Origin of the sequence: Actinoplanes italicus, assembly GCF_003001815.1 — a bacterium.
Taxonomy (GTDB): Bacteria; Actinomycetota; Actinomycetes; order Mycobacteriales; family Micromonosporaceae; genus Actinoplanes; species Actinoplanes italicus.
In genome coordinates this window covers 1-57671 of sequence record NZ_PVMZ01000038.1, presented here as the reverse complement: position 1 = coordinate 57671, position 57671 = coordinate 1, and the positions used below count along the sequence as shown (strand labels likewise).

Annotated in this window: 47 protein-coding genes (1 of these 47 running past the window's edge); 22 read left to right on the top strand and 25 right to left on the bottom strand. The window is 70.7% G+C overall.

Features of this window, described 5'->3' with window-relative positions; genetic code table 11:
- The 4 genes in view from CLV67_RS48240 to CLV67_RS48225 are tightly spaced (at most 20 nt apart) and all read left to right on the top strand, a layout consistent with a single transcriptional unit that may run on beyond the window.
- Nucleotides 1–882, top strand: partial view of an EAL domain-containing protein gene (locus CLV67_RS48240; protein ID WP_106330723.1) — the end only. 1401 nt of this gene lie to the left of the window's left edge; 882 of the gene's 2283 nt are visible here — the last part of the coding sequence; its start codon lies beyond the left edge, outside the window; the stop codon is at nucleotides 880–882.
- A gap of 20 nt (nucleotides 883–902) precedes the next feature.
- Nucleotides 903–1415 carry a hypothetical protein gene (locus tag CLV67_RS48235; RefSeq protein ID WP_106330722.1) on the top strand — a complete coding sequence of 171 codons (513 nt, stop codon included), beginning with the start codon at nucleotides 903–905 and terminating at the stop codon, nucleotides 1413–1415.
- Nucleotides 1403–2302 carry an SCO6745 family protein gene (locus CLV67_RS48230; protein ID WP_239166946.1) on the top strand — a complete coding sequence of 300 codons (900 nt, stop codon included), beginning with the start codon at nucleotides 1403–1405 and terminating at the stop codon, nucleotides 2300–2302. Before CLV67_RS48235 ends, CLV67_RS48230 begins: the two co-directional genes overlap by 13 nt.
- A gap of 15 nt (nucleotides 2303–2317) precedes the next feature.
- Entirely contained in the window at nucleotides 2318–3094 is a 777-nt protein-coding gene (locus CLV67_RS48225) for a hypothetical protein (RefSeq protein ID WP_106330720.1), read from the top strand.
- Between the two features lie 12 nt (nucleotides 3095–3106).
- Here the strand turns inward: CLV67_RS48225 and CLV67_RS48220 are convergent, their stop codons facing one another.
- The 7 genes from CLV67_RS48220 to CLV67_RS48190 form a co-directional block, all read right to left on the bottom strand.
- Nucleotides 3107–4237: an ABC transporter substrate-binding protein gene (locus tag CLV67_RS48220; protein WP_106330719.1), complete on the bottom strand. Its 1131-nt coding sequence runs from the start codon at nucleotides 4235–4237 to the stop codon at nucleotides 3107–3109.
- A gap of 13 nt (nucleotides 4238–4250) precedes the next feature.
- A complete protein-coding gene (locus CLV67_RS48215; protein WP_106330718.1) occupies nucleotides 4251–5006 on the bottom strand; it encodes an ABC transporter permease in 756 nt (251 codons plus the stop codon).
- A 73-nt stretch (nucleotides 5007–5079) separates the two neighbouring features.
- Nucleotides 5080–5895 carry an ABC transporter ATP-binding protein gene (locus CLV67_RS48210; protein WP_106330717.1) on the bottom strand — a complete coding sequence of 272 codons (816 nt, stop codon included), beginning with the start codon at nucleotides 5893–5895 and terminating at the stop codon, nucleotides 5080–5082.
- Nucleotides 5892–6734: an ABC transporter permease gene (locus CLV67_RS48205; protein WP_106330716.1), complete on the bottom strand. Its 843-nt coding sequence runs from the start codon at nucleotides 6732–6734 to the stop codon at nucleotides 5892–5894. Before CLV67_RS48205 ends, CLV67_RS48210 begins: the two co-directional genes overlap by 4 nt.
- Nucleotides 6731–7738, bottom strand: coding sequence for a TIGR03842 family LLM class F420-dependent oxidoreductase (locus CLV67_RS48200; RefSeq protein ID WP_239166945.1), 1008 nt, complete (start codon nucleotides 7736–7738; stop codon nucleotides 6731–6733). The genes CLV67_RS48205 and CLV67_RS48200 overlap by 4 nt, the downstream gene beginning before the upstream one ends.
- 6 nt (nucleotides 7739–7744) lie before the next feature.
- Complete coding sequence (hydA, locus tag CLV67_RS48195; protein ID WP_106330714.1) at nucleotides 7745–9145, bottom strand: dihydropyrimidinase; 1401 nt, start codon at nucleotides 9143–9145, stop codon at nucleotides 7745–7747.
- On the bottom strand, nucleotides 9142–9984 hold the full coding sequence (locus CLV67_RS48190) for a nitrilase-related carbon-nitrogen hydrolase (RefSeq protein ID WP_106330713.1): 843 nt from the start codon (nucleotides 9982–9984) through the stop codon (nucleotides 9142–9144). The genes hydA and CLV67_RS48190 overlap by 4 nt, the downstream gene beginning before the upstream one ends.
- A gap of 192 nt (nucleotides 9985–10176) precedes the next feature.
- On the opposite strand from CLV67_RS48190, the gene CLV67_RS48185 reads away from it, so the two are divergent.
- The 4 genes from CLV67_RS48185 (at nucleotide 10177) to CLV67_RS48170 (ending at nucleotide 14525) form a co-directional block, all read left to right on the top strand.
- Nucleotides 10177–11529: an aminotransferase class I/II-fold pyridoxal phosphate-dependent enzyme gene (locus tag CLV67_RS48185; RefSeq protein ID WP_106330712.1), complete on the top strand. Its 1353-nt coding sequence runs from the start codon at nucleotides 10177–10179 to the stop codon at nucleotides 11527–11529.
- Nucleotides 11529–12824: an aspartate aminotransferase family protein gene (locus CLV67_RS48180; protein WP_106330711.1), complete on the top strand. Its 1296-nt coding sequence runs from the start codon at nucleotides 11529–11531 to the stop codon at nucleotides 12822–12824. The genes CLV67_RS48185 and CLV67_RS48180 overlap by 1 nt, the downstream gene beginning before the upstream one ends.
- A 160-nt stretch (nucleotides 12825–12984) precedes the next feature.
- Complete coding sequence (locus CLV67_RS48175) at nucleotides 12985–14214, top strand: inorganic phosphate transporter (RefSeq protein ID WP_239166943.1); 1230 nt, start codon at nucleotides 12985–12987, stop codon at nucleotides 14212–14214.
- A gap of 11 nt (nucleotides 14215–14225) precedes the next feature.
- On the top strand, nucleotides 14226–14525 hold the full coding sequence (locus CLV67_RS48170; protein WP_106330709.1) for a hypothetical protein: 300 nt from the start codon (nucleotides 14226–14228) through the stop codon (nucleotides 14523–14525).
- A 550-nt stretch (nucleotides 14526–15075) separates the two neighbouring features.
- On the opposite strand, the gene CLV67_RS48165 is transcribed toward CLV67_RS48170, so the two are convergent.
- From CLV67_RS48165 to CLV67_RS48135, 7 genes are all read right to left on the bottom strand, one after another.
- Nucleotides 15076–16173, bottom strand: a complete 1098-nt coding sequence (locus CLV67_RS48165; RefSeq protein ID WP_106330708.1) for a glycerophosphodiester phosphodiesterase — start codon at nucleotides 16171–16173, stop codon at nucleotides 15076–15078.
- Between the two features lie 485 nt (nucleotides 16174–16658).
- Complete coding sequence (locus tag CLV67_RS48160) at nucleotides 16659–19388, bottom strand: DUF7824 domain-containing protein (protein WP_106330707.1); 2730 nt, start codon at nucleotides 19386–19388, stop codon at nucleotides 16659–16661.
- Between the two features lie 9 nt (nucleotides 19389–19397).
- Nucleotides 19398–22241, bottom strand: coding sequence for a DUF6493 family protein (locus tag CLV67_RS48155; RefSeq protein WP_106330706.1), 2844 nt, complete (start codon nucleotides 22239–22241; stop codon nucleotides 19398–19400).
- A gap of 492 nt (nucleotides 22242–22733) precedes the next feature.
- Entirely contained in the window at nucleotides 22734–24071 is a 1338-nt protein-coding gene (locus tag CLV67_RS48150) for an SWIM zinc finger family protein (protein ID WP_106330705.1), read from the bottom strand.
- Between the two features lie 48 nt (nucleotides 24072–24119).
- Nucleotides 24120–27080: a glycine--tRNA ligase gene (locus CLV67_RS48145; RefSeq protein ID WP_106330704.1), complete on the bottom strand. Its 2961-nt coding sequence runs from the start codon at nucleotides 27078–27080 to the stop codon at nucleotides 24120–24122.
- A 68-nt stretch (nucleotides 27081–27148) separates the two neighbouring features.
- Nucleotides 27149–27919 carry a hypothetical protein gene (locus tag CLV67_RS48140; protein WP_146169617.1) on the bottom strand — a complete coding sequence of 257 codons (771 nt, stop codon included), beginning with the start codon at nucleotides 27917–27919 and terminating at the stop codon, nucleotides 27149–27151.
- A gap of 107 nt (nucleotides 27920–28026) precedes the next feature.
- Nucleotides 28027–29553 carry a sensor domain-containing diguanylate cyclase gene (locus CLV67_RS48135; RefSeq protein WP_106330702.1) on the bottom strand — a complete coding sequence of 509 codons (1527 nt, stop codon included), beginning with the start codon at nucleotides 29551–29553 and terminating at the stop codon, nucleotides 28027–28029.
- 97 nt (nucleotides 29554–29650) lie between these two features.
- On the opposite strand from CLV67_RS48135, the gene CLV67_RS48130 reads away from it, so the two are divergent.
- The 3 genes from CLV67_RS48130 (at nucleotide 29651) to CLV67_RS48120 (ending at nucleotide 33040) form a co-directional block, all read left to right on the top strand.
- Complete coding sequence (locus tag CLV67_RS48130) at nucleotides 29651–30328, top strand: HAD family hydrolase (protein ID WP_106330701.1); 678 nt, start codon at nucleotides 29651–29653, stop codon at nucleotides 30326–30328.
- A 207-nt stretch (nucleotides 30329–30535) separates the two neighbouring features.
- The gene (locus tag CLV67_RS48125; protein ID WP_106330700.1) at nucleotides 30536–32296 is read left to right on the top strand and encodes a glycoside hydrolase family 6 protein; all 1761 of its coding nucleotides are present in this window, start codon (nucleotides 30536–30538) and stop codon (nucleotides 32294–32296) included.
- Between the two features lie 108 nt (nucleotides 32297–32404).
- Entirely contained in the window at nucleotides 32405–33040 is a 636-nt protein-coding gene (locus tag CLV67_RS48120; RefSeq protein WP_146169616.1) for a hypothetical protein, read from the top strand.
- Here CLV67_RS48120 and CLV67_RS48115 read toward each other — a convergent pair.
- Nucleotides 33013–33627 (bottom strand): DUF3455 domain-containing protein, encoded by a 615-nt coding sequence (locus CLV67_RS48115; RefSeq protein ID WP_106330698.1) that lies wholly within the window; start codon nucleotides 33625–33627, stop codon nucleotides 33013–33015. The two genes, CLV67_RS48120 and CLV67_RS48115, sit on opposite strands and share 28 nt — an antisense overlap.
- Nucleotides 33628–33727: 100 nt before the next feature.
- Nucleotides 33728–34513 (bottom strand): hypothetical protein, encoded by a 786-nt coding sequence (locus CLV67_RS48110; RefSeq protein ID WP_106330697.1) that lies wholly within the window; start codon nucleotides 34511–34513, stop codon nucleotides 33728–33730.
- A 382-nt stretch (nucleotides 34514–34895) separates the two neighbouring features.
- Between CLV67_RS48110 and CLV67_RS48105 the strand changes: the two genes are divergently transcribed.
- From CLV67_RS48105 to CLV67_RS48095, 3 genes are read left to right on the top strand one after another with little or no spacing between them, the layout of a single operon-like run.
- Entirely contained in the window at nucleotides 34896–36695 is a 1800-nt protein-coding gene (locus CLV67_RS48105) for a translation initiation factor III (protein ID WP_106330696.1), read from the top strand.
- The gene (locus CLV67_RS48100) at nucleotides 36692–38167 is read left to right on the top strand and encodes an NADH-quinone oxidoreductase subunit NuoF family protein (RefSeq protein WP_106330695.1); all 1476 of its coding nucleotides are present in this window, start codon (nucleotides 36692–36694) and stop codon (nucleotides 38165–38167) included. The genes CLV67_RS48105 and CLV67_RS48100 overlap by 4 nt, the downstream gene beginning before the upstream one ends.
- Before the next feature lie 29 nt (nucleotides 38168–38196).
- Nucleotides 38197–38742, top strand: a complete 546-nt coding sequence (locus CLV67_RS48095) for a TlpA family protein disulfide reductase (protein ID WP_239166942.1) — start codon at nucleotides 38197–38199, stop codon at nucleotides 38740–38742.
- A gap of 3 nt (nucleotides 38743–38745) precedes the next feature.
- Here the strand turns inward: CLV67_RS48095 and CLV67_RS48090 are convergent, their stop codons facing one another.
- Entirely contained in the window at nucleotides 38746–39000 is a 255-nt protein-coding gene (locus tag CLV67_RS48090) for a PspC domain-containing protein (RefSeq protein ID WP_307833908.1), read from the bottom strand.
- Between the two features lie 186 nt (nucleotides 39001–39186).
- Here CLV67_RS48090 and CLV67_RS48085 point away from each other — a divergent pair, with 186 nt between their 5' ends.
- On the top strand, nucleotides 39187–40995 hold the full coding sequence (locus CLV67_RS48085; RefSeq protein WP_106330693.1) for a serine/threonine protein kinase: 1809 nt from the start codon (nucleotides 39187–39189) through the stop codon (nucleotides 40993–40995).
- A gap of 34 nt (nucleotides 40996–41029) precedes the next feature.
- On the opposite strand, the gene CLV67_RS48080 is transcribed toward CLV67_RS48085, so the two are convergent.
- The gene (locus CLV67_RS48080) at nucleotides 41030–43399 is read right to left on the bottom strand and encodes a Tex family protein (protein WP_106330692.1); all 2370 of its coding nucleotides are present in this window, start codon (nucleotides 43397–43399) and stop codon (nucleotides 41030–41032) included.
- 385 nt (nucleotides 43400–43784) lie between these two features.
- Here CLV67_RS48080 and CLV67_RS48075 point away from each other — a divergent pair, with 385 nt between their 5' ends.
- Nucleotides 43785–44504: a PP2C family protein-serine/threonine phosphatase gene (locus tag CLV67_RS48075; protein WP_106330691.1), complete on the top strand. Its 720-nt coding sequence runs from the start codon at nucleotides 43785–43787 to the stop codon at nucleotides 44502–44504.
- Nucleotides 44505–44510: 6 nt separating this feature from the next.
- Nucleotides 44511–45377, top strand: coding sequence for a hypothetical protein (locus CLV67_RS48070; protein ID WP_106330690.1), 867 nt, complete (start codon nucleotides 44511–44513; stop codon nucleotides 45375–45377).
- Nucleotides 45378–45380: 3 nt separating this feature from the next.
- Here CLV67_RS48070 and CLV67_RS48065 read toward each other — a convergent pair whose 3' ends face one another.
- Nucleotides 45381–45743 carry an MmcQ/YjbR family DNA-binding protein gene (locus CLV67_RS48065; protein WP_106330689.1) on the bottom strand — a complete coding sequence of 121 codons (363 nt, stop codon included), beginning with the start codon at nucleotides 45741–45743 and terminating at the stop codon, nucleotides 45381–45383.
- Between the two features lie 29 nt (nucleotides 45744–45772).
- On the opposite strand from CLV67_RS48065, the gene CLV67_RS48060 reads away from it, so the two are divergent.
- Nucleotides 45773–46303, top strand: a complete 531-nt coding sequence (locus tag CLV67_RS48060; protein WP_106330734.1) for a GNAT family N-acetyltransferase — start codon at nucleotides 45773–45775, stop codon at nucleotides 46301–46303.
- Nucleotides 46304–46337: 34 nt separating this feature from the next.
- On the top strand, nucleotides 46338–46880 hold the full coding sequence (locus CLV67_RS48055; protein WP_106330688.1) for a DUF4240 domain-containing protein: 543 nt from the start codon (nucleotides 46338–46340) through the stop codon (nucleotides 46878–46880).
- Here CLV67_RS48055 and glgB read toward each other — a convergent pair.
- The 4 genes from glgB to CLV67_RS48035 are packed head-to-tail and all read right to left on the bottom strand — an operon-like array spanning nucleotide 46877 to nucleotide 54107.
- Nucleotides 46877–49039 carry a 1,4-alpha-glucan branching protein GlgB gene (gene glgB / locus CLV67_RS48050; RefSeq protein WP_239166941.1) on the bottom strand — a complete coding sequence of 721 codons (2163 nt, stop codon included), beginning with the start codon at nucleotides 49037–49039 and terminating at the stop codon, nucleotides 46877–46879. The genes CLV67_RS48055 and glgB overlap by 4 nt on opposite strands.
- Before the next feature lie 23 nt (nucleotides 49040–49062).
- A complete protein-coding gene (locus tag CLV67_RS48045) occupies nucleotides 49063–50367 on the bottom strand; it encodes a maltokinase N-terminal cap-like domain-containing protein (protein ID WP_106330687.1) in 1305 nt (434 codons plus the stop codon).
- Nucleotides 50364–52121, bottom strand: a complete 1758-nt coding sequence (gene treS / locus CLV67_RS48040) for a maltose alpha-D-glucosyltransferase (RefSeq protein WP_106330686.1) — start codon at nucleotides 52119–52121, stop codon at nucleotides 50364–50366. Before treS ends, CLV67_RS48045 begins: the two co-directional genes overlap by 4 nt.
- Nucleotides 52122–52142: 21 nt before the next feature.
- Nucleotides 52143–54107: an alpha-1,4-glucan--maltose-1-phosphate maltosyltransferase gene (locus tag CLV67_RS48035; RefSeq protein ID WP_106330685.1), complete on the bottom strand. Its 1965-nt coding sequence runs from the start codon at nucleotides 54105–54107 to the stop codon at nucleotides 52143–52145.
- Nucleotides 54108–54511: 404 nt separating this feature from the next.
- Here CLV67_RS48035 and CLV67_RS48030 point away from each other — a divergent pair, with 404 nt between their 5' ends.
- Entirely contained in the window at nucleotides 54512–55135 is a 624-nt protein-coding gene (locus CLV67_RS48030; protein ID WP_106330684.1) for a hypothetical protein, read from the top strand.
- 313 nt (nucleotides 55136–55448) lie between these two features.
- The gene (locus CLV67_RS48025; protein ID WP_106330683.1) at nucleotides 55449–55757 is read left to right on the top strand and encodes a hypothetical protein; all 309 of its coding nucleotides are present in this window, start codon (nucleotides 55449–55451) and stop codon (nucleotides 55755–55757) included.
- A 57-nt stretch (nucleotides 55758–55814) separates the two neighbouring features.
- On the opposite strand, the gene CLV67_RS48020 is transcribed toward CLV67_RS48025, so the two are convergent.
- Both CLV67_RS48020 and ppgK read right to left on the bottom strand, forming a co-directional pair.
- The gene (locus CLV67_RS48020; RefSeq protein ID WP_106330682.1) at nucleotides 55815–56279 is read right to left on the bottom strand and encodes a PPOX class F420-dependent oxidoreductase; all 465 of its coding nucleotides are present in this window, start codon (nucleotides 56277–56279) and stop codon (nucleotides 55815–55817) included.
- A gap of 21 nt (nucleotides 56280–56300) precedes the next feature.
- A complete protein-coding gene (gene ppgK / locus CLV67_RS48015) occupies nucleotides 56301–57128 on the bottom strand; it encodes a polyphosphate--glucose phosphotransferase (protein WP_106330681.1) in 828 nt (275 codons plus the stop codon).
- A gap of 247 nt (nucleotides 57129–57375) precedes the next feature.
- Between ppgK and CLV67_RS48010 the strand changes: the two genes are divergently transcribed.
- Nucleotides 57376–57671 (top strand): sigma factor (locus CLV67_RS48010; RefSeq protein WP_282958723.1); only part of this gene is annotated, 296 nt, incomplete at its 3' end.

The following is a 57671-nucleotide window of genomic DNA, read 5'->3' as shown; positions in this document are numbered from 1 at the left end:
CTGTACGCGGCGAAGCAGCGCGGCCGCGGCAACTGGGTCCGTTACGCCGGCGGGATGGAGCGCCCCGCCTCGGCGCACGCCCGGCTCGGCGGTGACCTGCGCCGGGCCCTGGACGCCGCTGAGTTCCGGATCGTCTACCAGCCGATCGTGGCGCTCGCCGACGGCCGGATCACGGGCGTGGAGGCGCTGGTCCGCTGGGAGCATCCGGAGAAGGGTCTGGTGTCCCCGGCCGACTTCATCCCGGCTGCCGAGCGGACCGGGCTCATCGTGCCGCTGGGCCGGTTCGTGCTGCGCGAGACGTGTCGTCAGGCGGCCGCCTGGCTGGCCGAGTTCGGTCCGGACCTGCTGGACAAGGCGGCGCCGAACGTCTCGGTGCGGCAACTGCACGACCCGGACTTCGTGGCCGACGTGGATGCCGCGCTCGCTGACTCCGGCCTGCCGGCGAACCGCCTGGTCCTGGAGCTGACCGAGTCGGCCGTGCTGCGCGGCCAGCACGTCTCCAGGGTGCTGCACGAGCTGCACGACATGGGGGTGCGGCTGGCGCTGGACGACTTCGGCACCGGCGAGTCGTCGCTGAGCCTGCTGCGGGCGTTCCCGGCCGCGATCGTCAAGCTCGACAAGTCGTTCGTCGACGGCATCGAACTCGACGAGCCGGACACCCCGGCGGCACACGCGCGGCAGGCGGTCGCGCGCGCCGTCGTACAGCTGGCCGATGCCCTCGGTCTCGAAACCGTGGCCGAGGGTATCGAGAACCAGGAGCAGGCCGACCGCCTGCTCCGCCTCGGCTATGCCGTCGGCCAGGGCTACCACCTGGGGCGGCCGATGCCGCCCGAGAAGCTCACCGAGATCTTCGCGGCAAGGCGGGTGCGGGCAGCCGCTTGAGACCCCGATATCGTACGGCGATGAGCGTGGCCGACGACGGGACGACGACCGCCCGGTCGCTCACCGAGTGGCTGGATCAGCTCACCTTCACCGACCTGGCGGAGGCCGACGCCGCCGCGCGGATCGCGGACTCGGTGCAGCGGTGGGCGCAGTGGCAGGGTTGGCGTGTCTATCGGCGTGCGCCGAGCGTCTTCCCGCTGCCACCGCCGTTGCGCGGCAACTCGGTCATCGACGTGGCCTGTGCCCGGCCGGGTGCGCCGCCGCTGGCCGTCGAGATCGACCGGACCGACCGGCAGCGTACCGTCGACAAGCTACTCGCCGAGGCCGCCGCCGGCCGGGTCGCCCTGTGGGTGCGCTGGGGCGCCGGCCCCTTCCCGCCGCCACCGCTGCCGGTGCATCTCGTCGTCCGTGAGGCTGCCCGCCGGGCCGGTCGCTGGCATACGGTGTCGGCGGCGCCACCCGCGCCGCGCCACTCCGGAGCCGCCGGTTCCGGAGACGCCGTCCACGCCGAGGAGCTGCCGTGGGAGCTGTGACCGAGACCCCGTACCGACTCGCCTGGCGGGTCACCGAGCCGCTGCACGCGATGGTCTACTTCGTGCCGGAGGCGCCGGAGCGCTACGCGGAGTTCGGTCTGGACCCGATGGACGGCTACTTCGCGTCGCGTGCCGCCGCACTCGGCCCGGTGGGGCCGGGGATCGTGACGGCGACCTTCTACAACTTCAACCCGGCCCGGGTCGCCAGGGCGATCCCGTCGGCCTGGGCCAGGGCGACGCCGGAGCAGCTCGTGCAGGCCCGTCTGGAGGCCGCTGACGCCGCCCTCACTCGTGGCCTGGGCGAGGAGGTGGTGACCGGCCCGGAGGTCGCCGAGGCGGCTGAGCTGGCCCGCCGGGCGGCCGAGAAGGCGGTCACCCTGCCGCACGGCCGCCCGCTGTTCGCCGCGCACGCCTCGCTGCCCTGGCCGGAGCGTCCGCACCTGGTGCTCTTCCACGCCCAGATGCTGTTGCGCGAGTTCCGCGGGGACGGGCACATCGCGGCCCTGCTGGCGAACGGGATCAGCGGCCTGGACGCGATCGTCATGCACGCGGCCAGCGGCGAGATCGATCCGCGGTTCCTGCGCGGCACCCGCGGCTGGAGCCGCGAGCAGTGGGCCGAGGCCGAGGACGACCTGCGCCGCAGCGGCCTGATGGACGCCGGGGGGAAGCTGACCGAGGCCGGGGTGGCGCTGCGGGCGCACGTCGAGGACCGGACCGATCAGGTGAGCGAGGTGGCCTACCGGGCGATCGGCGAGCAGGGGGCCCTGCGCCTGGCCGAGCTGACCCGGCCGCTGAGCCGGACCATTGTCAAGGGTGGCCTGCTCAACCCGATGAACCTTGTCACGCATTCCTCTCGGCCGAATCATTTGCCGGAGAGTAGTCAGTAGGTCACGCTAGGTTGTGTGACCCAACATCTGCGGAGACACCCGGCGTCCTGGTGGGCGCAGTTCCAGGAGGCCTCCGAGCGGTTTGACACCGCCTACCTGACCGAGGGCCTGGGGGACCTGCTCACCGCGAAGATAGCCTCGCCACTGCTGCGGCGGGAGGCCGAGATCGCCACCGACATCCAGGTGCGGCATCTCAACAAGCCGCAGGCCGACGAGCTGGCCGTCCGCGCCCGGCAGAGCGTGGAGCGGCTGGCGGCCACGGTGACCCGGCTCGACGAACGCTCGGGCGAGGGCTTCTCCCTGACCGAGGCGTATGCGCTGTGCCACCTGCTGGAGGGCCGCTACGGCGAGGCCGCCAACGCGTCCGAGGAGTTCCTGAAAACACAGCAGATCCTGCGGATCTTCGTCGGCGCCATGCGGATGGAGCGGTTCGACGCCGACCTCGCGGTCAAGATGCTGGCGGCCGGCCACGAGCCGGGTGCGGCCATGCACTCCGGGCTGGTGGTGGGCAAGTACAGCTGGTGGCCGGCCTGGCTCATCAAGATCGTCACGGAGCGGGCGATGGACGGCCGGCTCGACGACGAGGCGATCACCGCGCTGGATAAATGCGCGTACGCCGAGCTGAGCCCCGCCCAGTCGCGCATCGCGCGTCGTCTCCTCAGCGGCGAGCAGGCGCTCATCGACGCCTCGGCGGGCCGGCTCGAGGCCCTCGGCGAGGCGGAGGCGGCCGAGAAACTCCGCAAGGGCGACCTGACAGCGGTCGCCCTCGCGGCTCGTCTCATCCCCGTCTAGCGGGGTCCGAGATCAGGCGCCGCCCTCGGTGAGTGTCACCGTGGCCGCCTGGAACGATGCCCCCGTCACGTCGACCCCCGCGGCCTTGGCCTGCTCGATCGCCTGATTGATGTAGTCGTTCGTGTAGGCCGGGCCCTCCGGGGCCTTCTTCAGTACCGTGTCGCCGGTCTGGTTCTTCGTGGTCAGCGAGATGTCCACGGTCTGCTTCCAGGCCGCCTCGTCGATCACGCCGACCCCGGCGCCGGCCGCCGGCCAGATCAGCTTGTTCACCTCGTTCATCTGCCACAGCTGATGGCTCTTGCCGAGCTTCGACCCCTTGGCGACGACCAGGTCACGGCACTTCTCCGCGTTGTCCCGGCAGTACGCCCAGCCCTTGATCGTGGCGGTCAGGAACTTCACGGTCTGCGCCTGGTAGTTCGGGTCGCTCAGCTTCTCGGTGTTCGCCCACACCGCGTCCTGCAGCATCGACGAGCCCTCGGCCTTCCAGTCGATGATCGCGAAGTCGTCGGCGGTGTAGAGCTGCCCGGTGGCCGGGTTCTTGGCCTCCAGCAGCTGGGCGTACTCGTTGTAGCTCATCGCCTGGGCGGCGTCGATCTCCTTCTTGAGCAGCGCCTGCATGTCGAACTGCTGCTGCACCAGGGTGACGTCCTTGCTCGGGTCGAGCCCGGCCTTGGTCATGCCGGCGAACAGCTCGAACTCGTTGCCGAAGCCCCAGTTGCCGACCTTCTTGCCCGCCAGATCGGCGGCCTTGGTGATGCCGCTGTCCTTCCAGGCGACCTGGTAGGTGCCGGAGCGGGCGAAGATCTGCCCGACGTCGGTGATGCCGGCGCCCTGCTCGCGCGAGGCCAGCGCCTTCGGCACCCAGGCGACCGCGTAGTCGGCCTTGCCGGTGGCGAGGACGGTCTGCGGGACGATGTCGACGCCGCCCTCGAGCAGCTCGACGTCGAGACCCTGCTCCTTGTAGAACCCCTGGTCGACGGCGGCGATGTAGCCGGCGAACTGGGCCTGGTAGAACCACTGCAGCTGCAGCTTGATCGGGGTGAGGGCGCCGCTCGCGCCGGGAGCCGGGGTCGAGGGCGTGTCGGCGGTGCCGCAGGCGGTGAGTGCGAGGACGGACGCGAGGAATATCCGGGAGAGCTTCAAGGCGTGCTCCTGACTAGCTGATCAAACTTCGTTTCCAGGGCATGGCCACGCGCTCCAGCAGGAGCGTGACCAGGTAGAAGGTGAGTCCGAGGAGGCAGGCGCCGGCCACGAAGGCCCAGGCACGTGGGTAGGCCGTGAACGCCGCGGCGGAGGTGATCCGCGCGCCGAGCCCGTCCTGCAGCCCGCCGAAGTACTCGGCGACGACCGCGGCGATCACGGCCAGCGACGACGCCTGCCGCAGGCCGGTGAAGAGATGGGGGAGGGCACCCGGCAGACGCACCTTGACCGCGAAGGTCCAGACCGAGGCGGCGTACGTCCGCATCAGCTCCTGATGGACAGGGTCCACTTCGCGCAACCCTCGCAGCAGGTTGAGGAAGACCGGGAAGAACACCACGATGCCGGTCACCAGGCGGCGCGGCACGCTGCTGGTCGACTCGAACATGTTGTTGAGGATCGGGGCCAGCGCGATGATCGGCAGCGCGTTGACCACGGCGGCGAACGGGACCGACACCTCACCGAGGAACCGCGACCGGCTCGCGGCCAGCGCGGCCAGCACCGCCAGGATCGTGCCGCCGATCAGGCCGGCGAGGGCGTTCGCTCCGCTGGCCAGGGCCGCGTCCCAGATGTTCTGCCTCTGCTCGGCGATCTGCGCCCCGATGGCGGTCGGCGCCGGGAGGATGAACGGCGCCACCCGCCCGGCAGCCACGAAGACCTCCCACAGAACCAGGGCCAGAACACCGAAGACCAGAGGCGGGAGTACGCGTCTCATGCCGCCACCTCCGCTTCGCTCCGGCGTCGGCATGAGTTCAGAACGGAGCCCGATGATTCGCTCGCAGGCTGGCTCATGAGCGCAGCGCCTGACGTACCTCGGTGATCTTCTCGAAGTAGACCGGGGCCTGCCGCCCTGCCTCGTCCCGGGAGGGGAGGTCGACCTCGATCGACGCGGTGATCCGGCCCGGCCGGGCCGACATGACGACCACCCGGTCGGAGAGGAACACCGCCTCGGAGATCGAGTGGGTGACGAAGACCGTGCCGGCCCCGGTGGCGGCGCAGATGCCGAGCAGCTCCGACTGCAGGCGCTCGCGGGTCATCTCGTCGAGGGCCCCGAACGGCTCGTCCATCAGCAGCAGCGGCGGCTGGACCGCGAGGGCCCGCGCGATCGCCACCCGCTGCTGCATGCCGCCGGACAGCTGACCCGGGTAGTGGCCCGCGAAGTCGGCCAGCCCGACCAGCTCCAGCATCTGTTCGGCTCGCGCCCGGCGTTCGGCCTTGGCCAGGCCGCGCAGTTCCAGGGGAAGTTCGACATTGCGGCGCACGGTCCGCCACTCGAAGAGGCCGGCCTGCTGGAAGGCGATGCCGTACTCCTGGTCGCGGCGGGACTGCGCGGCCGGTTTCCCGGCGACCGTGACCGTGCCGGTGGTCGGCTCGATCAGGTCGGCGATCAGGCGCAGCAGGGTGCTCTTGCCGCAGCCGGACGGCCCGATCAGCGACACGAACTCGCCGGCGCCCACGGTGAGATCGACGTCCGACAGCGCCACCACCTCGTCGGAGCGGCCCTGGTTGAAGACCTTGGTGACCCGGTCGACGACCACCGAGGCCGCACCGCCGTGCTTCCGCTCCGGCACGACGTCCGGGGCCGAGCTCGCGAGGTCGCTCACAGGGTCACCACCTCCACATGGCGCCGGTGCCGCATCAGCGGCAGTTCCAGAAGACTGACGAGACCGGCGATCAGCAGGCCCAGCAGGGCCGCACCGAGCATCGCCGTGTAGACCTTGGCGGGATCACTGGTGGCCTCCCGCGAGTACTCGATGATCAGGCGCCCGATGCCGCCGCGCGTGCCGGTGGAGATCTCGCCGACCACCGCGCCGACCACGGCCGCCGCCCCGGCCAGCCGCAGCGCGGGGAAGAGGTAGGGCAGCGCCGACGGGAAGCGGAGCTTCACCAGGGTGCGCCACCAGCCGGCCGCGTAGCTGCGCATCAGCTCGGCGCCGGCCGCCGACGGCGACTGGAGCCCGCGCAACATGCCCACGGCGACCGGGAAGAAGGCCAGGTAGGCGGCGATCACCGCGACGGTCGCCCACGGCGGCATCAGGGTGCCGCCCCAGCCGGCGATCAGCGGTGCGAGCGCCACCAGGGGCACGGTCTGGGAGAGGATGACGTACGGGAGAAGCCCGCGCTCGACAATCCGGAACCTCTGCATGGCCGCCGCGAGGACGAGCCCGATCACGGTTCCGGCCAGGAACCCGGCAGCGGTGATGCCGAGCGTGAACAGGCACGCGTCGAGCACCACGATCCACACCGGCCGGCCGCCGGTCATCTCCGGGTCGGCCAGCCGGGTCAGGATCGTCCACAGGTGCGGCATGGAGAGGTCGTCGGCGCGCGGGAGCACCCGCACGCCGAACAGCACCGTCCCCTCGGGATCACCGGCCGCCTTGTAGCCCTCCCAGAGGAGCGCGGCCGCGATCAGTCCGGCGATCACCGAGAGGGCGCGCCTCACGAGAACGCCGGGATGATGTGCTCGCCGTACGCCGCGAGCGTCGGTTCCTTGCCGTCGTGCTGCAGGTACACCGAGAACTGGTCGACGCCGAGTTCCCGCAGCTCCTTCAGCTTCTTGACGTGGCTCTCCACGGGGCCGAGGACACAGAACCGGTCCACGATCTCGTCCGGGACGAAGGTCGTGTGACTGTTGCCGGCTCGGCCGTGCTCGCTGTAGTCGTACCCCTGCCGTGCCTTGATGTAGTCGGTGAGGGCCTGCGGCACCGCCTTGCCGTCGCCGCCGTAACGGCCCACGATGTCGGCGATGTGGTTGCCGACCATCCCGCCGAACCACCGGGTCTGCTCGCGCTGGTGTGCCAGGTCGTCGCCGACGTAGGCCGGGGCCGCGACGCAGAACTTGATGGCGTCCGGATCCCGTTTTGCCTTCACCGCCGCGGCGCGGACCGCGGTGATCATCCACTCGGCGATGTCCGGGTCGGCGAGCTGCAGGATGTAGCCGTCGCCAACCTCCCCGGTGATGGCGAGCGCCTTCGGGCCGTACGCCGCCACCCAGACGTCCAGGCGGCTGTCCGCGGCCCAGGTGAGCTGCAGTTCCTGCCCGCGGACCGTGACCTTCCGCCCGTTGGCCAGGCCCTTGATCGCCAGGACGCTCTCACGGAGCTGGCCGAGGGTCTGCGGGGTGAGACCGAGCACCCGCAGGGCCGAGTCGCCCCGTCCGATGCCGCAGATCGTGCGATTGCCGTACATCTCGTTGAGGGTTGCGAAGGTCGAGGCGGTGACCGTCCAGTCCCGGGTGCCCGGATTGGTGACCATCGGGCCCACGACGATCCGCTCGGTGGCGCCGAGGATGGCCGAGTAGACCACGTTCGGCTCCTGCCAGAGCACGTGCGAGTCGAACGTCCAGAAGTGACTGAAGCCGGCGGCCTCGGCCTTCTTCGCCCACTCGACGACCTCGAGCGCGGGTGGGTCGTTCTGCAGTACAACGCCGATGTCCAAGTGGCCCACCCCTTTCTAGATCAGGTAGTCGCTGAGTCCGCGCTTGAGATAACGGCCACGGCCGGCCCGGCCGGTGTACTCGCCGCCCGACGCGATGACCTCGCCGCGGGACAGGACCGTGTCGACCCTGCCGTCGATCTCCCATCCCTCCCAGGCCGAGTGGTCCATGTTCATGTGGTGGGTCTCGACGCTGATCCGGGTACGCCCGGCCGGGTCGTAGAGCACGATGTCGGCGTCCGAGCCGGGCGCGATGACACCCTTTCTCGGGTAGAGGCCGAACATCCGCGCCGGGGTGGTCGCGATCGTCTCCACCCAGCGGCCGAGCGACAGCTTCCCGTCGACGACGCCCTGGTACAGCAGGTCCACGCGGTGCTCGACGCTGCCGATCCCGTTCGGGATCTTCGAGAAGTCGCCGATTCCCAGCTCCTTCTGGTCCTTGAAGCAGAACGGGCAGTGGTCGGTCGAGACGACGGAGAGATCGTTGGTACGCAGGCCCTGCCACAGATCCGCGCGGTGCGACTCGTGCTTGCTGCGCAGCGGCGTCGAGCAGACCCACTTGGCGCCCTCGAACCCGGGCGCTCCGAGCTGGTCCTCCAGCGTCAGGTAGAGGTACTGCGGGCAGGTCTCGGCGAACACGTTCTTGCCCCGGTCCCGTGCCGCCGCCACCTGCTCCAGGGCCTTCGAGGCGCTCAGATGCACGATGTACAGCGGACAGTCGGCCGCAACGCTCGCGAGCCAGATCGCCCGGCTGGTGGCCTCCGCCTCCAATTCCTGCGGCCGGGTCAGACCGTGATGGATCGGGTCCGTCTCGCCACGCTCGAGGGCCTGCTTCACCAGGACGTCGATGGCCGGGCCGTTCTCCGCATGCATCATGATCATGGCGCCGTTGTCGCGCGCCTTCTGCATCGCGCGCAGGATCTGGCCGTCATCGGAGTAGAAGACGCCGGGATACGCCATGAACAGCTTGAAGCTGCTGATGCCTTCGTTGTTGACCAGGTAGTCCATGGCCTTGAGTGACTCGTCGTCCACGCCGCCGAGGATCTGGTGGAAGGCGTAGTCGATGTGGCAGTTCCCTTCGGCCTTGCCGTGCCAGGCGGCCAGGCCGTCCTGCACGACCTCGCCGGTTCGCTGCACCGCGAAGTCGATGATCGTGGTGGTGCCGCCGATCGCCGCCGCTCGCGTTCCGGTGTCGAAGGTGTCACTCGCATGGGTGCCGCCGAACGGCAGCTCCATGTGGGTGTGCGCGTCGACGGCGCCAGGGATCACGTACTTGCCCGTAGCGTCGATGGTGTGGTCGATCTGTGGCGATTTATCCGGCGCGAATATCGCCGCGATCGTTTCGCCGTCGATGAGGACGTCCGCTTTCGCCGCTCCTGTGGGCCCGACGACGGTCCCGCCCTTGATCAGCGTCGTCACGGTGCCACCAGCCCGTCGTAGCTGTCCGGCCGGCGGTCGCGGTAGAACTGCCACCGGTCGCGGACGGTCGCGAGCAGACTCAGGTCCAGGTCGCGAACGATCAGCTCGGGGTTGTGGGTGTCCGCCACGTCGCCGACGAACTTGCCCTCCGGGTCGACGAAGTACGTCTGCCCGTAGAAGTCGTTGTCACCGAGGTCCTCGACGCCGACCCGGTTGATGGCGCCGATGAAGTACTCGTTCGCGACCGCGCTGGCCGGTTGCTCCAGCTGCCACAGGTACGACGAGAGACCGCGGCTCGTGGCCGACGGGTTGAACACGATCTGGGCGCCGTTCAGGCCGAGCGCACGCCAGCCCTCCGGGAAATGCCGGTCGTAGCAGATGTAAACGCCCACCTTGCCGACCGCGGTGTCGAAAACCGGATATCCCAGGTTTCCCGGACGGAAGTAGAACTTCTCCCAGAAACCCTTCACCTGCGGGATGTGGTTCTTGCGGTATTTGCCGAGATACCTGCCGTCGGCATCGACGACCGCCGCGGTGTTGTAGAGGACTCCGGGCTGCTCCTGTTCGTACATCGGCAGGACCATGACCATTCCGAGCTCGGCGGCGAGCGCCTGGAATCGTTCGGTCGTCGGGCCGGGGATCGACTCGGCGTACTCGTAGTAGGCGGCGTCCTGCACCTGGCAGAAGTACGGGCCGTAGAACAGCTCCTGGAAGCAGATCACTTTCGCGCCCTGGGCGGCGGCCTCGCGAGCGTAATCCTCGTGAGCCTTGATCATCGATTCCTTGTCGCCCGTCCAGGTGGTCTGGACGAGGGCGGCACGGACGACTCCGGTCGTCATTGCGGCCCCTCTCTTTTGATCTTCTCTACGCACGCGCAGTGCGCCTGAAAGCGCCTGTGATCGTGTGTTTACTCCTTGTCATAGCTCCTGCGCCAGGGGTTGCCTTGAAGCGCCGGATGCCGTAGGACACTAACGACACAGATTGAGGCGAACAATTGCCCGTACGTTACGGAATGTTTCGGAGACGATAATTTGCTGACCCTGATCACCGGGGCGGTTCAGGACAGAAGCGCCCGAGGTATCGCGGCGGCGGTGAGCCGTCTGATCACGTCCGGCCGCCTGCCGGCCGGCGCACGCCTGCCCACCGTCCGGGTGGTCGCGACCGGGCTCGGCGTGAGCCCGACAACCGTCAGCGAGGCCTGGCGCAACCTGATCCTGGCCGGTGCCATCCAGACCCGTGGTCGCTCCGGGACCTTCGTGTCAGGGCCCCTGCCACCCCGGGCCCGGCTGCGGTACGCCCAGCTCAGCGGTGCCCGGGTCGACCTGCCGCAGGACCTGTCGACCGGTGTGCCGGACCCGCTGCTGCTGCCCGATCTCACCGAGTCGTTGCGGCGCGCCGGCGACGGGCGGTGGGCGGGCAGCTATCTCGAGGCACCGGTGCTGCCGGAACTCGAGGCGCTGCTGCGGGACCGGTGGCCGTACCCGCCGGAGAGACTGACCGTGGTGGACGGCGCGATGGACGCGCTCGACCGGGTGGCCGGGGCGGTGCTGCGCTACGGAGACCACGTGCTCGTCGAGAACCCGGCGTTCCCGCCGCTGCTCGACCTGCTTCAAGCCCTCGGCGCCACCGTGATCGGCGTACCGATGGACTCGGCCGGCATCGTCCCCGACGGCCTCCGGCGGGCCATCCGTGACTACCGGGCGGTCGCCCTCTTCCTCCAGCCGCGTGCCCACAACCCCACGGGTACCAGCATGGACGGCGCCCGCGCGGCGCTACTGGCGAACGTCCTCCTCGAAGCGCCGCACCTGTTAGTGGTCGAGGACGACCACGCCGGCGGCATCGCCTCGGCGCCACCCGTCAGCATCGGCCGCTATCTGCCCGAACGGACCGTGCATGTGGCCGGGTTCTCCAAGAGCCACGGGCCCGACCTGCGGCTCGCGGCCGTCGGCGGGCCGGCACACGTGCTCGACACCCTCGCCGACCGCCGGCTGCTCGGCCCCGGCTGGACCAGCCGGCTGCTCCAGGGCGTACTCCTCGATCTTCTGACCGACCCGCAAGCCGTGGCGCGCGTCGCCGCCGCGCGCGACACCTACGCCGCGCGTCGTACCGCCCTCTTGAAAGCCCTGCACGAACGTGGAGTGTCGGCGACCGCGGCGGACGGGATAAACCTGTGGATGGAGGTCGGTGACCAGCAGAACGCCCTGGTCGTCCTCGCCGCTCACGGGGTCGCCGCCGCCCCCGGCGCGCCGTTCTGCGTCACCCCGCTCGGCGCCGACCACCTCCGCGTCACCGTCGGGCTGGTGGCCGGCGGCTACGACGAACTCGCCGACGTCCTGTCGGTCGCCACCCTCCCGAGCACTCCGAGATTTCGAAGGGGAACCTGATGAGCGAGCTCCTCGACCGCCACCGCGCAGTGATGCCCGCGTGGATGCCGGTCTACTACGGCGACGACGCGCTGGAGATCGTCTCCGGGCGGGGCCGGCACGTCACCGACGCGACCGGGCGCACCTATCTCGACTTCTTCGGCGGCGTGCTGACCACCATGATCGGGTACGACGTGGCCGAGATCAGCGACGCGGTGCGCAGCCAGGTCGGCACCGGTGTCGCGCACACGTCGACGCTCTACCTCATCCGGCAGCAGGTCGAGCTGGCCGAGAAGATCGCCCGGCTCTCCGGCATACCGGACGCGCGGGTGTTCTTCACCAACTCCGGCACCGAGGCCAACGAGTCCGCCCTGCTCATGGCCACCAACGTGCGGCGTTCCAACCAGATTCTGGCGATCAAGAACAGCTACCACGGTCGTACGTTCGGGACCATGGCGATCACCGGCCACCGCACCTGGTCGTCCAGCTCCCTCAGCCCGTTCACGGTCAACTGGCTTGCCTCCGCCGACCGCCTGCGCGGACGGATGGCCAGGCTCAGCGACGCCGACCTGATCGACGCCGCCGTCGACGATCTGCGGGAGGTGCTCGCCACCGTCACGGCCGGCGACGTCGCCGCGCTGATCGCCGAGCCGATCCAGGGTGTCGGCGGTTTCGTGGCCGGCCCGGACGGGCTGCTCGGCGCCTACCGCAAGGTCCTCGGCGAGCACGGCATCCTGCTCATCGCCGACGAGGTGCAGACCGGCTGGGGACGGACCGGCGACCACTTCTGGGGCTATCAGGCACACGGTGTCACCCCTGACCTGATCACCTTCGCCAAGGGCATCGGCAACGGGTACGCCCTGGGCGGTGTCGTGGGCAGTGCGGAGGTGATGAACGCGGTGCCGGCCATCAGTTTCTCCACCTTCGGCGGCAACCCGGTCAGCGCGGCGGCCGGCAACGCGGTCCTCGACTACGTGCTCGACCACGACCTGCAGGGCAACGCGCGGCGGGTGGGGTCGATCCTGCTCGACGGCTTGCGGGCACTGTCACACGGCATCGTGGGTGCCGTCCGCGGGCGCGGACTGATGATCGGCATCGAGTTCGTCCGTCCGGGCACCACCGAACCGGATCCGGCGGCGACGTTGCGGGTCTTCGATCTGTGCCGGGAGGGTGGCCTGCTGGTCGGCAAGGGCGGCCTGTACGGCAACGTGCTGCGGATCGGGCCTCCGCTGACCCTGACCGAGGAGGAGGCTCGCGATGGTTTGACGGTTTTGTCCGACGCCATCGCCACTGCGGATGCCGAGGCCGTTTTCTAGGTGTTTCCTGTTCATCTGCTATTTGTTGACGGATACCCAGAGTGACTGCTCAGTCACTCTGGGGTGAACTTTGGGAAACGGAAGGTTAACGCGGGCGGAACCTTGTACATGTCCTGTTCTGCCTATGGCAGTGGGCGTCCATCTCGGTCACGATCACGGCGTGACAGAAACATCCGTGATCTTGGCGCTGGTGGTCATCACGGCCCTGGCCTTCGATTTCACCAACGGGTTCCATGACACCGCCAACGCGATGGCGACATCCATCGCGACCAAGGCGCTACGGCCCAAGACCGCCGTCGCCCTCTCCGGTGTGCTGAACCTGGTCGGCGCCTTCCTCTCGGTAGAGGTCGCGCTGACCGTCACCAATGCCGTCGTCAAGATCCAGGACAAGAGCGGCGCCCCCAAGGTGGAACTACTCGCCGACGGCGGCAGCGGACTGTTGCTGATCATCCTGGCGGGCCTGGTCGGTGGCATCGTCTGGAACCTGCTGACCTGGCTGCTCGGCCTGCCGTCCAGTTCCTCCCACGCCCTCTTCGGCGGCCTCGTCGGCGCCACCCTCGCCGGGCTCGGCATGGCCGGCGTCAACTGGAGCGGCGACGGCTCGAAGCTCGACGGCGTCATCGGCAAGGTCCTCCTCCCCGCCGTCATCTCCCCGGTCATCGCCGGCGTGGTCGCCGCGGCCGGCACCTGGATCATCTTCAAGATCACGACCGGTGTCGCGGCCCGCTTCACCGAGCAGGGCTTCCGCTGGGGCCAGATCGGCAGCGCCTCCCTCGTCTCCTTGGCGCACGGCACCAACGACGCGCAGAAGACCATGGGTGTCATCACGCTCGCTCTGATCGCCAGCGGACACTGGAGCGACCTGGAGAACATCCCGCTCTGGGTCAAGGTCTCCGCCGCGGTAGCCATCGCCGCCGGCACCTACCTCGGCGGCTGGCGCATCATCCGTACCCTCGGCAAGGGCATCACCGACATCAACCCGCCACAGGGCACCGCCGCACAGTCCGGCGCCGCCGCCGTCATCCTGGCCTCCAGCCACCTCGGCTTCGCGCTCTCCACCACGCACGTCGCCACCGGCTCGGTCATCGGCTCCGGCCTCGGCCGCCCCGGCGCCACCGTCCGCTGGGCCGTGGCCGGCCGGATGATCCTCGCCTGGCTGATCACCCTCCCCGCGGCCGGCATCGTCGGCGCCGTGATGTTCTGGATCGGCGACGCCGTCGGCGGCACCGCCGGCGCCCTCGTCGTCTTCACCCTGCTGGCCCTCGCCTCCGGCGCCATGTACCTGCGGTCGCGCACCGGCAAGATCGACCACGAGAACGTCAACGACGACTGGGACGGGGCCACCCCCGAGCCGGCCGTCGCCCCCGTACCCGCCGTCGCGGCCAACTGAGAGGTCTCGTCATGCACAATCTCGGTTTCGCCATCGACGGCGCCTGGCAGGTACTCATCGCCGGACTCGCCCTCGGAGCCGGCCTGCCGATCCTGTTCGCCCTCGGCATCCGCTCCCTGGCCTGGGGCGCCGGGGCCACCACCGTCAGCGACACTCCGGGGCCCAGCCGCCCGCTGGGCACGGTCCTCGGATACGCGCTGTTCGCGGTGGTCGTCGTCGGTGTGCTGCTCGGTCTCACGTTCATCGTGGCCAGCGGGTTCGGCTACAAGCTCGAGTTCTCCCACATCTACCCGACCCTGATCGCCAAGTGATCCCGGCGCCCTGAGGCGCGGCCCTTCCGGGCGCGGCACTTCCGATCCCTGAACGAACCCGGGCCCGGCACTCCACGTGCCGGGCCCGGCCACTTCCCAATCCCTCCATCCGGGTACGCCCTAGCCAAGCCTCGCCGTCGCTGCCTCGTCGCTGCCGTCGCGCCGTCGCCGTCGCCGTCGCTCCCGCGTTGCCGTTGCCGTTGCCTTCGCTCCCGCGTTGCCGTTGCCGTCGTCGTCGTCCCGGCCGTCGTTTCCGCGCCGCCGTTCCGGCCGTCGTTTCCGCGCCGCCGTTCCGTCGTTGCCGCCCCCGACACGCCGCGGCTGCGTCGCCCCGTCGCCGCCACCCTGGCGCGATCTTGTGGCATTCGGGTCGGACGTCTCGCCCGAAAGTCACGACTTCGATTGCGCTCGAGTTGCCAGCGAGGTGCGAATCGGAATGAAAGCCTCAAACCACCGACGGTGGAGCCGCCGACCTGCGCCGATGGCGGCCACCAAGCGCCCTCGGCGACGGGGAGCGTGCCGAGGGCACGTTCAGAGGACCGAGTTGCGTTCAGACGAGAGTGCGGGCCAGGACGCCGATGTCGGGGTTGTCGGTGAAGAGGCCGTCGATACCGGTGCGCAGGAACGTGACCTGCTCGTCGATCGACCTGCCGTACGCCGTGGTGTCGGTGCCGACCCGCAGCTCGGCCGGGAGGAAGGAGTTCTCCGCCCGGAACGTGTACGGGATAACCTTGAGACCGGCCGCGTGCGCGTCAGTGACCAGCGTCGTCGGGGTGCCGAGAGTGCCGTCCGCCTTGCGCGGGATGATCTGTCCCTTCTCCGGGCCGAGACCGTCGACGAACTCCGACAGTTCCTTGATACCGACCGGGGTCAGATAGTCGGCGTACGACCGGGGGTCGTTGAACGGACTGCCGGACGCGCTGCTCAGGAACACCAGCGGAACCTCGACGCGGTGGTCGTCGGCGAGGTCGCGCAGGTTCGCCGCCTCGAACGACTGGATGAACACCTTCGCGCCGCGCTTGTCGAGGCCGTTGCGGCGCAGCGTACGGACCAATGGTTTCTCAAGCGCCAGCCCGATGTTCCGGAAGAAGGTCGGGTGCTTCGTCTCCGGGAAGACGCCCAGGTCGCGGCCGAGCTCGTTGGAGAGGCGCTTGCGTAGGTCCAGCAGCTCCTGGAAGGTCGGCACCTCGAAGTAGCCGTCGTACACGGTGTTCTGCTGGCGGATCGCCGGGATCCGCTCGGTGGCGCGCAGTGTCTTCAGCTCGGCGAGCGTGAAGTCCTGGGTCCACCAGCCGGTCACGCTGACGCCGTCGAGGACGACTGTCCGTTTACGATCGGCGAACTCCGGCCGGGACGCGACATCCGTGGTACCGCCGATCTCGGGTTCGTGCCGGCACACCAGGACACCGTCCTTGGTGCTCACCAGATCGGGCTCCAGGTAGTCGGCGCCCAGGCGGGCCGCCAGCTCGTACGACGCGAGGGTGTGCTCGGGCCGGTAGCCGGAGGCGCCACGGTGGCCCACCACCAGCGGCTTGTGCCGGGCCCCGCCGTGCCCGCCGGCCAGTGCGGGCGCGGAAACGGCCCCGGCCAGCGCCGGAGCGGCGGCGGCGACAGCGCCGAAGCGCAGCACCTGACGGCGATCTGCCACGTTGTTCCTCCACGGTTGAGTACCGGCGCTCCTCGCCGATGTCCGATCAGAGTCGACGTGACCGATCCGTCGCTCAGGCGACGATCTCATGGCGTCCCCGCTAACGACGGGTCAAAGCTGACCCGCCGGAATTGCCCACCGCATGCCCCCGCGCCGGCCGGGGAGGTGAGGCGGGCGCGGCAGCTGGCCGGACAGGGCTGGGGAAGGAATGGGCGAGGGACGCCGCAGCGCGGAAGGCGCGGCAATGGACGCCGTGCCGCTGACGGCGGGCGAAGGACGGCGGGCGAGGGCGGGGGACGGACGGGCGGCGGGCGAAGGACGGCGGACGGCGGACGGCGGACGGACGTGCGAAGAGCGGGGGACGGAAGGGCAGCGGGCGAAGGGTGGAGGACAGCGGGCGAAGGACGGACGGGCGGAAGACGGCGGGCGAAGGGTGGAGGACAGCGGGCGAAGGACGGTGGCGATGGCAGGGGAGGCCGGCTGGATCAAGGCGCTGACAGGACGGCCTGCAGCCGTTTCGCCTCTCGGACCGATCGGGAGCCGCCACCGCGGGCCGCTATCTGCGTCAGGCCGGGGACCTCGTCGCGAGCACCGGTCGATGTGGCCGCCCGCGTGGCCAGCTCGAGCAGGTCGGGAAGACCGCGAGCGCCGGTTGGCAGCAGCGGGGGCAGGGCAGCGCGCAGCAACTCCCAGACGGCGGCGGCCGCTCCGGCCTGAAGCGCGTCGGTGAGTGCGGGCACGACACGCCCGAGCTTCACAGTGCCGTCAGAGCACAGATCGCCCAGCTCCACGCCGACCCCGGCGGCGAAGGAGCCGCCCGCCGATGGCAGCCCGCCCGGTGACCCGCCGGCCGATGGCAGCCCGCCCGGTGACCCGCCGGCCGGCGCCTCGTCACCCTGGTGGGCGGCCGGCACCTCCGGAGGCAGGCAGGAGGAAGACCCGCCGCCTGGAGGACCGGGCGGCGCGGGGGCAGCGGACGGCAGTTCACGGGTCGGGGTGCCGGCCAGCACCAGGAAGGCGTCCACGGCGGCGACGCGGTCCGGCTGGTGGCGCGCGCCGAGACCGTAGGCCACAGCGAGCGTCAGGGCCGGGCCCGGCGGGCCGGAGCAGTCGGCGAGCAGAGGCAGCAGGGAGGCATCGCGCTGGTCCCGGTCGGCGAGCGCGGCGATGGCGGGCAGCGCCCAGGCCGCGGTCACCTCACGGTGGTGAGGGAGCACCATGGCGAAGGCTTCCGTGAAGTCGTCGTAGTAGTAGTCCTGGTAGTAGGGACGGGATCGCCGGGTGAGAGTCACCAACGGTTCCTCGAGCAGGATGCGGTTGTCATCGGTGCGGGCCGGCTCCAGGTTGACCACCACCCGGCGGATGACGACCCGGCCGTCGGGGTCGTGGGCGCACTGTTCGAAGCGGGTGCTCACCGGGTCGGGCAGGCCGCCGGAGCGCAGCCAGGCGGCGAGCTGGCGGCCGGCCGGTGAAGTGAGGGCGTCGGCGCGGGCCAGCACCTCGGGGCCGGTCGTGCGCGGGAGGCGGAGCAGCGCCTGCTGGAGATCGAGCTGCCAGGGTGTACGCCCCTCCGCCTCGAACCGGGCCATCCGGTCGACCAGGACGTCGGCGTCGATGCTGCCGGTGACATAGGTCGGCGCGGCGAGCAGGCACGGAATGGGATCCTCGACGAGCCTGGCGGCGACCTCGGCGACCCGCAGCGCGAGGACCGAAGCCGGGTTGTGGATCTGGGAGGCCAGGTCCCCGCAGGCCGCAGCATGGAGGCGTTCCCGCATGACGTGGCCGCGCCTACGTCCGAGAACCGCCCGGATGGCCTCGCCCAGGAACGGCAGGTGCCCCCAGGCCTCGCGGAACGGCTGCGGATGGCTGTTGAGCACCGGACCGAGCGCGTCGGCGAGCCCGGCCGGCGCCAGCGCCACCAGCCCGGCGAGGACCCGCTCCCAGTTCACCGCGGACGGCTGGTGCAGCAGGGCGATCACCTCCTCGGCCAGCTCGGCGGGCGTCTCGATCGGGAGCACCGATGCGACCTGTGGAACCGGCGGCGGCACCGATGCGTGCGTGACCGGCTCGGCGGAAGGGCTGGTGAGTGCGGCGATCCGGGCACGGGCCGGCGAGTCCGCGGCCACCCGCAGCAGGTGCCGGTCGATCACCGCCAGTGCCCGCTCGTGGATGTCGAGCGCCGGATGGCCCAGCGCGGTCGCGACGGTCTCCAGGAGGTCCGCGGCCCGCTCCGGTGTCCGGCGGGCGCGTCGATCCAACCAGGTGAGCTGCGCCTTGACCAGCACTTTCTCGGAGCGCAGCAGGGTTGGCCCGGAGGCTTCCAGCAGCGTGTCCAGGTCGAGCATCCCGGCGTCGTCGAGGGCGCGGAGCGACCGCTGGGCGAGGGCCGCGACCGGGGACGGCGCCTCCTGTAACAGCCGGACGTAGTCGGCCGCGAACATCGCCAGCTCGGCCACCGTGGGCGCGAGCTCGTCGTGCAGTCCGGTGAACGGACGCAGCGCGGCCGGACGGTCGCCGCGGGCCAGCCTGCCGACAGTCATCTCCAGAATGGTCTTGCGATCCAGCCGGCCGTCGGCGACGAGGGTCGCGATCGTGGTGGCGAACTCCGTGTCCCGGCCGCCGGACCCGGTTGCCGGGAGATCGAGGCCGATGCCGTCGATCTCGAAGACGCGGGGGAGGAACGTGTCAAGCCATGGGCTGCCCCGGAAGCCGTCGACGAGGGAGGGCGAATCCCACCAGCCGAGGCCGATCGACCACAGCCAGCCACGCACCGCACCCTCGGTGGCCGGTGGCTCGGCGTCGCCCGCCAGCAGCAGTGCCTCGCAGAACGTCCAGTCGGCCGGCATCGGATCGCGTGCGGGCAACCTGCCGGCGAGCCGGACACCGAGGTCGCCGATCCACGGCAACCGCCGGGCCCGGGCTATCGACAGGAAATGGTCGGTGGAGATCGCGCCCCAGCCGCGCATGCTCCGGCGGGTGAGCAGCGCCGCGGCACGGGCGGCGGTGGGCATGCAGGCGATCACGGCGAGCGCCAGCAACCCGGCCGGGCTGTCGTCCGGCCACTCCGGCCGCTCGCTCCTGGCCCGCACCCTGTGCTCGACCTCTGGCGCGAACGCCACCCGATCCTGCTCGGACGCGGCGAGCAGCATCGCGGCCAGAGAGGTGCTGTCGGTGCGGCGGAGCGGCTCGGCGAGCCCGGCCCAGGTGAGCGGCATGAGGAGACCCTAGATCCCGGGTACGACATTTCCGCGCGCCCGATCCAGCCGTGCGGTGAGCGCTGCTGCCGCCGCCGGGCCGGGCCAGTCCAGGCCGTCGGCCGGATGCGCCAGCACCTTCCGGGCCAGACCGGCGGCCTTGCCGCGACCATCGGCCAGCGTGATCAGCGCCGCCCGGGCACCCTCGCCGGCCGGATCGGTCCCGTCGGTCGTACAGAGCTGATCGAGCAGTGTCAGGAGCGCGCACAGCGCCCGCGGGGCGAGGTCCCGCCACGTCGGCAGACTCAGGGCGAGGCTTCGTCGTACGACCGTCGCGTGCAGAGCCGAGACCGCCGCGACACGCGTCAGGGCCTCCACGATCCGATACCCGGAAGGACCCTCCCAGAGCCGGCCCGCGCCGAGGGCGGCGCCGAGCTCCGCGCTGGTCAGCCGCCCGTCCGTGACGACCTGAGTGAGCACGTCGGCGGCGAGGGCCCGCCGTTCGGGTCGGTCGCCGGTCAGCTCGCCGAGCACCCGGGAGAACGCCTCGCCGGGCAGCGGACGCTCCGCGTCGAGCAACCACGGGAGCGCCCGCCGGGCGTGCAGCCCGACCGTCCAGATCCACCGGGTGTCACCGGGCCACAGGGTGCTCGCCCAGGCGGTGCTGTACCGGGCGTCACCGGCGAACTCGTGCCATGCCTGCCAGGCCTGGTACTCCGGCAGGTGGGTCATGTCGAGGAAGATGCCGCCGTCGGGCAACGGCACGTCCATGCCCTGCTGGTAGGCGGTCAACGGCAGCACCTCGAGCTCGGCCGGCGGGGCGTCGGCCGGCTCACCGAACAGGTACGGCGCACCGTCGTGCGGCTGCCCGAGCAGCCAGCCGACCGCCCGGCGGACCGGCTCCGGCGTACCGCTGAGGTCTTCGCCCGAACCGCATCCGGCCCGCACCGCCGCCGCGAGAACACCGGGCACCCCGGCGAGTCGTTCCCGGGCCGCGTCCCGGCCCTGCGGCGCCAGCCGGGTGATCGCGATCGCGATGTCCAGTGGCCGGTCCGGGGCCGGGTCGCCGGCGGCGATCACGCGGTCGGTCAGCACGGCCGGATCGACCCAGCCGTTCCGATCTTGCGGGTACGCCAGAAGCCGTCCCGTGGCGCCGTCGGCGAACATCACCAGCACCTCGCGCAGCCGGCCGGCGAGCCACCCGCGCGGCGTCCCCAATGGCACGTCGCCGGGAAGTTCGCGTCCGGGGTCGAGCCAGTGCGCGACCACATGGCAGAAGTCCCCGCGGATCTGCTCGCCCCACTCTGGCTGCTCGGCCTCGAAGTACCGGTTGACCCGGTCGACCAGCGGCCCGACCCGCAGGCCGAAGTCGTCCGGCCGCGAGGTGTGCAGCGCGGCCAGCCCGTCGAGAGCCCGCTCCAGATCGTGCGCCCACTCGTAGGTCCCGTCGACGACCCGCAGCAGCACGTCGATCAGCTCGTCGAAGCTCGCGACCGGCGGAATCTCCGGGCCGGGCCGGGCGTCGAGCCAGGGCCGCGGTACGACGGCCGGCGGCTCTGTCGTGGCGTCGAAGGGACCGAGGCCGAGCCCGTGGGCCTCCGCGATGAGCCCGGCGAGGTCCGCGACGGGTTCCGGCACCGTCTCCTGCTCCAGCGGTACGAGAACCGCGACCGCCGGGGCCATGTCGGGAACCGCGCCGGTCAGCGCCTGCCGGACCAGCGGGTCGGCGAGGTGTGGCAGCAGCGCCTCGACCGCGTCCTGCTGGACGTCGGGCCGGGTGTGGGTCAGGGCCGGGACCAGCGCGTCGACGGCCTGTGGCAGTAGGTCCGGCCGGCGGCGCAGCGCCGACACGATGAGCTTGATCGCACCGCGGGCGGTGCCGGCCGCGGGAGCACCGGTGGCCGCGCCGAGATGCTCCACCACGTCGGCCGGGTCGATCCGGCCCGTCCGGTCGAGTTTGAGCAGTGTCTGCACCCCGAAGCTGACCAGTCCCGGGACCTGGTGCCCCGCCAGCCGCAGCAACCGCTGCCGCCGGGCGGCGAACTCCACCACCGTGGGCTTGAGATCCGCCAGGAACTGCTTGTACTTGGGAGCGTCCGTGCCGATGTCACCGCCCATGGCGTCGAGCAGCCCGTCGAGCAGGCGCTCCCGCAGCGGATGTCCCTCGGCGAGGACGCGGCCGAGCAGCGGCGCCCAGACCCGGAACCGGACGAGCGCGTGGTCCTCGGTGCGGGTGTACCGCTCGTCGCGGCGCACCAGGACATCGAGGCCGCCCGGCTGATCGAGCAGGGCGGGCAGGTCGACGTCGAGAAGGGCCGGGTCGCGATCCACCATCGCGGCCAGCTGCTCGACGGACTGCCCGGCGTTCTCCGCGATCCCGTGCAGGTAGCGGTCGTCGGCGGGCCGGTCGATGAAGCCCTCGACGGCCAGCCGCCAGGCCTGACACCACAGCGGCCCGTAGTCGAGGTACCCGTCGGCGAGCCGGGCCAGCCACGGCGGGCGACGTTCGGTGATCACCCGGTACCCGGTGTCGGAGAGGAACGCGTCGGTGAGGTTGCCACGGCGGTACCAACCGTCGTTGTCGTCATGGATCGAGACATCGGGTGGCCAGCTCTCCGGCGTGCCGACACCGGCCCAGGCCACGTGAGCGGCCCGCAACTGCCGGCGGACGTGCCGGAGGCCCTCCCGGCGTGGGCCGAAGTCATAGACCAGCTCGTGCTCGAGCCGGTGCAGCTCGTCCGCCCGGGCGGCAACAGAGGGCTCCAACGCCGCGCGTTCCGTTTCGGACAGCGGCGCCAGGAGCGCGACGACCGCGTCGTCGTCGGCTTCGTCGATCACGGCGAGCAGCCGCTTCTCCAGATCGGACCCATTCACGAGCCGGTCTCCTTGCTGGTCAGCCATACAGCGCCGCCGACGGTGCCGGCGGCGAAGGGAAGGGGGTGAGCCGGCGCTGCCGGCCGCGAGGGGGGAAGGGGGGTGAGGCGGCGCTGCCGGCCGCGAGGGGAAGGGGGGTGAGGCGGCGCCGCCAGCCGCGGAGGGGGTGAGCCGACGGTGCCGGCCGCGAGGGAACAGGCGAAGGGTGAGTCGGCAATACCGGCCGCGAGAGAAGGGACGGATGGCGGGCCGGCGGTACCGGCCGCGAAGGGAAGGGTGGGTGGTGAGCTGACAGCGCCGGTCGCGCGGAGGGAAAGGGCGGCGGAGGGAAAGGGCGGCGGAGGGAAAGGACGGCGGAGGGAAAGGACGGCGGAGGGAAAGGACGGCGGAGGAAAGGGCGGGCTATGGGAGGGCGGGCGAAGGCAAGCACGGCCGTGGGAATGTGGCCAGAGTAAAGGCGGACGAAGTGCGGGGCCGGAGGCCGGTCCGCGGTCACGGGGACGCCGAGGCGGGACCGGGGGCGACACAGGCCTTGGCGGCCAGCACGTGCCGGCACGGCCCGCGGGCGTCGCCGTGGCGGCTGAACCACAGGCAGGTGCACCGGGCGTCCGCCCCGATCAGCGTCACCCGGTGGGAGAAGCCGCGGCCCCGGACGAACACCTCGTGGCCGCCCTCGACCGGGTTGACCGTGACGTCCGAGGCGTCGATCGACGCGGCCCGCCGCACCCGTGGCTGCAGGGCGGCCACGCGTCCGGCGACGAATGGCAGATCTCGCCGGAACCACGCCTGTTCCACGAGGTCATGGCCGACCAGACCCTGACCGCCGAGCACGGCCAGCATCAACCGCAACCGTTCGGCTGCGACGCCCGCCGAAGCCGCGAGGGCGTTCTCGTCGATCCGGGCGGTCCAGGCCAGCGACGGGTGCAGCGCCTCCGCCCCGGCCACCACGCCGGGGTCGGCGAGCGCGCCGAGCGCCTGCCCCTCACCGGAGAAGCCGCGGGTCACGTCGGGACTGAGCACCAGCCACAGCCGGGCGCCGGGCAGGTCGAGCTGGAAGGCGGTGGAACGCGGCCCCCGCTCCGGCCGGGTCCACACCGTCAGCCCCAACGCATGACGGGCCAGCGGACGCATCTCACGCAGCCGGAACGGACCGCCCACGAGCGGCGCCCCGGCTGCGGCGACCTGCCGGAACCGCAACTCACGGCCCTGTGGCACAAGGGCCCACGGTGCCGCGGAAGCCGGACCGGCCGGTGGCAGCCCGGTCAGCAGCCGACGGGCGGCGGCCGCACCGGCGGTGGCGGCCACCTCCATGCCGGCCTGGGCGAGCGCCGCTTCACCCAGACCCTTGATCCATCGGGTGGGCAGCGCGACCTTCCGTTCGAACGCCGTCGTCGCGCGGGTGACGACGCTCAGGCCGTCGTCGCCGACGCTCAGGCGCAGCTCGTCGCGATCGCCCAGCCGGGACAGCGCGTCGCGGACGTCCTGGTTGAGGTCGACGTTGGTGGTGCCGGGCTCGGCCCGCGCGCCGGTCAGTGCCTCCGGCAGCAGGTCGGCCCGCGCGTAGACGCCGCAGCAGGACGAGAACGACTCCAGCCGGAGCCGGCCGTCGCCACTGGTCAGGATCGGGTCGAGCAGCCTGGCCGCGGATGGCTGGAAGTAGCGCGACCGGGCGACCGCCGCGACTGCCAGCAGCAGCGCGGCGACCAGACCCGGCCGGGCCGCCCAGCCATCGAAGAAGGGCAGCGGACCGGCACCACCGGCCCGCCCCAGCCCCAGCACACCGCCGTCCAGCCGGGACGGGCGGTCATAGGCGAGCACCACCTCGGACATCGACCACCTCCGTGGGTCAGCAACCTAGCGGAGGGGTACGACAGGAACTCACATCCGCAGGTGATCCCAGTCGAGCAGACCCTCGCCGAGATCGCGGACGGTGGCCAGCAGGCCGAGTCGCGCGGCCCGTACAGCGGGGTCGTCGGCCATCACGAACACCTCGTCGAAGAACCGCCCGACCGGCTCGACCAGCGGCGACGTCGATGCGACGAACGACGAGATGTCCGAGAAACCGGTGACGCGCAGGCCGGTGACCGCGTCGTGCAACGCGATCTCGGCGGGCTCCTTCAGCACCGCGGCGTCGTAACCCGCGGGGGTGCCGGCGGGCACGATCCGCCGGGCCCGCTGAACGGCCGTGGCGACCGCCCGGAACCCGGGATCCGTCAAGGCGTCGTCGAGCTGGCCGAGCAGGGAGTCCGCGACCGAGGGCCGCGAGAAGTGCGGCAGCACGGCCCGCACCCGGTCCACCGGCCGTCCCTCCTCGGTGAGCGCCTGCTCCAGTCGCTTGGCCAGGAACTCCCCGATGGCCGTGAGCGTCGAGGCCTCGACCGGCACGGGCTGCGCGGCGGCCGCCAGCTCGATGCCGTCGACCAGGGAGAACCCGGCCAGGGCCGGCGTCGCGCGGTGCACGGCGAGCAGCCCGAGCACCGCCCGCCGGACCGCGAACGGGTCGCTGGATCCGGTGGGCAGCCCGACGGTGCCGGCGAGCCCGGCGACGAGGTCGAGCCGGTCGGCCAGCGAGAGCAGGGCGCCGGGCAGCGTGGCGGGCAGGGCGTCTCCGGTGTTGCGCGGCAGTTCTGCCTCGTAGACGGCCTGCGCGACGGCCCGGTCCTCACCGGCGTGCAGCGCGTAGTCGCGGGCCATCACCCCGGCCAGGCTGGTCATCTCGGTGACCAGCTGCGACCCGAGGTCGAACTTCAGCAGTTCGGCGGCCCGGTCGAGAACGGGTGAGACGAAGCCGAGGCGCGCGGCGACAGCGAGGGCGAGGGCCGCGATCCGGCGGGCCCGATCGGCCATCGAGCCGAGCTTGTCGGTGAAGGTGAGGCGGTCCAGGTGGGACTTCATGGTCGCGAGCGGCGTCTCGCGGTCGGCACGGTAGAAGAAGGCCGCGTCCTCGTAACGGGCCCGCAGCACCGCCTCGTTGCCGGCGCGCACGAGTTCCACGTCGACCGGCCCGTTCGCCACCGTGACGAACATCGGCAGCAGCGCCCCGTCCACATCGCGCACCGGCAGGTAACGCTGGTGTTTGCGCATCACCGTGGTGAGCACCGCGTCCGGTAGCGACAGATAGCTCTCGTCGAAGGTGCCGAGCAGCGGCAGCGGCTGTTCGACCAGGTCGGTGATCTGGTCGATGAGCGCGGCCTCGCCCTTCACGTCGATCTTCCCGTCCGGGTACACCAGGTCCTGGGCGCCGATGACGATCAGCTCGCGGCGGTCCTCATGGTCGGCGACGATCCCGTTGACCCCGAGCGTCTCCAGGAAGGTCTCGGCGGAGGCGATGTCGGCGTGCGGTGTCGCGGCGGTGCGCAGCAGCCGGGTGCGGCGGCCGGCGGCGAGCGTGGAGACGGTCACCGGCACGACGTCGTCGCCCCACAGTGCCGTCAGCCAGCGGACCGGCCGGCTGAAGGCGAGCTTCGGGTCGTTCCACCGCATGTTCTTGGCGGCCCGCAGACCGGTCACGACCTGCGCGAGCACGGCGGCGAGCACGGCGGGTGCCGCGCGCCCTGCTTCGTGCTTTCTGACCACCACATGGGGTACGCCGGCGAGCTCTTCCGTCTCCACGTCGGCGATCGTGACGCCCTGCCCGCGGACGAAGCCCTCCAGCGCCTTCGTGGGGGCGCCGTCCGCCCCGTACGCCGCCTGGGTCTTGGGGCCCTTGACCGTGCGGACGTGATCCTCCTCGCGCGCCGCGACCGCCGGGACGACGGCGATGAGCCGTCTCGGAGTGCCGAACACGCGGACCTCGCCGTGCCCCAGCCGGGTGCCCGCGAGACCCTCGGTGAGCAGCCGTTTCACCTGTTCACGGGCCGACCGCAGCTCGGCCGGCGGCAGCTCTTCGGTGCCGATCTCGAAGACCAGCGTGCGTTCGCCGTCGGCGGTCTGCACGCTCGCCGCGGGGCGGGCCGGTTCGAGCGCGTCGATCGTGCCGAGCGGCAGGCCGAGCTCGGTGCGGCGGCCGACCCACAGCTTGGCGACCTCCCCGGCGAGCCGCCGCATCCGGCCGAACTCGGCGGCCCGGTCGGCGGTGGAGACGGCGCCGCGGGAGTCGAGGACGTTGAAGGCCTGCGAGCACTTCAGCACGTACGAGTGGGCGGGCACGGGCAGTCCGGCGTCGATCATGCGCTGGGCCTCGGCCGCGTAGATCTCCAGGAGCCGGCGGTTCGCGTCGATGTCGGCGTCGTCGAGGTAGTAGCGCGACATCTCGTATTCGGACTGTCCGAACACCTCGCCGTAACTGACGCCCGGGGCGTACTCGATCTCCTTGAAGTGGGTCTTCTCCTGCAGCGCCATGATGATGCGCTCGATGCCGTAGGTGATCTCCACACTGACCGGATCGAGGTTCAGGCCGCCGGCCTGCTGAAAGTAGGTGAACTGGGTGATCTCCAGCCCGTCGAGCCAGACCTCCCAGCCGAGTCCCCAGGCGCCGAGCGCGGGAGAGGCCCAGTTGTCCTCGACGAACCGCACGTCGTGCGCGGCCACGTCGATGCCGATCGCGGCGAGGCTGCCGAGGTAGAGCTCCTGCGGGTTGCCGGGGTCCGGCTTGAGGACGACCTGGAGCTGGGTGTGGGTCTGCAGCCGGTTCGGGTTCTCGCCGTAGCGCGAGTCGTCGGGGCGCACCGACGGTTCCGGGTAGACGACCCGCCACGGCTCGGGCCCGAGAACCCGCAGGAAGGTGGCCGGGTTGAGGGTGCCGGCGCCGACCTCGGTGTTCATCGGCTGAACGACCAGGCAACCCTGATCGGTCCAGTACGCGGTCAACCGGGTCAGTGCGTCCTGCATGGTGAGCATGGGACCGAAGTCTAGGTGGGCTCGGGCCCGGGCCGGTGCGCGAACATGCCCACCGGCCCTGGAATGGGTCAGACGTAGTCCTTCTGGACGTCCGTCTGGGTGGCGAGGAAGGACAGGTTGCAGGAGGTGAACTGACCCTCGGGTGCGGCGGTGCTGGTCCACTGAAGATAGAAGTGGCCACGCGTGATGCCCGGCTTGAGCTCGAACTCGGTCGGTCCCTCACCCTTGGGGAACTCACGCCAGCCCGGATCACCGGCCTTGAAGGCGTTCTTCGGGTCGCTGGTGAAGCCGACCCGGCCGCCGGCGACCGGCTGCAGGCACTCCCTGGTCAGCTTGACCTTGATCGGGGCGGGGCTGATGAGCTGCTCCGACCCGACCGCCTCGCAGGCCGGCAGGCAGGGCATCGTGAAGGCGTTCCAGCCGAAGAGTGTCCGTTCCACCGGCTTCTCGGTGTAGACGTTCAGGTAGGCGGTGCCGTTGGCCTTCACCGGTTGCTTCCGGTGCTGGTATTCCGCCGCGTACTGGCCGCTGGCGGTGGCCTTGACCTTGAGCCGGAACTCCCCGGAGCTGGCTGCTTCGGTCGATCCGACACGGACCCTCGGACCCGTCGCTCCCTTGCGGAAGAAGAAATCGACCTTCCCGGCGTTGCCCGTGTCACGGCCGAGCCACCCGGCCCAGCCGCTGAGGGTGATCATGGTGCCCGGCTTCACCTCGGCCGTTCCGGCGCTGAGCACCATGTCCGTTTTCGGGTCCGCCGGGGGCGCCGCCGCGGCCGGTGCCGCGCCAGTGAGGGCGGCGGCCAGAAGGGTGCCGGCCGCGAGCAAGCGGGTACTGCCCACGTTGTCCTCCCCGTGGGGTAGTTTCGGGATATTCAGCCCGAAAACTACCAGTACGGGGAGCGGCATTTACCGCTTATCCGGCAGACGGCGAGTCCCATTCCGATCGGTCAGCTGCCGGCCAGCCGGACTCCGCCGCCGCCCCGCTTCGCCTGGTACATGTATGCGTCCGCCTCCCGCATCAGCTCGGCGACCTCGGTGCCGTGCTCGGGGAAGATCGCCACACCGATGCTCGCGCCGATGCGTACCGGCGAGCCCTCGATGTCGAACGGCTCCCGGAGCCGCTCGCAGATCCGGTCACCCACGTCGATCGCGGCCTTCTCGTCCGGCGAGCCGGTCAGCAGCACCGAGAACTCGTCGCCGCCGAGCCGGGCCACCAGGTCCGGGCGCCGCACCACACCCTGCAGGCGCTTGCCGACCAGCTGCAGCAGCACGTCGCCGGCGTGGTGCCCGACAGTGTCGTTGACCTGCTTGAACCCGTTGAGGTCGAGCAGCAGCAACGCCACCCGGGTACCGGTCGCCCCGGCGATCTCCACCGCCGTCTCGGCGCGGTCCAGCAGCAGCTTGCGGTTGGGCAGGCCGGTCAGCGAGTCGTGGAACGCCTGCTTGGTCAGCTCGTTCATGTGCACCTCGGCGGCCTGCCGCATCCGGGCGCTGTCCATGATCAGGGTGCCCTCGACGGCGAGCTGCTGGGCCAGGATCCGGTCCTGGGCGCTCCAGTCGCGCATGCCGCTGGAGTCACCGCACATCACCATGCCGACCGGGCCCTGTGCCGACATCAGCGGCATCGCGATGAACGACTTCACCCCGAGGGTCTGCGCCAGCCCACCGGCCCGGACCTTGACCGCCGTGGCGTCAGCGACCAGCATCGGCTCGCCCCTGTCGGCGCTGCCACGCCAGACCGGGGAGTCCGAGGCGGCCTTGCCGAGCAGGTTGGCGGTCATCTCCCGGTGGATGTCGTCGGAGAAGCCGACCCCGTGCACATACCGGATCAGCCCGTCGCCGTCGATCAGGTGCATCGCGGCGTGCTCGGTGCGGAACGCGGTCGCGCACGAGCGGGCCAGCAGCTCCGCGGCGGTCCGTACGTCCCCGGCGGTCATGCCCTGTTCGAACAGCTCCCGGATGGTGGCGCTGCTGTGCGCCACGAACTGCCGCTGCTTCTCGGCGGCCAGCCCCTGCAGGGTGGTCGCGAAGTGCAGCGCCATCGTCGAGATCGTGTCCAGCTGCAGCTCGCCGAGCGCGGTGCCGGTCAGCAGCAGGATGCCGACGGTCTGCCCGCCGATGCGCAGGCGGATCGCCATCTGCTCGCCGTTGACGACCGGCTTGCCGCCGGCCGGGGCACGGAAGACCTTGCCGGCCACCAGCCGGTCGCGCTTGCCGGGCTCGCCGACCTGCGCGCTGACCGTCATCTGGCCGGTCTCCGAGTCCAGTTCGAAGACGGTGGCCGCGGTCAGCCCGGCGATCTCCTCCAGGTGCGGAGCGGTCAGATCGAGGACATGCTGCACCGAGGGGGTGTCCTTGGTCATGAACGCCACCAGCTCGGCCAGTATCAGGCCCTGCCGGTCCGGTGTCATGGTCTCCCCACCGGCCTCGGTGACTCCGGGACCGGCTGTGTGCATCTCGCTGCCCACGCTCATGGCCCTAGGGTCGGCACGCCGGGGTCGGTGTTGAGCCGCGACCGCGCTCCTCCGGGTCGCAAATCGGGTGCGGTCGGGTGCCCTTCATAATCTTCCGATGGCGACCAAGGCGTTGATCTTCGACTTCGACGGCCTGCTGATGGACACCGAGACCACCCTGCTGGACAGCTGGCGCTCCGAGTGGCGGCGTCACGGGCTCGAACTGGACGAGTCCCGCTTCTTCGCCGACCACGGCGGTGACACCACCGAGGAGCAGTACTCGCTGCTCACGGCCGCTGCCGGGCCGGGCTTCGACCGCGCCGCGAGTCACGCGCGGCGTACCGCGTACCGCAAGGAGCTGCATGCGGCGCTGGGCCTGACCGCCGGCCTCGCCGACTGGCTCACGGAGGCCGAAGGCCTCGGGCTGCGGCTCGCCGTGGCGAGCAGTTCGCGGCGCGAGTGGGTGGCCGGCAACCTGGCGCGGACCGGTGACCTGGCCCGCTTCGAGGTCTTGGCCTGCGGCGACGAGGTCGCCGGGCACAAGCCGGATCCCGCGGTGTATCTGCTGGCGCTGGAACGTCTCGGTCTGCCGCCGCAGGCGGCGGTGGCCTTCGAGGACACCCCGCACGGCGTTTCGGCCGCGGTGGCTGCCGGGTTGCGGTGCGTGGCGATTCCCAATCCGTACGCCCAGAGCTCCCGATTCGGGCATGCCGACCTGGTCCTGCCCTCCGCGTCCGCACTGCCCTTGGCGAGCGTGCTGGAGCGGCTCGGTGCCGCGGCGGACGCCCAGGGCTGAGGCCCTCGAGCCCCGCCCTTCGACACAGCCGGTCAAAACGTGCTGGTAGAGGGCGCAATGAACTCCGGGTTGCCCGGCTGTTTCGGAATGATTGCGCTGGGAGCGCTCCCATGGAATGCTGTCCATATCGGCCAGCGATCCCCACCGATGTGTTGGCTGACCGTTCCCCGGCGTGCTCCCACGCCGCCCCCGTCTCGAGGAGCCCTCATGAGACCCATCCCCACCCGCGCCAGGGCGCTCACCGCCGCCGCTGCCGTGGGCGTCGTCGCCGCCACCGGCGCCATGGCTGTCGCGACCAGCGCCAGCGCTGCCGCCGGCTGCCGCGTCAACTACACGGTGAACCAGTGGAGCACCGGCTTCACCGGCAACGTCACCGTCACCAACCTCGGCGACCCGATCTCCGGCGGCTGGAACCTGACCTGGACCTGGCCCGGCAACCAGCAGGTCACGCAGGGCTGGAGCTCCACGATCACCCAGTCCGGCGCCAACGTCACCGCCACCAACCCGGGCTGGGCCGCCTCGCTGGCGACCAACGGCACGGCGAACTTCGGCTTCAACGCGAACTACTCGGGCACGAACACCGCGCCCGCCTCGTTCTCGCTCAACGGCACGGTCTGCAACGGCCAGACCGGTTCGCCCTCGCCCTCGGCGTCCGTCTCCACCTCCACGTCGACCTCACCGTCGCCGTCCACCTCCAACCCTCCGCCGCCGCCCGGCAAGGTCGACAACCCGTATGCCGGCGCCAAGGGCTACGTGAACTCGGAGTGGAAGGCCAAGGCGGAGTCGGTCTCCGGCGGCAGCCGGATCTCCAGCAACCCGACCGCCGTCTGGATCGACCGGATCGCCGCCATCAACGGCACCTCCGGCAGCAGCTCCAACGGCTCGATGGGTGTGCGTGACCACCTGGACGCGGCTCTGGCACAGGGTGCCGGCTACATCCAGTTCGTCATCTACAACCTGCCCGGCCGGGACTGCGCGGCGCTCGCCTCCAACGGTGAGCTCGGCCCCAACGAACTGCCGCGCTACAAGGCCGAGTACATCGACCCGATCGCCGCGATCCAGGCCGACACGAAGTACCGGAACCTGCGGATCATCAACATCGTCGAGATCGACTCGCTGCCGAACCTGGTCACCAACGTCGGCAGCGCGGCCGGAGCCACGGCGACCTGCGACACGATGAAGGCGAACGGCGGCTACGTCCAGGGCATCGGTTACGCCCTGAACAAGCTGGGCGCGCTCGCCAACACGTACAACTACGTGGACGCCGCGCACCACGGCTGGATCGGCTGGGACTCGAACTTCAACCCGACCGCCGACATCATGCTCGAGGCCGCCCGTGCCTCCGGCAACGTGAAGAACGTGCACGGCTTCATCACCAACACCGCGAACTACTCGGCGCTGCGTGAGCCGTTCGTCCAGCCGACCACCACGGTCGGTGGCCAGAGCGTCCGCCAGTCCAAGTGGGTCGACTGGAACCAGTACACCGACGAGCTGACCTTCGCGCAGGCCTTCCGTAACCGGCTTGTCTCGATCGGTTTCGACTCGGGTATCGGCATGCTGATCGACACCTCGCGCAACGGCTGGGGCGGCTCGGCCCGTCCGACCGCGGCCAGCACCAGCACCAACGTCGACACCTACGTCAACGAGTCGCGCATCGACCGCCGGATCCACGCCGGCAACTGGTGCAACCAGGCCGGCGCCGGCCTGGGCGAGCGTCCCACCGCGGCTCCGGCCACCGGTATCGACGCCTACGTCTGGGTGAAGCCGCCGGGTGAGTCCGATGGCTCCAGCAAGCTCATCCCGAACACCGAGGGCAAGGGCTTCGACCAGATGTGCGACCCGGCTTACACCGGTAACGCCCGTAACGGCAACAGCATGTCCGGTGCGCTGGCCGACGCTCCCATCTCGGGTGCGTTCTTCCCGGCGCAGCTCACCCAGCTCATGGCCAACGCCTACCCGGCGCTGTGATGAGCTGATCCACTGAATCACCTGACGGCCGGCGCGCAGGCGCCGGCCGTCAGTGCTGTCCGGCAGGGCTATTGCAATACAGGTGCATCGTGACCTACCGTCATGGACGTGAAGAAGGTCTGGGGACTCGTCCGGTTCGTGGTCGTCTATGAGATCAGGCTCTGGGCGGCGCTGTTCCGCTGGATCCTGCGCCGCCCGGTCCCGGTCGCGCCGGGCACCCGCCGGTTCGGGTACATCGGGGCGGTCAAGATGATCCTCATCGCGTTCATCGCGGTGTCCGCCATCGAGATCCCGATCCTGGAACTGCTGATCCCGTGGCGGCCGGTCGCCAACGTGGCGCTCTTCGCCGGCGTCTACGGCCTGATCTGGATGATCGGCCTGGCCGCCAGCATGGTCGTCCACCCGCACCTGGTCGGCCCGGCCGGGCTGCGGATCCGCAACAGCCTCACCCTCGACGCCGGCATCCCGTGGGATCGGGTCGCGTCGATCGAGGTGCGGCGCCGCTCGATGCCGCCGGGCGGTCAGATCCAGCTGGAGGACGGTGTGCTCTCACTCGGCATGGCAAGTCAGACCAGCATCGATGTACGCCTCAGCGAGCCCCTGGTCCTGCCGGTGCGCAAGGCGAAAGGGCAGCCCGCGACCACGGTCCGCTTCCACGCCGACGACCCCGAGGGCCTGGTCGAGGCCGCCCGCGAGTTCGTGAAGGCCGGTGACGATCAGGCCTTGGCCACGAAGAACCGATAGACCGCCCGGTACGGCACCGCCGTCGTCCCGCGGGCACACGCGCCGGCCGGAGCCACCCCGCCGACGGTGTCCAGCCGCTGGACGTAGGTGACCTTGCCGAACACCCCGTCCCCGCGGGTGAGCTTCGCCTTGATCCGCAGCTGCTGGATGCTTCCCGGGTGCTCGGACGGCACCCGGACCACACCCTCCGGGTCGCCCTCGAGCAGGGAGCCGTCCTGGTCCGACTGCCAGCTGGGGCCGCGGAAGTGCAGGGCCGACACCTTCTTCACCGGATGTACGGTGACGCCGGTGAGCGAGGCGGCCGGCTCCAGCAGCGTCCACGCCGCGGCGCGGCACTCGTAGATCTGGACGCCCTTGGCCTTGAGGACGGCGTGGAGCACGTGCCCGGCGGGCGGGCTCAGCTCGGCGGGCACCCGGGGGTCGACGCCGTGGAAGGCGTCGGACCGGGCGGCGGGCGCGGCCGGCGCGGCCGGGGCGCGGTCCGTGCCGGCGAACGAGACACCGGTCGGCACGGCGACGGACACGAAGGCCAGCGCGCCGAACGCGGAGGCGATCTTGACGCGAGGGCGTCGGGCAAGCGGGGTCACGGAGTCCTCCCCTATGGACGGTGACACTGGGCCCTCACGCTAGACGGCACGAACCCGGGGAAGGCTCGTTGAGCGGCTAAATCACCCGGACGAAGTGCTCCTATCGGGGTGGTGGCATCCGGTAGAAGCCGGTCGGCAGGGTCTCCGCCTCGATCCGGACGGTTCGGGCCCGTGCCCTCAGCCGGACCAGCAGCAGGACTCCGAGGAACACGCAGATGCCGCCGACGATCAATCCGGGGCCGAGCAGCGTCGACTCCTCGGCGACCAGGGCGGCCTCGGGCTCGTCGGAGTCCGCGGGGATCACCGGGCCGGTCTCCTCCGCGGGCGCCTCCTCCTCCTCGGCGGCGTCCTCCCCGGCCTCCTCGCTCGGCTCGGCGGACGGACTCGCGCCGCGCTCACCGCGGACCGTGGCCGTCGCCCCGGCGGTGGTCAGCAGGGTCTGCTCGGCGTCGAAGGCGCGCGCCTCGAACCGCACGTCACCGCCGTCCGGCCCCTCGAAGCCGATCTGCCAGCGGCCGGTCACGGTGCGGCCCCGGCACAGTGTGCCGGGGTCGAGGGCCTCGTCGGTGATCGTGGTGGTGTCACCCTCGGTGCTGGTGTCGGTGGCGAACTCGCCGTTGTCCTCGACCCGGGTGACCCGCAGCTGATCCGCGCCGACCGGCGTGCGGACGAGCAGGACCCACCGCACCTTCCGGCACCGGCGATTCTCCGAGGTGACCACGGCCGTCACCGTCGCGGCGGAGCGGCCCGCGGTGAACCTCTCCGGGGCGCTCACCCGCACCTCGAAACCCGGAACCTCGGCGGCGGCCGGTGACGCCCAGGCCACCGCGTTGAGTGCGGTGCCCGCGACGATCGCGCCGGCGAGCGCGATGATCCGGTGACGCATGACGATCCCCCTTCCCAGGGCATGTCCTCGACTCGTCATCACTAGTTAGTTCGCCTCGCGCGCGAGAATGGTTCACCGGGTGGCCCGCGTCACCCACCCACGGATCCTTATTTTTTCCTTAGGCGGGCAACCTTTCGGTTATTCCCGCAGCTCAGCGGGCCTGCGCGGATCGTGGCCACGCGACTACCGAAAAAGTTCCGGCGGTGTTCATCCGAAGCCGGGCCCGGCACGTAATCCGGGGAGGACACGGACCGGAGCACGCAGGGGAAAGCACTGCCGAGGACCGGGTCCAGCACCAGCGCTTGAGCGCGGGGCGTTCCCCACGGACGCCGGCGTCCCACCGCCCACGGGACGTGACCGCACCAAGGAAAACGAGGAGTCCATGGCCCGCTCGAAGAACAACAAGGCAACCGCCCCCCGGGTGGCGGTCGACGTCGAATCCACCGGTAGTCGTCCGGCGTCGAGAACCGCGGTGCTCGTGCTCATCGTGAGCATCCTGGCCGCCGTCTGGGCCGTCGCGATGATGACCGCTCCGGGTCGCGTGGCGTACTACTACTTCTTCGCCTATGCCGATTTCTACATGGGCGTCATCAGCCTGGTGTCGCTGTCGATCACGATCATGGTCGGCCTGGTCGCCACCGACCGGTTCGTGCTCAGCATCCGCCAGCGGGTGCTGCTGCAGTCCGCGCACCGCACCACCGGCGTCATCGCGGTCAGCGCGCTCTTCCTGCACGTCTGGACGAAGTACGCCAAGGACTTCATCGGTCTGATCGACATCTTCGTCCCGTTCCTGACCGAGGGCCCCAACAGTCTGTACGTCGGATTCGGCACCATCTCCGGCTGGATCATGGTGCTGGTCATGTGGTCCGGCATCGCCCGTGCCAAGTTCATCGGCCGCGGCAAGCCGTGGATGTGGCGCGGTATCCACGCCATCTCCTACCTGATGTGGCCGATCGCCCTCACCCACGGCCTCTCCGCCGGCCGGCCCGCCGCCACCTGGGTCTCGGTCAGCTACGTCGTCTGCGTCCTGGGCGTGGTCGTCGGTCTCGCCGTCCGGCTGTCGGTCAGCCTCAACCGCCGTAAGGACTTCTCCTCGCCGGCCGGTGTCGGCGCGGTCAGGCCGCAGGAGACCGGCACGCTGCTGCCGACCGCCTCGGCGCCGATCCGCCGCCCGGCGCGCCGTGCCGAGCCCGCGATGGACCTGCTCACCCCGGCCGGTGCCGAGCCGGGCCAGATGACGCAGACCTGGAACCAGCCGACCCCGCCTCCGGCCGTCCGTCCGGTCAGCCCGGCTCCGGCCCGGCCGGTCAGCCCGGCGCCCGTTCCGATGGCGATGGACGAGGACTACCCGCCCCGCCGCCGCCAGCCCGAACTCGAGGCCCCGGCGCCCCGCCAGCGCCGGTCCGCCGAGGACGACGAGCGTTACGACACCCAGACCCGGATGTCACGCCGGGACCTGGAGGAGGAGCGCTACCGGTACGACGACGAGCCCGCCCCGCGCTCCCGGGGTGGCCGCTCGCAGGAGCTCTACGACGAGGGTCCCCGCGGCCGTGGCCGGCGGTACGAGGACGACGAGCCGGCTCCGCGGCCGCGTCGCCGTGACGACGCCGAGCAGACCGGTACCCGGATGCGCCGCGACGACCTGGAGTCGACGGGCACCCGGATGCGGCGTGACGATTTCGAGTCGACCGGTACCCGGATGCGGCGTGACGACCTGGAGTCCACCGGTACCCGGATGCGGCGTGACGACCTGGAGTCGACCGGCGCGCGGATGCGGCGGTACGAGGACGACGAGCCCGCCCCGCGCGGTCGTCGTCGCGAGCCGGAGTACGACGAGCCGGCCCCGCGCGGCCGCCGCCGTGCCGAGGACGAGTACGAGGAGGCGCCCCGCCCCCGTGGCGGCCGCTACGAGGAGGAACCGGCCCCGCGTGCCCGTGCCGAGCGGTTCGACGAGCCCCGTTACGAGGAGCCGCCCCGGCGGCCCAGCCGCAGCGAGTTCGTCGACTTCTCCGAGGACGGACCGGCCGGCTACCCGGCCGACGACAGCCCGACCCTGGTCGACAGCGGCTCGCGCCGCAACCGTCGCGGCGAGCCCGGCGGCCGTGGCGGGCGCCGCGGTCGCGACGAAGGCGACGACGGCTACTTCTCCCAGCTCCGTGGTGACATGAGGGACTCGAATTGAGCACGGCACAGGTACCCCCGGTCACGGCCATCGGCACGCCCCGGATCACCGCCGGGTTCGACGAGTACGGCCGTCTCGACCTCCTGGCCCACCAGGAGGTGCACGGCGGGTTCGCGGCGCTCAGCTCCGGTGAGCTGATCGGCCTCGCCGACCGCATCGAGCTGCGTGGACGCGGCGGGGCCGGCTTCCCGTTCGCCCGCAAGGTGCGCGCGGTGGTCGACTCCTGCCGCCGTCAGGACCTGCCGCCGGTGATCGTGGTCAACGGCACCGAGGGCGAGCCGCCCTCGTGGAAGGACAAGGCGATCCTGACCCGCGGCCCGCACCTGATCCTGGACGGCGCGGCGCTGGCCGCCGCCGCCCTGGACGCCGAGGAGATCGTCATCGGCGTCGCCGACGACGGCGTGGGCCAGAACTCGCTCGCCGCCGCCCTGGCCGAGCGGAAGATGCCCTGCCCGACCCGGATCGTGGTGGTGCCCCACCGGTTCATCTCCGGTGAGGGTGGCGCGCTGGTCCGCGGCATCAACGGCGAGGCGCACATCCCGCCCGGCCGCAAGGTCCGCTCCAGCGACAACGGCGTGATGGGACTGCCCACCCTGCTGTCCAACGCCGAGACGTACTCGCAGCTGGCGATCGCGGCCCGGCTCGGCCCGTGGGAGTACAACGCGGTCGGCATCCCGGAGGAGCCGGGAACGGTGATGCTCACGGTCGGTGGCGCCGCGTCGGCGCCGGCCGTGGTCGAGGCGCCCACCGGTACCCCGCTCATGGAGGTGCTGGAGATGTGCGGCGCCGACATGGGCCCGGGCCTGCTCGTCGGTGGTTACCACGGCAAGTGGGTCACCGCCGAGCAGGCGAAGACGATCATGATCTCCCGCAAGGGGTTCGCCAAGGTCGGTGGCACGCTCGGGGCCGGCATGCTGATCCCGATCGGCTCCAAGACCTGCCCGGTCGGCGAGGTCGCCCAGGTGGTGCAGTACCTGGCCGGTGAGTCGGCGGGTCAGTGCGGCCCGTGCCGGATCGGCCTGCCCGACCTGGCCCGCGCGGTCACCCTGGTCTCCCTCGGCGGCAACGCGGTCGAGCAGGTGCGGCAGGCGGCCGGCATGGTCAAGGGCCGCGGCGCGTGCAGCCACCCGGACGGCTCGTCGCGCTTCGCGCTCTCCGCGCTGGAGGTCTTCCACGAGGACGTACGGGCGCACGCCAACGGTGAGGGCTGCGGCAAGCCGGTCCGCGGCATCCTGCCGCTGCCGTACACGGCCGAGAAGGGTGCCCGGAAGCTGGCGCTGGACTGGTCGCGGTGCGACGGGCACGGACTGTGCTCGGCGGTCGCCCCGGAGATCATCCGGCTGGACAACAACGGCTTCCCGGCCTTCCCGACCACGCCGCTGCCGCCCTGGCTGGAGGACGGCGCCCGCAAGGCGGTCAACGTGTGCCCCGCGCTCGCGCTGCGGCTCACCGAGCCCGCACCGGTGAAATGATGCGCGCGTCCGGCGTACGACCTCGGTTGTTGTCCCTGACACTGGCTGTCGCCCTCGCGGCAACCGCCTGTGGCACCACGCCGGCCGCGTCGCCGGAGGCGCCGGTTGCCGGACCGTCCCCGGCAACCGCGCCCCCGGCCTCCGGGGCGGTCACCGCGGAAGCGGTGACCGTCCCGAAGACGCTGAAGTTCAGCGGGACGACCCTTCAGGGCAAGAAGTTCGACGCCGCGAGCCTCGCCGGCAAACCGGCCATCCTCTGGTTCTGGGCGCCCTGGTGCGCTACCTGCGCCAGCGAGGCGCAGTCCCTCGGCGACATCCAGGAGGAGTACGGCGACCGCCTGGGCATTCTCGGCATCGCGAGTCTCGGCAGCGCCGCGGAGATGGACGACTTCGTCGCCGACTTCTCGCTCGGCGCGATGCCGCACCTCAACGACAAGGCCGGGAAACTGTGGAAGCGGTTCGGCATCGTCCAGCAGAGCTGGTACGTGATGCTGGACGGCTCCGGGAAGGTCGTCCACAAGGGGTATCTGGACGACCTTCAGCTGACCGGAAAGGTCAAGGAGCTGACCGCCTGAGCGTCAGAAGGTGGTCGGCTCCGGGGCCTGCCACGCGGGCTTCTCGTTCGGCATGACCAGCCACAGGACCGGGTAGATCAGGATCTGGCTGCCCGGGACCACGAACAGGATCAGCACGAACAGCAGACGGGCGATCCACGGGTCGAGGCCGAAGCGGCGGGCGAGGCCAGCGCACACGCCGGCGATCATCCGGCCGTCCTGCGGGCGGACCAGGCCCTGACGGGCGAGCGAGTCGTGCACGGCGTTCATCTTCGTCATCCCTGCCTTCACTCGGGGTGATGTGATGACTCCATGGTGTGCCGCGCGGAGGGGTTCCGGCATCGGGCATGGCCCCGATCCTTGTATCGGGGATCTCCATGAGCCCTGCGGCCTGTTCGTGGAGAGACACCGCCCTATACAGTGCGAGCGGCACACGTAAGGGGGCGTTTCCGGGGGGCTGGGGGAATGGTCGACGGCGCATTGCCGGGTGAGCGGACACAACCGCTGCGCAAGGCAGACCCGCGCACTCTCGGCGACTACGAACTCGTCGGCCGGCTGGGCGAAGGCGGGATGGGCACTGTCTACCTGGCCCGCACCGGCGGCGGCGTCCTGGTCGCGGTCAAGATGGTGCGCGCCGACCTGGCCCACGACGACGAGTTCCGGCGCCGCTTCCGCAGCGAGGTGAACCGCGCTCGTCAGGTGCCGCCGTTCTGCACGGCCGAGGTGATCGACGCCGACCCCGACCACGAGTCGCCATATCTCGTCGTCGAGTACGTCGACGGACCCACCCTCGCCGAGGTGGTCGAGCAGCGCGGGCCGCTGACCAGCGCCAACCTGCACGGTGTGGCGATCGGGGTGGCCACCGCGCTGACCGCGATCCACGGCGCCGGGGTGATCCACCGCGACCTCAAGCCGCGCAACGTGCTGCTCGCGCCGGGCAGCCCCAAGGTGATCGACTTCGGGATCGCCCGAGCCATGGAGGCGACCAGCGCGAACACCCGCACCGACCAGATGGTCGGCACGGTGGCGTACATGGCTCCGGAGCGCTTCGCCTCCGACGCGGACGAGCCGCTCACCCCGGCCGCGGACGTGTTCGCCTGGGGCGGCGTGGTCGCGTACGCGGGGACCGGGCACACACCGTTCTATGCCGACTCGCCGCCGGCCATGGCGGCCCGCATCCTCACCCAGCCGCCCAAGCTGGACGGGCTCAGCGGCCCGCTGCGTGACCTGGTGGCGCACGCTCTGGAGAAGGACCCGGCGAACCGGCCCAGCTCCCGTGAGCTGCTCGACCTGCTGATCTCCGGCAAGCAGCGCCCGGCCGCGACGGCCGCGGCGTTCGCCGACCAGCCGGACCTGCGGGCGGCGGCGGTGGAGGCGCAGGCGGTCACCGGCGTCGCACCGGAGCCCTCGGTGAGCCTGCCGACCCTGTCCATCCCGCCGGGGCTGGTCGGCTACGACGAGAACTCGATCGTCACGGTGCCGATCTCCGCCCCGCCGGCGAACACGAGGCCCGCTCCGCGGCCGGTCGACCGGCAGGGCCGCCGCTGGGCGATGCCGGCCCTGGTCGCCGTGTTCGTGACGGCTCTGGTCGCGGGTGCCGTGCTGGTGGCCATGGAGCTGCGCAAGGACGACGGCCGGGACGTCGGCGCCGCGCCCCCGACCTCACCGGCGCCGACACCGCTGGTCACGATCAGCACGCCGACGGAGCCGCCCCGGGTCCAGGACACGCTGCGGCGGCCGGCGCTGTGGACCGCCACGGAGTACGCGGAGGAGACGGCGAAGTGCTACTTCGCCGATGCGCTGATCGCGCGCCGGGAACGGGCCGGCGTCTTCAAGTGCTCAGGCCCCCTCGACGAGATTCCGGCCGACATGCACGTCGAAGTGACGGCCCGGCTCAACACGACGGGTTCATGCGCGGCCATCTGGTTCCGCAACAACGGCAAGGTCGGCTACCAGGCCCGGGTATGCGAGAAGGACATCTACATCGGCCTGCACAACCGGGACGGCGACGGCAAGATCAAGGTGATCAAGACGTTCTCGCTGGGCGACTCGCCGCTCGGACTGGCCCCCGCCGCGGTCCGGATCGGGCTGATCACCAGGGGCGAGTCGGTCGAGGTGTACCGGGACGGAGCCCTGATCGGGACGGCTCCGCTGACCGAGAGACGGCTCCAGGAGGGCCGGGTGCTGCTCGGCATCTACAACGCACGGGATGTGCCGGACATCGGGCCCTACGAGGTCGCCTACACCGACGTCAAGATCTGGGACGCGAAGTGACGAGGCCCGGGCGGTGGCCCGGGCCTCGTCACGGTCAGTCCTTGGCCAGCCCGGCCCGGCGCAGCGCATCGGCCATGGCACTGTTGCCGAAGCTGTTGCCGCCGCCCCCGCCGCCGCCCCGCTGACCGCCCTGCTGGCGCGGCTGACGCTGTTGCCCGCCGCCCTGACGCTGCCCGCCGCCTTGACGGCCCTGCCCGCCGCCCTGGCCGCGGTCCTCGCGGGGCTGGCGGCCCTTGCCGGGCTCGTCGTTGAGACGCATGGTCAGCGAGATCCGCTTGCGGACCGGGTCGACCTCCAGCACGCGGACCTTCACCACGTCACCGGACTTGACCACCTCACGCGGGTCCTGCACGAACTTGTCGGACAGCGCCGACACGTGCACGAGACCGTCCTGATGCACCCCGATGTCCACGAACGCGCCGAACGCGGCCACGTTGGTCACCTGGCCCTCCAGGATCATCCCCGGCTTGAGGTCGGCGATCTTCTCGACGCCCTCGGCGAACGTGGCCGTGGTGAACGCCGGTCGCGGGTCACGACCCGGCTTCTCCAGCTCCTTGAGGATGTCGGTGATCGTCGGCAGACCGACCGTGTCGGTCACGAACTTGTCCGGCCGGATGCCCTTGAGCAGCGGGCTGTTGCCGATCAGCGTCTTGACGTCCGATCCGGCGTCCGCCGCGATGGTCCGGACCAGCGGGTACGACTCCGGGTGCACGCTGGAGAAGTCGAGCGGGTCCTCGCCGTCCGAGATCCGGAGGAAGCCGGCGCACTGCTCGAACGCCTTCGGACCCAGCCGGGCCACGTTCTTGATCTCCTTGCGGTTCTTGAACGGGCCGTTGGAGTCGCGATGCATCACGATGTTCTCGGCCAGGCCCGCCGTGATGCCCGAGACCCGGGTCAGCAGCGGCGCGGAGGCGGTATTGATGTCCACACCGACGCCGTTCACACAGTCCTCGACCACAGCGTCCAGTGAGCGGGCCAGCTTCACCTCGGAGATGTCGTGCTGGTACTGGCCGACACCGATCGACTTCGGGTCGATCTTGACGAGCTCGGCGAGCGGGTCCTGCAGGCGGCGGGCGATCGACACGGCACCGCGCAGCGACACGTCCATGCCGGGCAGCTCCTGCGAGGCGTACGCCGAGGCCGAGTAGACCGACGCGCCCGCCTCGGAGACGACCACCTTGGTCAGCTTCGCGTCCGGGTGCCGCTTGATCAGCTCGGTGGCGAGCTTGTCGGTCTCGCGGGAGGCGGTGCCGTTGCCGATCGCGATCAGCTCGACGTTGTGCTTCGACGCCAGCGCGGCGAGCCGGTGGATCGACTCGTCCCACTTGTTCTGCGGCACATGCGGGTAGATCGTGTCGGTCGCGACGACCTTGCCGGTCGCGTCCACGACGGCGACCTTCACGCCGGTACGGAAGCCGGGGTCCAGTCCCATCGTGGTGCGGGTGCCGGCCGGTGCCGCGAGCAGCAGGTCGCGCAGGTTGGCGGCGAACACGCGCACCGCCTCGTCCTCGGCCGCCTCCCGCAGCCGGACCCGCAGGTCGGCGCCGAGGTGGATGAGGATCCGGGTGCGCCACGCCCAGCGGACCGTGTCGATCAGCCACTTGTCGCCGGGCCGGCCGTGGTCGCTGATCCCGTTGCGGCCGGCGATGCGGCCCTCGAAGTAGCCCTCGTCCTCCTCCGGGTGCGGCTCCATGGTGAGGTCGAGGACGTCCTCCTTCTCACCGCGCAGCATCGCCAGGATGCGGTGCGAGGGGAGTTTGGAGTACGGCTCGGCGAAGTCGAAGTAGTCGGAGAACTTGGCGCCGTCGGTCTGCTTGCCGTCGCGGACCTTGGCGACCAGCCGGCCCCGGGTCCACATCTGCTCACGCAGGTCACCGATCAGGTCGGCGTCCTCGGCGAACCGCTCGATCAGGATGGCCCGGGCACCGTCGAGGGCGGCCTGTGGATCGGCGACCCCCTTCTCGGCGTCCACGAACGCCGCGGCGGCCGCTTTCGGGTCGACCGAGGGGTCGCCCAGCAGACCGTCGGCGAGTGGCTCGAGACCGGCCTCGCGGGCGATCATCGCCTTGGTGCGCCGCTTCGGCTTGAACGGCAGGTAGATGTCCTCCAGGCGGGCCTTCGTGTCGGCCTCGAGGATCTGCTGCTCCAGGACGTCGTCGAGCTTGCCCTGGGAGCGGATCGACTCCAGCACCGCGGCCCGCCGGTCCTCCAGCTCCCGCAGGTAGCCCAGACGCTCCTCGAGGGTGCGCAGCTGGGCGTCGTCGAGAGTGCCTGTCACCTCCTTCCGGTAGCGGGCGATGAAGGGCACGGTGGCCCCGCCGTCGAGCAGCTCGACCGCGGCGGTGACCTGCCCTTCCCGTACCCCGAGCTCCGAGGCGATGCGCTGATGGATAGCTGTCGTCACGTCGACGATTGTTACCGAGCCCGCGCCGCCTTGTCGCGCCACCCCGCAGTGTCACCCGTCGGCGGCCTCTCCCCGGCGCTGAGCGCGGCGGGAGGTACCGCTGGAGAGGGACGTCCGGTTCGTGGCTGAACCGCCCGGCAGGGGCCCCGCGTACCCCGATGTCGCGAATGTCACGTCGATCTCTTGCCGCGTGTCGCTGCGCGCTTTGGCCGCCCGATGCCGTCCACTTCCGCCGCCGACCGCTGCCGTTGACCGTCGAATGCCCTTTGACCTGCGCTATCGCCCCACGAGCCGGAACGGCGGCCCGGTGGGGCCCTCCGGGATCCGGCCACACTTGGTAGGAGGTACTAGAGACAACGGAATTGGCCTTTGGCACAGTTGTCACATGACGCTTGCTGTCCGGGCGGTCGCCGCCACTGATCAGGGCCTGGTCCGGTCCAACAACGAAGACGCCGTCTTCGTCGGTAATCGACTCTTCGTGGTGGCGGACGGCATGGGCGGACTCCCCGCCGGTGAGCTGGCGAGCGACATCCTCGTGCAGACCTTGAGCGTCGTCGACACCGCGCCGGACAACGGCGAGCCGCTGCAGGATCTGATCAGCGCGCTGCAGACCGCCAACGAGCGGATCGAGGCGTCCGTCGCCGAGGACGACGCCCGCGACGGCATGGGCACCACCGTGACCGCGCTGCTGCTCTCCGGCGACCGGCTGGCCGCCCTCAACGTCGGCGACTCCCGCTGCTACCTGCTCCGCGACGGCGACTTCCAGCAGCTCACCCGCGACGACACGTACGTGCAGGCGCTGGTCGACCAGGGCGTGCTGACCCCCGACGACGCCCGCCGCCACCCCCAGCGGGCACTGGTCACCCAGGCCGTGCAGGGTGGCCCGTTCCGGCCGGCCGGGCGGATGATCCCGGCGCGGGCCGGTGACCGCTACCTGCTGTGCAGCGACGGGCTGTCCGACTACGTCGAGGACGCGGTGATCGCCCAGACGCTGCGGGACGTCGCCGACCGCAAGTCGTGCGCCGCCGAGCTGGTGAACCGCACCCTGCAGAACGGCGCGCCGGACAACGTGACGGTCATCGTCGCCGACGTCGTCGAGGCCTGATCCGCGATGATCCGGGCCCGCCACCTCCTCGCCGGCGCTGCCGCGGCCGCCCTGCTCCTGACTCTCGTCTCCTGCGGTGGCGGGAGTCAGGCCGCGCCCGAGCCACAGCTGCGGCTGCGGGCCACCGCGGAGCAGTGGCGGCAGGACGAGGTGGCCCGGCAACTCGGGATCGCCCTCCACAACGACGGCGACCGGCCGGTCTGGATCTCCCGGGTCGAACCCGACCTGCCGTCCTTCGAGGGGGAGGCGCCGGCCGACACACAGGCGCTGCTGCCGCCGAACGGGCTGCGGGTGGACGTGACCGTGCCCTACGGCACCGGAGGCTGTGTGGCGGCCGCTGAGGCCTCCTACGTGACCGTCGTGGCGCGGGTCGAGGGGGAGACCCGGACGCAGCGGGTACGGCTCGCCCTGCCGCACCCGAACGAGTTGCTGAATCGGCTCCTCGCCGACGACTGCGCCGCCGAGACGGTCCGCCGCACCGTCACCTTCCGCTTCGGCGACTGGACGGATCTCGGCGCCGACGGCGTCCGCGGCAGCCTGGTCGTGGAACGGACCGCGGCGGCCACCGCGGCCAGGGCGCAGCTGCACACCTTCGACGGGAACGTGATGTACCGGCTCGCCTATCAGCGGGCCACCCCGCTCGCCGAGGTCACCGCGGCGGCCCCGGTCGCGACACTGCCCTTCGTCGCCTCGCCGCTGCGGTGCGACCTGCACGCCTTCGCCGAGGTCAAGAAACCCTTCGAATTCCCGGTACGGGTGTCGCTCGACGGCGGGAAGCAGCTTTACACGACCGTGCCGGTCGACGAGGACGACAAGAAGGCCCTCGACACCATGCTGCGCCGCAACTGCGGAGTCCCGCCCGCCGGATCCTGAGGGTCAGTCAGCGTCGAGGCGGGCGGCCAGGGTCTTCGGGGCGACCGTACGGAAGGCGTCCTCGCACAGTTCGGCGATCTCCGACCAGTCCGGGTCGCGGTCCAGGCGGACGCCGATCCAGCCGCGGTGGCCGACGTACGGCGGCCGGAAGAACCGGTCCGGGCCGGCGGCGATCAGCTCCTCCTGCCCACCGGGCGGGGCCGCGCACCACAGATGCGGGAACTCGTGATCGTGGTGGCCGTCCGGCCAGAGCATCACGAACTGCCTCTTCCCGCGGACGAAGAACGCGGGCGACCCGTGGCTGGGCCGCTCGGTCGCCTCGGGCAGACGCAGGCAGATCTCGCGGAGCCGCTCGGTGGTGTCCATACCCGGCAACATATTCTCGGCGGGTGCTGATGGCGACCGAGCGGCTGATCCTGCGGCGTTTCCGGGCGTCGGACGCGCCCGTGCTGGCGGCCTACCGGTCCGAGGAGGACGTGGCCCGCTACCAGTCGTGGGACGCTCCGTTCCCGCTGGACAGGGCGGAGACCGCGGTGCGCAGGTTCGCGGCCGGTTCGCCGTCCGAGCCCGGCTGGTTCCAGTACGCGATCGAGCTCACCGCCGAGGCGACGCTGATCGGGGATGTGGCCGTCCGGCTGCACGACAACCTGCGCCAGGCCGAGATCGGTTTCACGCTGGCCACGGCGTACCAGAGAAGGGGCTATGCGACCGAGGCCGTGAGCGCCGTGCTGGACCGCCTGTTCCGCGTGCAGGGCCTGCACCGGGTGATGGGGGAGTGCGACGTGCGCAACACGCGGTCGGCGGCGCTGCTGGAGCGGCTGGGTTTCACCCGGGAGGGCCTGCTGCGGCAGCAGACCTTCATCAAGGGGGAGTGGACCGACGATCTGCTGTACGGCCTGCTCGCCGCCGAGTGGCCCGGGGCCTGAGAAACTGTCGTACCCCCGTGGTCGAATCTCCGGCATGGACATCGACGGTTTCTGGCGGCTGATCGAGCGCAGTGCGGCCGAGGGCGGCACCAAGGACGAGCGCGAGGAGTGGCTGACCGCGACTCTGCGCGAGCTCGGCCCCTCCGAGATCGAGGACTTCACGATCCGCCTGCAGGAGCTGCGCGACCGCATCGACCACGCCCACATGTGGACCGCCGCCGACGTGATCAAGGACGGGTGCTCCACCGACGGCTTCTGGTACTTCCAGTGCTGGCTCATCGGGCGCGGGCGGGAGGCGTTCGAGACGGTGGCCGCCGACCCGGACGCGTTGGCCGGTCTGCCGGCGGTGCGGCGCCTCGCGGCGAAGCCCCGGGGCCGGTGGAACGACGAGGAGTGGCCGGAGTGGGAGTGCCTGGCCTACGTCGCCGGCCACGCCTACACCGACGACGACGGCTCGGCGCTGTGGGAGGCCGTGGAGGCGCGTGGCGTCCGGCTCCGGTCCGACCCGTTGAAGCCGGACTGGAGCCGGGAATACCACGTCCCACGCCTGCGTGAGCTGTTCCCGGGCTCGCGCTAGCCCTGCCGGGGCTCGTATTTGAGCCAGACCGCGCCCAGCGGCGGCACCCGCAGCGACACCGACGCGTCGAAGCCGTGCCATGCCAGGTGCTCGGCCTCGACCTCGCCCATGTTGCCTACGCCCGACCCGCCGTAAAGCTCGCTGTCGGTGTTGATCACCTCGGTCCAGCGGCCGGCCCGGGGCAGGCCGATGCGGTAACCCTCGTGCGGGATCGCGGCGAAGTTGACGATGCACGCCAGGGTGTCGCCGTTCGGAGCGAACCGGACGAAGGAGAAGGTGTTGTGCTGCGAGTCCTCACTCGTGATCCACCGGAACCCGGACGGCGAGGTGTCCTGCGTCCAGATCGCCGGAGTCTCGCGGTACACCCGGTTCAGGTCGGTGACGAGGCGCTTGACGCCGCTGTGCTGCGGGTCGTCGAGCAGGTGCCAGTGCAGGCCGCCGCCCTCGTTCCACTCGAACTCGTCGCCCATCTCGGAGCCCATGAACAGCAACTGCTTGCCGGTGAACGCCCACATGAAACCGAGCAGGGCGCGGGTGTTGGCCAGTTTCTGCCACAGGTCGCCGGGCATCTTGCCGGTCAGCGAGCCCTTGCCGTGCACCACCTCGTCGTGGCTGATCGGCAGGGCGTAATTCTCGCTCCAGGCGTACACGGTGGCGAAGGTCATCTGGTGGTGGTGCCACTGCCGGTGGATCGGCTCCTTCTCCATGTAGGAGAGGGTGTCGTTCATCCAGCCCATGTTCCATTTGAAGCCGAAACCGAGACCGCCCAGGTGGGTGGGCCGGGTGACGCCGGGCCACGCGGTGGACTCCTCGGCGATCGTCATGACGCCGGGGTGGTTCTTGTAGACGGTCGCGTTCATCTCCTGCAGGAAGCTGATCGCGTCCAGGTTCTCCCGGCCGCCGTACTGGTTGGGCGTCCACTCGCCGTCCTTGCGCGAGTAGTCGAGGTACAGCATCGAGGCCACTGCGTCGACCCGCAGGCCGTCGGCGTGGAACTCCTCGCACCAGTACAGCGCATTGGCGACCAGGAAGTTGCGGACCTCCTTGCGGCCGAAGTCGAAGACGTACGTGCCCCAGTCCGGGTGCTCGCCGCGCCGCCAGTCGCCGTGTTCGTAAAGGGGTGTGCCGTCGAAACGGGCCAGCGCCCACTCGTCCTTCGGGAAGTGCGCGGGCACCCAGTCCAGGATCACGCCGATCCCGGCCTGGTGCAGCTTGTCGACCAGGTGCCGGAACTCGTCCGGGCTGCCGAACCGCGACGTCGGGGCGTAATAGCCGGTGACCTGGTAACCCCAGGAGCCGCCGAACGGGTGCTCCATGACCGGCATCAGCTCGACGTGGGTGAACCCGGTCTCGACGACGTACTCGACCAACTGCTCGGCCAGTTCGACGTAGGAGAGGCCCGGCCGCCACGAGCCCAGGTGCACCTCGTACGTGCTGATCGGCTCCTGATGCCACGACTTGCGGGAGCGTTCCTGCATCCACTGCTCGTCGTGCCACTGGTAGGACGACTGGTAGACCACCGACGCGGTGGCCGGCGGAATCTCGGTGTGCTGCGCCAGCGGGTCGGCGTGCTCGCGCCACACCCCGTCCCGGCCGAGGATCTTGAACTTGTACTTGGTGCCGATGTGCGCCGCCGGGACGTACAGCTCCCACACGCCGCTGGAGCCCAGCGACCGCATCGGCCACCCGTCGTACGGCCCCCAGCCGGCGAAGTCGCCGACCACCTGCACGCCGCGCGCACCCGGCGCCCAGACCGCGAACGCCACACCGGCGCCGCGTGGCTGCGCGCCGAGCACCTTCCACAGCTTCTCGTGCCGGCCCTCGCCGATCAGGTGCAGGTCGAGCTCGCCCAGGGTGGGCGGGTGCCGGTACGGGTCGTCGCACTGGGTGCCGTCGATGTCGAGGCGGTAGTCGAGCACGGTGCCGGGCAGCTCGGCCGCGAAGATCCCGTCCGGATGCACCTTCGTCATCGCGTACCGCTCGCCCTCGTGCAGGACGGCGACCTCGGTGGCCTCCTTGCGGAGCGTCCGCACGACGGTCCGGCCGCCGTGCGGGTGCGCACCCAGAACAGCGTGCGGGTCGTGGGTGTCCCCGGAGATGACGCTGTCCATGGCGCGTTTGTCGGCGGCGAGCCGGGAGCTGCTGGTCTGACCGATCATGGTGTTGGGGTGCCCTCCGGGATTCATCCGACTAGCCGGGCGACCGACCGCAGGGGGATCCGCAGCCAGCCCGGCCGGTGCCGGGATTCATAGGCGGCCTCGTAGACCGCCTTGTCGAGCTCGTACGCCGCGAGCAGCGCACGATGGTCACGCGGGTCGGTGCCCGCCACGTGGGTGTAGCCGTCGCAGAACGCCGCCCGGTTGCGGTCCACCCACTCGCGGGCGCGTGCCGCCAGGTGCTCGTCGTCGTCCTGGTCGACCAGCAGCTGGTACGCCGCGTACTCGTAGGAGCGCAGCACCCCGGCCACGTCGCGCAGCGGCGAGTCGGGCAGCCGCCGTTCGTCGAGCGGCTGGCCGGGCTCACCCTCGAAATCGATCAGCAGCCAGCTCTCCGGGGTGCGCAGCACCTGCCCGAGGTGCAGGTCGCCGTGGATGCGCTGCACCTCGACCTGCTCGCCGGTGAGCGAGCGGAACCGGTCGGTGATCGCCGGGACGTACTGCTGCAGCTCCGGGACGGCGTTCGTGGCGGTGCGCAGCCGGGCCAGCACCGCGTCGACCGGGAACGGCGCCGGTCCGGTGCCCAGCTGCTCGGCCAGGGTCAGGTGGACCGACGCGACCGCCTCGCCGAGCCGGTACGACTCGCCCTGGAAGTCGCCGCCGACCTCGTCCGCGGCGAAGGCGGCGTCGGCGAACAGGTCACGTGCCGACGCCGTCGCCATGGCCCAGCCCTCGGCCGAGTTGACCGCGTACTGGGTGACCATGCCGAGCGAGCAGTTGTCCTCGGCCTGGAACGAGCCGTACAACCGGGCCACGTGCGGGTTGCCGGCCCGGCCGAGAACCCGGTTCAGTTCGATGTCCGGGTTGATCCCGCAGGTGACCCGCCGGAACACCTTGAGAATGGCGTCCTGGTCGAAGATCACGCTGGTGTTGCTCTGCTCCGCGTCGAACACCCGCGGCCAGGCCTCCAGCGGCAGCGTGATGCCGGGCTCCTTCTCGAAGACGATGTCACCGGCCAGTTCGGACCGGTCGACCAGAGACAGCAGGTGCCGTGCGGCCGCCGGGTCGTAGAGGGCGTCGTAACCGACCCGTCCGTCGTCGGCGGTGCCGATGGTGGCCACCGTGCTGTACTCGGGGATCGGCCCGTCACCCCAGCCGACCAGGACCTGGTACCGCTCGGAGCTGCCGTCGGTGTACTCGACGTCGACGAGGACGAGTTCCAGGTCGTCGCCGAGACCGGTGGCGGACGCCTCCTTGACCGACGAGAGCACCCGGCTGCGTCCGGCGTACCAGCGTTGTTTCGGTAACCACTCGGCGAAAGGCAGCGTCATTGCTTCTCCTCCGACCCGCACAACTGGAACCAGTAGAACCCGTGCCCCGGAAGCGTCAGCAGGTAGGGCAGCTGCCCGATCCGGGGGAAGTTGACGTGCCCGGTCAGCTCCACGGGGGTGTAACCGTTCCAGTGCTGCAGGTTCAGCTCGATCGGTTGCGGGAAGCGTGACAGGTTGTTGACGCAGAGCACCACGTCGTCGCCGAGCTCGCGCAGATAGGCGAGAACCGACGGGTTGGAGCCGCCCAGCTCGCGGAACGTGCCGACGGCGAACGCCTCGTGTCTGCGCCGGACGGCCAGCATGGTGCGCGTCCAGTTCAACAGGGAGGTGGCGCTGTCGCGCTGCGCCTCCACATTGACCGCCTGATACCCGTACACCGGGTCCTGGTTGACCGGAAGGTAGAGGCGGCCCGGTGTGGCGGTGGAGAAACCGGCGTTACGGTCCGGCGTCCACTGCATCGGGGTGCGCACGCCGTCGCGGTCACCGAGCCAGATGTTGTCGCCCATACCGATCTCGTCGCCGTAGTACAGCACCGGCGACCCGGGCAGCGACAGCAGCATGGCGGTGAACAGCTCGATCTGGTTCCGGTCGTTCTCCAGCAGCGGCGCGAGCCGGCGACGGATGCCGACGTTCGCCTTCATCCGCGGGTCCTTGGCGTACTCCGAATACATGTAGTCGCGTTCTTCGTCGGTCACCATCTCGAGCGTCAGCTCGTCATGGTTACGCAGGAAGATGCCCCACTGGGTGTTCTCCGGGATGGCCGGTGTCTGCGCCAGGATCTCCGAGATCGGGAAACGCGATTCCCGGCGTACGGCCATGAAGATCCGTGGCATCAGCGGGAAGTGGAACGCCATGTGGCACTCGTCGCCACCACTGCGGGCGTCGCCGAAGTACTCCACCACGTCGGCCGGCCACTGGTTCGCCTCGGCCAGCAGCACGCGGCCCGGGAACTCGTCGTCGATCACCTTGCGGCAGTGCTTGAGGAACGCGTGGGTCTGCGGCAGGTTCTCGCAGTTGGTGCCCTCCTCCTCGAAGAGGTACGGCACCGCGTCCAGCCGGAACCCGTCGATGCCGAGGTCCAGCCAGAACCGCAGCACGTCCAGCATGGCCTCCTGCACCTTCGGGTTCTCGTAGTTGAGATCCGGCTGGTGCGAGAAGAACCGGTGCCAGTAGAACTGCCGCCGCACCGGGTCGAACGTCCAGTTCGACTCCTCGGTGTCGACGAAGATGATCCGCGCGTCCTGGTACTTCTCGCTGGTGTCGTTCCAGACGTAGAAGTCGCCGTACGGCCCCTCCGGGTCGTGCCGGGACGCCTGGAACCACGGGTGCGAGTCCGACGTGTGGTTCATGACCAGGTCGGTGATGACACGGATGCCGCGCTTGTGCGCCGCGTCCAGCAGGGCCACGAAGTCCTCGACCGTGCCGAACTCCGGCAGCACCTTGTAGAAGTCGCGGATGTCGTAGCCGCCGTCGCGCAGCGGCGAATCGTAGAACGGCGGCAGCCACAGACAGTCCACACCGAGCCACTGCAGATAATCGAGCCGTTCGATGAGCCCGCGCAGGTCACCGCCGCCGTCCGAGCCCGAGTCGTAGAACGCCCGGACCAGCACCTCGTAGAACACGGCCCGCTGGAACCAGGTCCGGTCCGCCGGAAGCGCCCGGGCGTGCCCGAAGTCGTCGGAGGTCGGGTGCTCGACCACCCCGCCCTCGTTGTGACTCCCCTCGGCCGGGTCGTGCTCGCTCGACAGCTCCATCAGGTTGCTCCCCCTACCCTGCTACCTCGCCTTGATGACGAAAACGTGCGCCGGCTCGACGAACGGGTCGATCCGGACCGCGTTGTGCTGACCCCACTCGTATGTCGCCCCGCTGATCTGGTCGACGACCGTGAAGCGCTCGTGCCAGTCGAAACCGAGTGCCGGCAGGTCCAGGGCGGTGTTGCCCCACTGCACGTTGGCCGAGTCGAACGAGCAGATGACCAGAACCGTGTTGCCGGTGTCGGGATCCCGTTTGGAGAAGCAGAGCAGCGCGCCGTTGTCGATCTCGTGGAACCGCAGGTTGCGCAGCCAGTGCAGCGCCGGGTTCTCGTCACGGATGCGGTTGAGCTTCGTGAGGTAGGGCGCGAGCGACCGGCCGGCACGCTCGGCGCCCGCCCAGTCACGTGGCTTCAGCTCGAACTTCTCGTTGTCGATGTACTCCTCGGCACCCGGCCTCGGCACGTGCTCGAACAACTCGTACCCCGAATAGATCCCCCAGGACGGGGTCAGCATCGACGCCAGCACCGCCCGGATCTTGAACATCGGCGGGCCGCCGTTCTGCAGCGCCTCGTGCAGGATGTCCGGCGTGTTCGGCCAGAAGTTCGGCCTCATCCAGTCGATCGAGGTGAGTAGCTCCTGCATGTACTGACGCATCTCGGGGGCGGAGTTGCGCCAGGTGAAATAGGTGTACGACTGCGTGAACCCGATCTTGCCGAGTCCGTTCATCATGGCCGGCCGGGTGAACGCCTCGGCCAGGAACAGCACGTCCGGATCGGTCTCCTTGACCTTGGCGATCAGCCACTGCCAGAAGTTGATCGCCTTGGTGTGCGGGTTGTCGACGCGGAAGATCTTGACGCCGTTGTTCACCCAGTGCATCACCACGCGGTAGACCTCGTCGCGCAGCGTGCGGTAGTCGTTGTCCCAGTTGATCGGGTAGATGTCCTGGTACTTCTTGGGCGGGTTCTCGGCGTACGCGATCGTGCCGTCCGCCTTGGTCGTGAAGAACTGCGGGAACTGCTTGACCCACGGGTGGTCCGGCGCGGCCTGCAGCGCCAGGTCGAGCGCCACCTCCATGCCCAGTTCCTCGGTCTGCCGGACGAACTCGCGGAAGTCCTCCAGGGTGCCCAGCTGCGGGTGGATCGCGTCGTGGCCGCCCTCGTCCGAGCCGATCGCCCACGGCGAGCCGACGTCCACCGGGCGCGGCGTCAGCGTGTTGTTACGGCCCTTGCGATTGACCTTGCCGATCGGGTGGATCGGCGGCAGATAGACCACGTTGAAGCCCATCGCCGCGATCGCCGGAAGCCGCTTCGCCGCGGTCGCGAAGGTGCCGTGCTTGATCGGCGTCGCGTCCGGGCCGATCTCGGCGCCCTCCGAGCGTGGGAAGAACTCGTACCACGCCGAGTAGAGCGCCCGCTTGCGGTCCACCCAGATCGCGAACGACCGGGTCGTGGTGACCAGCTGCCGGACCGGGTTGTGCCAGAGCAGCTCCTCCAGATCCAGAGCCGGCGTCACCCGGCCGAACAGCGACTTCTGCGAGTCACGCAGCGCCGCGGCCGCCTCCCGGACCGACTCCTCGTGCTCCGCCGGCACGATCTTGGTGGCCAGGTCGAGCACGTCCGCGCCCTCGGCCAGATCGTTCGCCAGATCCTCGGCACCCTGTCCGGCGCCGATCTTCTTCACCACGGCGTCGCGCCACGTCCGGTACGGATCGTCGAACGCCTCCACCGTGAACGTCCACCGGCCGACCCCGTCGGGCCGGATCGCGGCATGCCACTGGTCGAGGCCCGGCTCACCGGGCGTCATCCGCGTGAAGGGCTGGGTCTCGCCGTCCGGCGAACGCCATACCACGTTCACACCGAGTGCGTGATGACCTTCGCGATAGGACACCGCCGAGACGGGAACCAATTCGCCGACCACCGCCTTCGCGGGGTAGCGGCCACCGGAAACGGCCGGTGTCACGTCTTCGATGGGGAAGCGACCGGTCATGATCTCCACCGTAGTCAGAGGGGCGCGGGAGGGTTTGGCGACCGGGAAAACCACCGCCGTCGTCTCTATGACTTCTCCGGAGTGGAGTTTTTGAAACGGCCGATCGCCGCTGCGTCCCAACCTACCGGAGGCGGGTGCCGGTGGCGCATCCAGACGCGGCCGCGCGCCGCCGGAAAACACGACAATTTCACCTGCTCGCAACAGGCGTTCATCTTTCCGCGGCCGGATCGTGGTCCCATCGGGGCCACCTCGTGCCCGCCGGTCGTCCCGCCTCCCCGGTGGCACGGGAGTGCGACGGTTGCGGTGCGTTGCCATCGAGGAACCCTGCTCAAGACGGCCCCCGAACCACCGAGCTATATCCCTGACGCGAGCCGCCCCGGCAAGCGCACGAAGGGAGCTCGAACGTGGCCGGACCGTCCACCGCACTGTCCCCGGTGATCGCCGCCAGCACCCACTGGCTGGCCCGCGCCTACCCGGGCGGCGAATCCAACACGGTGGCCCACACGCTCGCCGAACTCCAGGCCCGGCAGGCCGTCACGGTCGCCGCCTGGTTGCGCTATCCCACCGAGATCGACGCCGCGCTCGTCGCCATCGCCGGTCCCGGCGGCTCCGCCGTCCTCGACTGGAAGGCCGGCAGCGAGCCCGACGACGAGTTCGCCGAGGGCGAGGGCTGGCGCACCTGGGTCGACGAGGTCGTCGTCAGCTGGGCCGCCTGCCTCCTGGCCGACCCCCTGCTGGCCCGTCGCGGTGTCGACGCCGTCATCGCCGCCATGCCCATCCCCGACCAGCGGCCCCGTCCGCACGCCCGCCGTGCCTCGGACACCCGGCCCAACGAGTTCCGCCGCCTGCTCACGCCGGACGCCCGTGACCGCGAGGCCTCCGCGTTGCTGCGGCACCCCGACCTGCTGGAGCCCATCGCCGTCATACACCGCGACACGCTCCGCTACCTGCTGGACGCCGAGGTGGTGTCCGATGGCCTCGCTGGGCCTGACGGCCTCGCTTCGCTCGGCGGGGATCGCGCCCTTTGAGCCGGTGTCGCGGGCGCCGCAATCGGCTACGGCTCCGCACAGCCGATTGGGGAGCCCTCGACACCGACGGGCACGATCCGTGGTGATGATGCCCGTATAGCTCTTTTTGCTACTTATCTACTTCCCCTCCCGAGGGCCTGCGCGCGTACGCGCTCGCCCGCCGGAACGGGAGGGTCCTGAGGCCGCAAGGCCGGCACCGCCCAGTCCTCCTGGGTGCCGGCCTTGCGGCCTCCTTCGCGCTCCGGCCGGTTTGCTCCACGAAAGAAGGTCGGAAGCGGTGCAGCAATGCGCGGCCTGGCGGCAGTGGTGAACCGTGTCCGCGCGTCCCGCCCCGGAGGCCTGGATCCGGCTGGTGACGGCCCGTCTCGCCACCGACGGCAGGCGGCGGATGCGGGGCTGGTGGGCGGCGCTGCGTCGCAGCGGCCCGCCGGAACCGGCGCGTCCGCCTCGCCGGCCCCGTCCACGGTGCCGCCGTCATCGGCGCGTTCGCCTCGCCGGCCCCGTCCACGGTGCCGCCGTCATCGGCGCGTTCGCCTCGCCGGCCCCGTCCACGGTGCCGCCGTCATCGGCGCCGCCCTCACCGGCGTCGGCGTCGCTCCGCCTGACCGGCCGGCGCTCCTGAGCCAGGTGTGGTCTCGTCCACGAGTCCCGGCCGGTCCGCACGGACCGGCCGGGATGCTCAGTCGGCCAGGCGGGCCGGGAAGCCGCCGGTCGCGATCGGGCCCCAGGACTCGATGGTCACCCGGATCAGGCATTTTCCCTGGTCGCGCATCGCCTGGCGGTACTCGTGCCAGTCCGGGTGCTCGCCGGAGATGGACCGGAAGTAGTCGACCAGCGGTTCGACGGCGTCGGGCAGGTCGATGACCTCGGCGACCCCGTCCACCTGCACCCACGGGCCGTTCCACGCCTCGGAGAGGACGCACAGGGTCACCCGGGGGTCGCGGCGGATGTTCGCCACCTTCGCCCGCTCGGGGTAACTCGAGATGACGATGCGCCCTTCGGTGTCGACGCCGCAGGCGTTCGGCGAGGATTGCGGGCGGCCGTCCTTACGCGTCGTCATCAGGATCGCGTGGTGCCGCGGCCGCAGGAACTCGACCAGATCCTCACGGGTGACCTTGGTGTTGGTGGCGATGGTCCGCGCCATGTCGATCTCCTCTCGGGTGTCTCAGGAGGCCTGGCGCTCGCTCAGCGGGATCGCGCCGTTCGGCTCGGTGGCGTCCACCGGGAAGGCGCCGGGAGCCTGACCGCCCGGTCCGGCCGCGGCCTGACCGGCCGCGATCGCGGCGCCGATGATGCCGGCGTTGTTGAGCAGCGTGGCCGGGACGATCGGGGTGCGGATGTCGAGAAGCGGGAAGAACTTCTCCGACTTCTTGCTGACTCCGCCGCCGACGATGAACAGGCGAGGGGAGAGCAGCATCTCGACGTGGCGCAGGTAGCGCTCGACCCGGGTCGCCCACTGCTCCCAGGACAGGTCCTCGGACTCGCGGACGCGGTCGGAGGCGAGCAGCTCCGCGTCGGCGCCGTCGATCTCGAGGTGGCCCAGCTCGGTGTTGGGCAGGAGCGTGCCGTCGAGGAACAGGGCACTGCCGATGCCGGTGCCGAACGTCAGCATCATGATCAGACCGGCCTGGTCGCGACCGGCGCCGAACGCGACCTCGGCGACCCCGGCCGCGTCGGCGTCGTTGAGGACCGTCACCGGCTTGCCGAGCCGCTCGGTGAACAGCCGGGCCGCGGGCGCGTCGAGCCACGACTTGTCGACGTTGGCCGCGCTGCGGGTCACGCCGTCGACGACGACGCCCGGGAACGTGACGCCGATGGTGTCGAAACCGTCGAACTGTGCCGCCACCTCGGCGACCGCCTCCACCACGCTGTCCACGTCGGCGGGCTGGGGGGTGGGCACGCGGAACCGCTCGGCGAGGAGCTCGCCGTGGTGCCGGTCGACCGGGGCGCCCTTCACGCCGGAGCCGCCGATGTCGATGCCGAGGATGCTCATCCCGCCGTCCGTTCTTCAGGGGTCGTTCGCTGATGCTGTGTACCACGTGCGCTCGACATTAAATCCCGCGTCTCCGGGTAACCGGTGGGCGGTCACCATAGGCTGAATTCACTCCGTGATTTAGGCGTTCACGCAATGTCACTCATACTTTCAGCTAGTCGGCGCTAGGCTTCTCGGCTAGCGTTGCACTTCAGAACGGTCGCCGCGTGCGGGCACGGCTCTCTGCCCGTCTGATGGAGGACCACGAATGACCATGCTGAAATCACCGCCCGTCGTAACGTCACAGGCCGCGCCGCCGCCCGCGGTGATCACACCGCGGCCCGCCGGGACCTCGCGCCACGCCGCGCACGTCGTGCCCGCGGCCAGCGCATCCGAACTGCTCGTCGCGATGGCCGCCGCCCCGCCCGGACGGCAGCACTCCCGGCTGCGGGACCGGGCGATCGAGGCGTGGCTGCCTCTCGCCCGCCACCTCGCCCACCGCTACTCCGGCCGCGGCGAACCCACCGACGACCTCGTCCAGACCGCCACCGTCGGCCTCATCAA

Excerpts from the sequence above, each read along its gene's own strand:
- CLV67_RS48235 (WP_106330722.1), top strand. The coding sequence starts at position 903 with ATGAGCGTGGCCGACGACGGGACGACGACCGCCCGGTCGCTCACCGAG.
- CLV67_RS48215 (WP_106330718.1), bottom strand. The coding sequence starts at position 5,006 with ATGAGACGCGTACTCCCGCCTCTGGTCTTCGGTGTTCTGGCCCTGGTT.
- CLV67_RS48190 (WP_106330713.1), bottom strand. The coding sequence starts at position 9,984 with ATGACGACCGGAGTCGTCCGTGCCGCCCTCGTCCAGACCACCTGGACG.
- CLV67_RS48180 (WP_106330711.1), top strand. The coding sequence starts at position 11,529 with ATGAGCGAGCTCCTCGACCGCCACCGCGCAGTGATGCCCGCGTGGATG.
- CLV67_RS48170 (WP_106330709.1), top strand. The coding sequence starts at position 14,226 with ATGCACAATCTCGGTTTCGCCATCGACGGCGCCTGGCAGGTACTCATC.
- CLV67_RS48160 (WP_106330707.1), bottom strand. The coding sequence starts at position 19,388 with ATGCCGCTCACCTGGGCCGGGCTCGCCGAGCCGCTCCGCCGCACCGAC.
- CLV67_RS48150 (WP_106330705.1), bottom strand. The coding sequence starts at position 24,071 with ATGTCCGAGGTGGTGCTCGCCTATGACCGCCCGTCCCGGCTGGACGGC.
- CLV67_RS48145 (WP_106330704.1), bottom strand. The coding sequence starts at position 27,080 with ATGCTCACCATGCAGGACGCACTGACCCGGTTGACCGCGTACTGGACC.
- CLV67_RS48135 (WP_106330702.1), bottom strand. The coding sequence starts at position 29,553 with ATGAGCGTGGGCAGCGAGATGCACACAGCCGGTCCCGGAGTCACCGAG.
- CLV67_RS48130 (WP_106330701.1), top strand. The coding sequence starts at position 29,651 with ATGGCGACCAAGGCGTTGATCTTCGACTTCGACGGCCTGCTGATGGAC.
- CLV67_RS48125 (WP_106330700.1), top strand. The coding sequence starts at position 30,536 with ATGAGACCCATCCCCACCCGCGCCAGGGCGCTCACCGCCGCCGCTGCC.
- CLV67_RS48110 (WP_106330697.1), bottom strand. The coding sequence starts at position 34,513 with ATGCGTCACCGGATCATCGCGCTCGCCGGCGCGATCGTCGCGGGCACC.
- CLV67_RS48105 (WP_106330696.1), top strand. The coding sequence starts at position 34,896 with ATGGCCCGCTCGAAGAACAACAAGGCAACCGCCCCCCGGGTGGCGGTC.
- CLV67_RS48090 (WP_307833908.1), bottom strand. The coding sequence starts at position 39,000 with ATGACGAAGATGAACGCCGTGCACGACTCGCTCGCCCGTCAGGGCCTG.
- CLV67_RS48085 (WP_106330693.1), top strand. The coding sequence starts at position 39,187 with ATGGTCGACGGCGCATTGCCGGGTGAGCGGACACAACCGCTGCGCAAG.
- CLV67_RS48075 (WP_106330691.1), top strand. The coding sequence starts at position 43,785 with ATGACGCTTGCTGTCCGGGCGGTCGCCGCCACTGATCAGGGCCTGGTC.
- CLV67_RS48070 (WP_106330690.1), top strand. The coding sequence starts at position 44,511 with ATGATCCGGGCCCGCCACCTCCTCGCCGGCGCTGCCGCGGCCGCCCTG.
- CLV67_RS48065 (WP_106330689.1), bottom strand. The coding sequence starts at position 45,743 with ATGGACACCACCGAGCGGCTCCGCGAGATCTGCCTGCGTCTGCCCGAG.
- CLV67_RS48060 (WP_106330734.1), top strand. The coding sequence starts at position 45,773 with ATGGCGACCGAGCGGCTGATCCTGCGGCGTTTCCGGGCGTCGGACGCG.
- CLV67_RS48055 (WP_106330688.1), top strand. The coding sequence starts at position 46,338 with ATGGACATCGACGGTTTCTGGCGGCTGATCGAGCGCAGTGCGGCCGAG.
- glgB (WP_239166941.1), bottom strand. The coding sequence starts at position 49,039 with ATGATCGGTCAGACCAGCAGCTCCCGGCTCGCCGCCGACAAACGCGCC.
- CLV67_RS48045 (WP_106330687.1), bottom strand. The coding sequence starts at position 50,367 with ATGACGCTGCCTTTCGCCGAGTGGTTACCGAAACAACGCTGGTACGCC.
- treS (WP_106330686.1), bottom strand. The coding sequence starts at position 52,121 with ATGGAGCTGTCGAGCGAGCACGACCCGGCCGAGGGGAGTCACAACGAG.
- CLV67_RS48035 (WP_106330685.1), bottom strand. The coding sequence starts at position 54,107 with ATGACCGGTCGCTTCCCCATCGAAGACGTGACACCGGCCGTTTCCGGT.
- CLV67_RS48020 (WP_106330682.1), bottom strand. The coding sequence starts at position 56,279 with ATGGCGCGGACCATCGCCACCAACACCAAGGTCACCCGTGAGGATCTG.
- ppgK (WP_106330681.1), bottom strand. The coding sequence starts at position 57,128 with ATGAGCATCCTCGGCATCGACATCGGCGGCTCCGGCGTGAAGGGCGCC.